The sequence below is a fragment of the Glaesserella parasuis genome, assembly GCF_017352235.1.
GTDB lineage: Bacteria > Pseudomonadota > Gammaproteobacteria > Enterobacterales > Pasteurellaceae > Glaesserella > Glaesserella parasuis.
In genome coordinates, this window is sequence record NZ_CP071487.1 from 57,672 (window position 1) to 113,493 (window position 55,822).

The 55,822-nt window shown below is 40.3% G+C and carries 67 protein-coding genes and 4 pseudogenes (2 of these 71 only partly in view); 23 read left to right on the forward strand and 48 right to left on the reverse strand.

Annotated features, from left to right (window positions below; genetic code table 11):
* The 31 genes from J1G47_RS00270 to J1G47_RS00420 form a co-directional block, all read right to left on the reverse strand.
* On the reverse strand, positions 1-419 hold the 5' portion of the coding sequence (locus J1G47_RS00270; RefSeq protein WP_207326669.1) for a DUF1834 family protein. It extends 229 nt beyond the left edge of the window; 419 of the gene's 648 nt are visible here — the first part of the coding sequence; it begins with the start codon at positions 417-419; its stop codon lies off the left edge, out of view.
* Positions 416-892 (reverse strand): gp436 family protein, encoded by a 477-nt coding sequence (locus J1G47_RS00275; protein WP_016057773.1) that lies wholly within the window; start codon positions 890-892, stop codon positions 416-418. The genes J1G47_RS00270 and J1G47_RS00275 overlap by 4 nt, the downstream gene beginning before the upstream one ends.
* A gap of 2 nt (positions 893-894) precedes the next feature.
* Positions 895-1,248: a transcriptional regulator gene (locus tag J1G47_RS00280; protein ID WP_207326670.1), complete on the reverse strand. Its 354-nt coding sequence runs from the start codon at positions 1,246-1,248 to the stop codon at positions 895-897.
* A gap of 55 nt (positions 1,249-1,303) precedes the next feature.
* Positions 1,304-2,227, reverse strand: coding sequence for a Mu-like prophage major head subunit gpT family protein (locus tag J1G47_RS00285; RefSeq protein ID WP_016057771.1), 924 nt, complete (start codon positions 2,225-2,227; stop codon positions 1,304-1,306).
* Positions 2,227-3,303, reverse strand: coding sequence for a phage protease (locus J1G47_RS00290; protein ID WP_207326671.1), 1,077 nt, complete (start codon positions 3,301-3,303; stop codon positions 2,227-2,229). Before J1G47_RS00290 ends, J1G47_RS00285 begins: the two co-directional genes overlap by 1 nt.
* 239 nt (positions 3,304-3,542) lie before the next feature.
* Positions 3,543-4,007 (reverse strand): phage virion morphogenesis protein, encoded by a 465-nt coding sequence (locus J1G47_RS00295; protein WP_207326672.1) that lies wholly within the window; start codon positions 4,005-4,007, stop codon positions 3,543-3,545.
* A 110-nt stretch (positions 4,008-4,117) separates the two neighbouring features.
* Entirely contained in the window at positions 4,118-5,434 is a 1,317-nt protein-coding gene (locus J1G47_RS00300) for a phage minor head protein (protein ID WP_207326673.1), read from the reverse strand.
* A complete protein-coding gene (locus J1G47_RS00305; RefSeq protein WP_207326674.1) occupies positions 5,424-7,040 on the reverse strand; it encodes a DUF935 domain-containing protein in 1,617 nt (538 codons plus the stop codon). The genes J1G47_RS00300 and J1G47_RS00305 overlap by 11 nt, the downstream gene beginning before the upstream one ends.
* An 86-nt stretch (positions 7,041-7,126) precedes the next feature.
* Positions 7,127-8,743, reverse strand: a complete 1,617-nt coding sequence (gene terL, locus J1G47_RS00310; protein WP_207326840.1) for a phage terminase large subunit — start codon at positions 8,741-8,743, stop codon at positions 7,127-7,129.
* A gap of 100 nt (positions 8,744-8,843) precedes the next feature.
* Positions 8,844-9,353 carry a DUF1804 family protein gene (locus J1G47_RS00315; RefSeq protein ID WP_021115430.1) on the reverse strand — a complete coding sequence of 170 codons (510 nt, stop codon included), beginning with the start codon at positions 9,351-9,353 and terminating at the stop codon, positions 8,844-8,846.
* Positions 9,354-9,608 carry a hypothetical protein gene (locus J1G47_RS00320; RefSeq protein WP_160420074.1) on the reverse strand — a complete coding sequence of 85 codons (255 nt, stop codon included), beginning with the start codon at positions 9,606-9,608 and terminating at the stop codon, positions 9,354-9,356. It abuts the gene before it with no gap.
* Positions 9,605-9,865 (reverse strand): hypothetical protein, encoded by a 261-nt coding sequence (locus J1G47_RS00325; RefSeq protein WP_005711935.1) that lies wholly within the window; start codon positions 9,863-9,865, stop codon positions 9,605-9,607. The genes J1G47_RS00320 and J1G47_RS00325 overlap by 4 nt, the downstream gene beginning before the upstream one ends.
* Positions 9,858-10,016, reverse strand: coding sequence for a hypothetical protein (locus J1G47_RS00330; RefSeq protein WP_016528482.1), 159 nt, complete (start codon positions 10,014-10,016; stop codon positions 9,858-9,860). Before J1G47_RS00330 ends, J1G47_RS00325 begins: the two co-directional genes overlap by 8 nt.
* A gap of 11 nt (positions 10,017-10,027) precedes the next feature.
* The gene (locus tag J1G47_RS12070; RefSeq protein ID WP_042905515.1) at positions 10,028-10,381 is read right to left on the reverse strand and encodes a DUF2681 domain-containing protein; all 354 of its coding nucleotides are present in this window, start codon (positions 10,379-10,381) and stop codon (positions 10,028-10,030) included.
* Complete coding sequence (locus tag J1G47_RS00340) at positions 10,378-10,608, reverse strand: DUF2644 domain-containing protein (RefSeq protein WP_005711941.1); 231 nt, start codon at positions 10,606-10,608, stop codon at positions 10,378-10,380. The genes J1G47_RS12070 and J1G47_RS00340 overlap by 4 nt, the downstream gene beginning before the upstream one ends.
* 55 nt (positions 10,609-10,663) lie before the next feature.
* On the reverse strand, positions 10,664-11,206 hold the full coding sequence (locus tag J1G47_RS00345) for an N-acetylmuramoyl-L-alanine amidase (RefSeq protein WP_075620985.1): 543 nt from the start codon (positions 11,204-11,206) through the stop codon (positions 10,664-10,666).
* 78 nt (positions 11,207-11,284) lie between these two features.
* Positions 11,285-11,710, reverse strand: a complete 426-nt coding sequence (locus tag J1G47_RS00350) for a Mor transcription activator family protein (RefSeq protein ID WP_005711943.1) — start codon at positions 11,708-11,710, stop codon at positions 11,285-11,287.
* A 185-nt stretch (positions 11,711-11,895) separates the two neighbouring features.
* Positions 11,896-12,240: a hypothetical protein gene (locus J1G47_RS00355; protein ID WP_026916638.1), complete on the reverse strand. Its 345-nt coding sequence runs from the start codon at positions 12,238-12,240 to the stop codon at positions 11,896-11,898.
* 93 nt (positions 12,241-12,333) lie between these two features.
* The gene (locus J1G47_RS00360; protein WP_035520353.1) at positions 12,334-12,756 is read right to left on the reverse strand and encodes a gp16 family protein; all 423 of its coding nucleotides are present in this window, start codon (positions 12,754-12,756) and stop codon (positions 12,334-12,336) included.
* Positions 12,737-13,300: a hypothetical protein gene (locus J1G47_RS00365; protein WP_207326675.1), complete on the reverse strand. Its 564-nt coding sequence runs from the start codon at positions 13,298-13,300 to the stop codon at positions 12,737-12,739. Before J1G47_RS00365 ends, J1G47_RS00360 begins: the two co-directional genes overlap by 20 nt.
* 167 nt (positions 13,301-13,467) lie before the next feature.
* Complete coding sequence (locus tag J1G47_RS00370) at positions 13,468-13,845, reverse strand: hypothetical protein (protein WP_005711951.1); 378 nt, start codon at positions 13,843-13,845, stop codon at positions 13,468-13,470.
* Positions 13,842-14,138, reverse strand: coding sequence for a hypothetical protein (locus tag J1G47_RS00375; RefSeq protein WP_207326676.1), 297 nt, complete (start codon positions 14,136-14,138; stop codon positions 13,842-13,844). The genes J1G47_RS00370 and J1G47_RS00375 overlap by 4 nt, the downstream gene beginning before the upstream one ends.
* 14 nt (positions 14,139-14,152) lie before the next feature.
* Entirely contained in the window at positions 14,153-15,109 is a 957-nt protein-coding gene (locus tag J1G47_RS00380) for a hypothetical protein (protein WP_207326677.1), read from the reverse strand.
* A 1-nt stretch (position 15,110) separates the two neighbouring features.
* Positions 15,111-15,296 carry a hypothetical protein gene (locus J1G47_RS00385; protein WP_207326678.1) on the reverse strand — a complete coding sequence of 62 codons (186 nt, stop codon included), beginning with the start codon at positions 15,294-15,296 and terminating at the stop codon, positions 15,111-15,113.
* 103 nt (positions 15,297-15,399) lie between these two features.
* Positions 15,400-15,921: a host-nuclease inhibitor Gam family protein gene (locus tag J1G47_RS00390; protein WP_160434766.1), complete on the reverse strand. Its 522-nt coding sequence runs from the start codon at positions 15,919-15,921 to the stop codon at positions 15,400-15,402.
* A gap of 11 nt (positions 15,922-15,932) precedes the next feature.
* Positions 15,933-16,226 carry a hypothetical protein gene (locus tag J1G47_RS00395; protein WP_160429187.1) on the reverse strand — a complete coding sequence of 98 codons (294 nt, stop codon included), beginning with the start codon at positions 16,224-16,226 and terminating at the stop codon, positions 15,933-15,935.
* 1 nt (position 16,227) lies between these two features.
* Positions 16,228-16,419 (reverse strand): hypothetical protein, encoded by a 192-nt coding sequence (locus J1G47_RS00400; RefSeq protein ID WP_005711959.1) that lies wholly within the window; start codon positions 16,417-16,419, stop codon positions 16,228-16,230.
* A gap of 7 nt (positions 16,420-16,426) precedes the next feature.
* A complete protein-coding gene (locus J1G47_RS00405) occupies positions 16,427-17,308 on the reverse strand; it encodes an AAA family ATPase (protein WP_016057750.1) in 882 nt (293 codons plus the stop codon).
* Between the two features lie 83 nt (positions 17,309-17,391).
* A complete protein-coding gene (locus J1G47_RS00410; protein WP_075605987.1) occupies positions 17,392-17,814 on the reverse strand; it encodes a hypothetical protein in 423 nt (140 codons plus the stop codon).
* Between the two features lie 9 nt (positions 17,815-17,823).
* Entirely contained in the window at positions 17,824-19,794 is a 1,971-nt protein-coding gene (locus tag J1G47_RS00415; RefSeq protein ID WP_081378464.1) for a Mu transposase C-terminal domain-containing protein, read from the reverse strand.
* A 10-nt stretch (positions 19,795-19,804) separates the two neighbouring features.
* The gene (locus J1G47_RS00420) at positions 19,805-20,071 is read right to left on the reverse strand and encodes a helix-turn-helix domain-containing protein (RefSeq protein WP_035525371.1); all 267 of its coding nucleotides are present in this window, start codon (positions 20,069-20,071) and stop codon (positions 19,805-19,807) included.
* A gap of 120 nt (positions 20,072-20,191) precedes the next feature.
* Between J1G47_RS00420 and J1G47_RS00425 the strand changes: the two genes are divergently transcribed.
* Complete coding sequence (locus J1G47_RS00425; protein WP_035525374.1) at positions 20,192-20,992, forward strand: ORF6C domain-containing protein; 801 nt, start codon at positions 20,192-20,194, stop codon at positions 20,990-20,992.
* 173 nt (positions 20,993-21,165) lie between these two features.
* Positions 21,166-21,282 (forward strand): annotated as a pseudogene (locus J1G47_RS11670) (transcriptional regulator); the annotation flags it as partial.
* 349 nt (positions 21,283-21,631) lie between these two features.
* Here J1G47_RS11670 and J1G47_RS00430 read toward each other — a convergent pair.
* The 3 genes from J1G47_RS00430 to J1G47_RS00440 form a co-directional block, all read right to left on the reverse strand.
* Complete coding sequence (locus J1G47_RS00430; RefSeq protein ID WP_207326679.1) at positions 21,632-23,146, reverse strand: sugar ABC transporter ATP-binding protein; 1,515 nt, start codon at positions 23,144-23,146, stop codon at positions 21,632-21,634.
* A 111-nt stretch (positions 23,147-23,257) separates the two neighbouring features.
* On the reverse strand, positions 23,258-24,190 hold the full coding sequence (locus J1G47_RS00435; protein ID WP_010786402.1) for a substrate-binding domain-containing protein: 933 nt from the start codon (positions 24,188-24,190) through the stop codon (positions 23,258-23,260).
* 317 nt (positions 24,191-24,507) lie between these two features.
* Positions 24,508-26,019, reverse strand: a complete 1,512-nt coding sequence (locus J1G47_RS00440) for a CoA-acylating methylmalonate-semialdehyde dehydrogenase (protein ID WP_112063146.1) — start codon at positions 26,017-26,019, stop codon at positions 24,508-24,510.
* Between the two features lie 219 nt (positions 26,020-26,238).
* Here J1G47_RS00440 and iolB point away from each other — a divergent pair, with 219 nt between their 5' ends.
* Positions 26,239-27,054, forward strand: a complete 816-nt coding sequence (gene iolB / locus J1G47_RS00445; protein ID WP_010786400.1) for a 5-deoxy-glucuronate isomerase — start codon at positions 26,239-26,241, stop codon at positions 27,052-27,054.
* A 404-nt stretch (positions 27,055-27,458) separates the two neighbouring features.
* Positions 27,459-27,563 (forward strand): annotated as a pseudogene (locus tag J1G47_RS12165) (L-fuculose-phosphate aldolase); the annotation flags it as partial.
* A 120-nt stretch (positions 27,564-27,683) separates the two neighbouring features.
* On the opposite strand, the gene J1G47_RS00450 reads toward J1G47_RS12165, so the two are convergent.
* The 5 genes from J1G47_RS00450 to fkpA form a co-directional block, all read right to left on the reverse strand.
* Complete coding sequence (locus J1G47_RS00450; RefSeq protein WP_005710954.1) at positions 27,684-27,947, reverse strand: DsrH/TusB family sulfur relay protein; 264 nt, start codon at positions 27,945-27,947, stop codon at positions 27,684-27,686.
* Positions 27,948-27,956: 9 nt separating this feature from the next.
* Positions 27,957-28,328, reverse strand: a complete 372-nt coding sequence (gene tusC, locus J1G47_RS00455) for a sulfurtransferase complex subunit TusC (RefSeq protein WP_021110171.1) — start codon at positions 28,326-28,328, stop codon at positions 27,957-27,959.
* Between the two features lies 1 nt (position 28,329).
* A complete protein-coding gene (gene tusD / locus J1G47_RS00460; protein ID WP_075620802.1) occupies positions 28,330-28,683 on the reverse strand; it encodes a sulfurtransferase complex subunit TusD in 354 nt (117 codons plus the stop codon).
* Positions 28,683-29,339, reverse strand: a complete 657-nt coding sequence (locus tag J1G47_RS00465) for a helix-turn-helix transcriptional regulator (RefSeq protein WP_075620801.1) — start codon at positions 29,337-29,339, stop codon at positions 28,683-28,685. The genes tusD and J1G47_RS00465 overlap by 1 nt, the downstream gene beginning before the upstream one ends.
* Before the next feature lie 67 nt (positions 29,340-29,406).
* Complete coding sequence (gene fkpA / locus J1G47_RS00470) at positions 29,407-30,126, reverse strand: FKBP-type peptidyl-prolyl cis-trans isomerase (RefSeq protein ID WP_010786395.1); 720 nt, start codon at positions 30,124-30,126, stop codon at positions 29,407-29,409.
* Positions 30,127-30,218: 92 nt separating this feature from the next.
* On the opposite strand from fkpA, the gene J1G47_RS00475 reads away from it, so the two are divergent.
* The 15 genes and pseudogenes from J1G47_RS00475 to J1G47_RS00545 all read left to right on the forward strand — a co-directional run.
* The gene (locus J1G47_RS00475; RefSeq protein WP_015939828.1) at positions 30,219-30,443 is read left to right on the forward strand and encodes a SlyX family protein; all 225 of its coding nucleotides are present in this window, start codon (positions 30,219-30,221) and stop codon (positions 30,441-30,443) included.
* Between the two features lie 36 nt (positions 30,444-30,479).
* Complete coding sequence (locus J1G47_RS00480) at positions 30,480-31,145, forward strand: thioredoxin domain-containing protein (protein ID WP_005710967.1); 666 nt, start codon at positions 30,480-30,482, stop codon at positions 31,143-31,145.
* The gene (mtnN, locus tag J1G47_RS00485) at positions 31,142-31,834 is read left to right on the forward strand and encodes a 5'-methylthioadenosine/S-adenosylhomocysteine nucleosidase (protein ID WP_207326680.1); all 693 of its coding nucleotides are present in this window, start codon (positions 31,142-31,144) and stop codon (positions 31,832-31,834) included. The genes J1G47_RS00480 and mtnN overlap by 4 nt, the downstream gene beginning before the upstream one ends.
* A 165-nt stretch (positions 31,835-31,999) precedes the next feature.
* Positions 32,000-33,331 (forward strand): 30S ribosomal protein S12 methylthiotransferase RimO, encoded by a 1,332-nt coding sequence (rimO, locus tag J1G47_RS00490; RefSeq protein ID WP_035493886.1) that lies wholly within the window; start codon positions 32,000-32,002, stop codon positions 33,329-33,331.
* A gap of 422 nt (positions 33,332-33,753) precedes the next feature.
* Positions 33,754-34,659, forward strand: a complete 906-nt coding sequence (glyQ, locus tag J1G47_RS00495; RefSeq protein ID WP_005710973.1) for a glycine--tRNA ligase subunit alpha — start codon at positions 33,754-33,756, stop codon at positions 34,657-34,659.
* 53 nt (positions 34,660-34,712) lie between these two features.
* The gene (locus J1G47_RS00500; RefSeq protein ID WP_010786391.1) at positions 34,713-34,979 is read left to right on the forward strand and encodes a hypothetical protein; all 267 of its coding nucleotides are present in this window, start codon (positions 34,713-34,715) and stop codon (positions 34,977-34,979) included.
* 81 nt (positions 34,980-35,060) lie between these two features.
* Positions 35,061-35,693 carry a PIN domain-containing protein gene (locus J1G47_RS00505; RefSeq protein WP_075605467.1) on the forward strand — a complete coding sequence of 211 codons (633 nt, stop codon included), beginning with the start codon at positions 35,061-35,063 and terminating at the stop codon, positions 35,691-35,693.
* Positions 35,694-35,852: 159 nt separating this feature from the next.
* A complete protein-coding gene (locus tag J1G47_RS00510) occupies positions 35,853-36,224 on the forward strand; it encodes an endonuclease domain-containing protein (RefSeq protein ID WP_010786389.1) in 372 nt (123 codons plus the stop codon).
* A gap of 244 nt (positions 36,225-36,468) precedes the next feature.
* Complete coding sequence (locus J1G47_RS00515; RefSeq protein WP_005710981.1) at positions 36,469-36,942, forward strand: hypothetical protein; 474 nt, start codon at positions 36,469-36,471, stop codon at positions 36,940-36,942.
* Between the two features lie 31 nt (positions 36,943-36,973).
* Entirely contained in the window at positions 36,974-39,091 is a 2,118-nt protein-coding gene (gene glyS, locus J1G47_RS00520) for a glycine--tRNA ligase subunit beta (RefSeq protein WP_207326681.1), read from the forward strand.
* A 71-nt stretch (positions 39,092-39,162) separates the two neighbouring features.
* The gene (locus J1G47_RS00525; protein ID WP_005710996.1) at positions 39,163-39,453 is read left to right on the forward strand and encodes a DUF5377 domain-containing protein; all 291 of its coding nucleotides are present in this window, start codon (positions 39,163-39,165) and stop codon (positions 39,451-39,453) included.
* A gap of 6 nt (positions 39,454-39,459) precedes the next feature.
* Complete coding sequence (xerC, locus tag J1G47_RS00530) at positions 39,460-40,362, forward strand: tyrosine recombinase XerC (protein WP_207326682.1); 903 nt, start codon at positions 39,460-39,462, stop codon at positions 40,360-40,362.
* 57 nt (positions 40,363-40,419) lie between these two features.
* On the forward strand, positions 40,420-41,367 hold the full coding sequence (gene rpoH, locus J1G47_RS00535; protein WP_005711000.1) for an RNA polymerase sigma factor RpoH: 948 nt from the start codon (positions 40,420-40,422) through the stop codon (positions 41,365-41,367).
* 241 nt (positions 41,368-41,608) lie between these two features.
* Positions 41,609-41,767 (forward strand): annotated as a pseudogene (locus J1G47_RS00540) (IS256 family transposase); the annotation flags it as partial.
* A pseudogene (locus J1G47_RS00545) lies at positions 41,758-42,041 on the forward strand (transposase); the annotation flags it as partial. The pseudogenes J1G47_RS00540 and J1G47_RS00545, both read left to right, overlap by 10 nt.
* Positions 42,042-42,104: 63 nt before the next feature.
* On the opposite strand, the gene J1G47_RS00550 reads toward J1G47_RS00545, so the two are convergent.
* The 5 genes from J1G47_RS00550 to dprA all read right to left on the reverse strand — a co-directional run bounded on the left by J1G47_RS00550 (position 42,105) and on the right by dprA (position 50,957).
* Positions 42,105-46,556 (reverse strand): YadA-like family protein, encoded by a 4,452-nt coding sequence (locus tag J1G47_RS00550; protein WP_207326683.1) that lies wholly within the window; start codon positions 46,554-46,556, stop codon positions 42,105-42,107.
* 610 nt (positions 46,557-47,166) lie between these two features.
* Positions 47,167-47,955 (reverse strand): heme ABC transporter ATP-binding protein, encoded by a 789-nt coding sequence (locus tag J1G47_RS00555; RefSeq protein ID WP_035495893.1) that lies wholly within the window; start codon positions 47,953-47,955, stop codon positions 47,167-47,169.
* A complete protein-coding gene (locus tag J1G47_RS00560; protein ID WP_021115109.1) occupies positions 47,955-48,941 on the reverse strand; it encodes a FecCD family ABC transporter permease in 987 nt (328 codons plus the stop codon). Before J1G47_RS00560 ends, J1G47_RS00555 begins: the two co-directional genes overlap by 1 nt.
* On the reverse strand, positions 48,941-49,777 hold the full coding sequence (locus tag J1G47_RS00565) for a heme/hemin ABC transporter substrate-binding protein (RefSeq protein WP_080697472.1): 837 nt from the start codon (positions 49,775-49,777) through the stop codon (positions 48,941-48,943). The genes J1G47_RS00560 and J1G47_RS00565 overlap by 1 nt, the downstream gene beginning before the upstream one ends.
* Positions 49,778-49,829: 52 nt before the next feature.
* Positions 49,830-50,957 carry a DNA-processing protein DprA gene (dprA, locus tag J1G47_RS00570; protein WP_207326684.1) on the reverse strand — a complete coding sequence of 376 codons (1,128 nt, stop codon included), beginning with the start codon at positions 50,955-50,957 and terminating at the stop codon, positions 49,830-49,832.
* Positions 50,958-51,292: 335 nt separating this feature from the next.
* Here dprA and def point away from each other — a divergent pair, with 335 nt between their 5' ends.
* The 4 genes from def (at position 51,293) to J1G47_RS00590 (ending at position 53,243) form a co-directional block, all read left to right on the forward strand.
* Positions 51,293-51,805 carry a peptide deformylase gene (gene def, locus J1G47_RS00575; RefSeq protein WP_005712670.1) on the forward strand — a complete coding sequence of 171 codons (513 nt, stop codon included), beginning with the start codon at positions 51,293-51,295 and terminating at the stop codon, positions 51,803-51,805.
* An 11-nt stretch (positions 51,806-51,816) separates the two neighbouring features.
* Positions 51,817-52,743, forward strand: coding sequence for an ADP-glyceromanno-heptose 6-epimerase (gene rfaD, locus J1G47_RS00580; RefSeq protein ID WP_035525215.1), 927 nt, complete (start codon positions 51,817-51,819; stop codon positions 52,741-52,743).
* Positions 52,744-52,834: 91 nt separating this feature from the next.
* Positions 52,835-52,978: a hypothetical protein gene (locus tag J1G47_RS00585; protein ID WP_010787341.1), complete on the forward strand. Its 144-nt coding sequence runs from the start codon at positions 52,835-52,837 to the stop codon at positions 52,976-52,978.
* Positions 52,938-53,243, forward strand: coding sequence for a hypothetical protein (locus J1G47_RS00590; RefSeq protein WP_021110192.1), 306 nt, complete (start codon positions 52,938-52,940; stop codon positions 53,241-53,243). Before J1G47_RS00585 ends, J1G47_RS00590 begins: the two co-directional genes overlap by 41 nt.
* Positions 53,244-54,045: 802 nt before the next feature.
* Here J1G47_RS00590 and J1G47_RS00595 read toward each other — a convergent pair.
* The 4 genes from J1G47_RS00595 to J1G47_RS00610 form a co-directional block, all read right to left on the reverse strand.
* A complete protein-coding gene (locus tag J1G47_RS00595; RefSeq protein ID WP_010787342.1) occupies positions 54,046-54,204 on the reverse strand; it encodes a hypothetical protein in 159 nt (52 codons plus the stop codon).
* Between the two features lie 220 nt (positions 54,205-54,424).
* Positions 54,425-54,820: a helix-turn-helix domain-containing protein gene (locus tag J1G47_RS00600; protein WP_016527749.1), complete on the reverse strand. Its 396-nt coding sequence runs from the start codon at positions 54,818-54,820 to the stop codon at positions 54,425-54,427.
* Between the two features lie 27 nt (positions 54,821-54,847).
* The gene (locus J1G47_RS00605) at positions 54,848-55,117 is read right to left on the reverse strand and encodes a type II toxin-antitoxin system RelE family toxin (protein ID WP_005713045.1); all 270 of its coding nucleotides are present in this window, start codon (positions 55,115-55,117) and stop codon (positions 54,848-54,850) included.
* 656 nt (positions 55,118-55,773) lie between these two features.
* Positions 55,774-55,822, reverse strand: partial view of a DUF927 domain-containing protein gene (locus J1G47_RS00610; protein ID WP_207326685.1) — the end only. The gene runs 2,138 nt beyond the window's last position; the window shows 49 of its 2,187 coding nt (coding positions 2,139-2,187); the start codon falls outside the window, past its right edge; it ends in the stop codon at positions 55,774-55,776.

Sequence of the window (55,822 nt, forward strand, 5' to 3'; positions counted from 1 at the left end):
ATTTTCTCTTTTTTCACTTCCGCATTATTCCAAATGGTACGGATTCGCTTAGGTTGGATAGGTGACACCAATCCCCCTAAAGTTTGATTAATCAGCAAATACTTCACCGCACCAAGCAACAGATTTACGCCGACTTCTTGAGATGTTACGCCACCCACACGCCCCGCAACGGCGGAACGCATAGAGCGAGCCATTACCAACACAACAAAGGTATCCGTTGCTTGATAACGCTTACCCCTAGCATTGACTGAACGAGCATCAAAATCAGAGCCAGCGTAAGAAACCAAACAAGCAGGCAAACGGCGTACATCAAGCTGACTATCGTCAATTTCGCCAGAGTAACTCCCGACGGAATAAACCATCTTGCCAAGCCCAAGTCGCAACCGCTCAATCAATGCTTGCTCAATTTTAGTAATCATCGTTGGTCTCTCCCCCAAATACGATTACCGCCATTAAAAAACTGCACGCTGTTGTCGCCATTTGCCATATCCTCAACGGAGGATTCCTCAAGCCCAAGTGACACAATCCCTTTTGAGATATTCTCAAGCTCTTTTAAGCAAAATTTATAGCGATTTTCGACTTCTTCGGTCATTGTTACCGATGATTTACTGGTCAGATGATAACGAGCCAAATCACAACAAATGCGTGTCAGATTTTGTGGTACAGCCCTCAAAGGCAAGCGATAACGCCCACTCAAATAACCGTCAATTTGACTAGATGAATCTTTTAGAGCAACAACCAATAAGGCTTCATCAACAACGCCAAGCCCATCACGATCAGTTAGCTCTATTGATTCCCGTTCACCAATACGGACAACAAAATCTTCAACATCGGCATAGAGTGATGTTTTATCATCAAGTGCAGAAACCACACTTTTAATGTCGGCATACATCGCTACTTCTCACAAATTGGCACAAGCTCAAGATAAGGATCTTGCGAAAGTGCAATAATCTGCTCACCCGTTAAGGCATCAAACGGAATTTCCACTGCTTTATCTTTGGTAAAGCGATAACCGCAACGCCCATAGCTTGCTTGTGGGTGAATCGCCTTTAAGGTGATTTCAAAGGCAATCGGCTGAATTACCGCACCATCTGCTTTTGCATCTGCCACTTTTTCATCTGTTGCATTAGCTGAATCCGCAGAATCTGACTGTAACGAGTTCCCCGTTGTATCTTTGGTTTCATCTGCACCACCTTTTTCTAACTTAGCGGTTAGTTTTTCTTTTTTTGATTGTGCTTTTTTAGCCATATTTACCTCAGATTTAAGATTTATAAAGGGTGGGAAGTTCCCCACCCCACAATAACTACTCAACAATTTGAGCGCTCACAGCCACTTTTAACACGCCTTTTAACGGGTTGCTGGTGCCGTTAATCACATCGGCTTCAAACAGCTGACGGGCTTTGTACTCAAGTGACGGCGGAACAAGGATCACACTTGGACGGATATTCAAGAGCTTGTCACCATCGCCTTTTAACATACGCATCTTCGCCAACACATCCATCACCACATCAGCGGTTAAGTCAGACGATTCCACACGGTGAATCAGTTGCCAGAAACCAAAGCCAGCATTACCACGAGCACGCACACCCCACAAATACACATCTTCCATAAAGACTTTGTCGGATTTAGACGGATCAAACTTCGCTTCAATTTCAGGCTTAGTGCGTTCTTGCCAAATCAACGGCTTAATCGCATTAGTATCATCTAAAATATAAAATGCAGGTTTGCCTGATGCTGAGCCAGTGGTGACATTACTTTGCTGTTTCGCCACGCCAGTACCGTCCACATTCGGATAAACAGGGTGGTCAGTGTCAAAAAAGTTCTGCCCGTCATAACAAAGGGTAGATTTACCTTTTTTAAGCAACCCAAACACCAAATCATCAGGTAACTCCGCCGCACTTTGTCCTGCTTGTTGTACCACTGGCGTAAATAATCCCACTTGGTCATCTTCGATTTCAGTGCGTTTAATACCAACCGTCGATTCAAATAATTTGTTCTCAATGGTCATCCCTTGAGCTTGCATCTTCTGGATTTGACGCTCACCCACCCATTCACGCATTTTCGGGAATGCACCTAACCAACCATAAGTATTAGTCGCAGTTGATGATGCAATACGCATTGCAAGCATTTCCCACTGCGGTTTAATTAGACTTAAACCTGCTTTAAACTCTGTTTTAAATGCCGTATCTAACGCATTTAACAATTCTGACTTTTTAAATTTATCCATTACGCACCTGCCTTTTTATATTTTTCAACGTACTCTTCAGGGGTTAAACCTAACGCTTTTGCCCCAGCCATTTCCGCAGCCGACAACGCTACTTGTTGCGTCTGCTCGTTCGGGTCTTTGCCACCCGACTGCGTCCCCGCAAGAGCAGGGTTAGGCGACACCGTTGCCAAATAATCTGATAATGCCACCAGATTGTCTTTACCTAATTTTTCTGCCCACGCTTTCTGAGCCGGCAACAAACGCCCATCAGATAATGCAGTTTGAATTAACGCATCACGTTCTTTATCGTTAATTTGCTGTTTTAACTGGTTAAGTTCGGTTTGCACCGCTTGCAAATCGCTTAACGCCACAAATTCTGCAGGATCAGGATTGTTTACCTTCGCCGTTAAAGCCACCACCTGCTCCTGTTCTTTGGCAAGCTCTGCATATACATCGCTTAATGCCACTTGGCTGTCGCCTTTCGCTGCCGACAATGCCGTCAGCTTAGTTGTAATTTCGTCGTCCGTTGCTTGAGCTGACAAGCCAAACAACTTAATCAAAAGTTCTTTCATTTTGGAGTTATCCTCGTTAGGTTCTAAAAAGTGAGAAAACTGAGCAGACATTGCGACCGCTTCCGCCAAATTGTGTAATGCAGGGCGGTTGGTTAAAGCCGCATTTAACACCTTAATCACCGTACCCGACGCATCTGCCAAGAACAGCGGTGAAATATAGCGATAAACCCCATCTTTAATTTCAGTAGCCGCCTTAGATGTCCAACGCACATCAGCAAACAAGCCTTCGCCTGAAATATATTCCGCTCTCACAATCCAGCCTGCCGCAGGATTGCCTTTACCATTTTCTGCAATAAAGAGAGTTTGATGCTCATAATCAATCATCAGCTCAATGCCTAACTGATTGATCTCATCTGCTAATTGATAGCCGTTAGAATCTCCTACATAAAACGCCCCCTCACGTCCATCTTGCGGATGAAACCAACCAAACGGAAAAAGCTGAATACGCCCATTGACCTCTTTGGCAAGCTCAAAACTGCAAGCTATCGGATTAAGTTTGAATTTACGTTCCACAACGCACCTCATACAAAAAATTGAGGCTAGAGAATAAGAGATAAGAGAAAAGGAAAAACGAGGAACAACTTCCACACTAAAGGGAATTTGCAAATTTTTGAAAAAAAGTGACCGCTTGTATAGCGAAAGAGACACAACCCATTTTAAAACGTTTTAAAACCGTTTTAAATTGTTTTAAAAAATTTCGGACGATAAATCATACCAACAAAAACAAAATCGCCACTATGGGCGATTTAGGGGGATTTTAGACATTATTTTAAAATCGACTGCCAATAGTCCTGAACATCTTGCAAAATATCTTCCTCGTCCTGTGGTGTCAGCATTAAAAACGGACGGGCAGGAATTTCGACTTTATCAGTCATCACCCAGCGATCACCAATTTTAAAGACAAGGTATTTACCTTTTTTAGGGGTAATTACGCCGCCGAACTGATGAATAGCGGCATAGGCTTCATTTGTTCCCACAATCGCTTTATCATTATCAGAGACCTGTTGGATACTCCCTTTTAAATTACCCGAATCGTTTAAAGGTATGCCACTACGGTGGTGTATTCCCGCCCAAGATGGACGACCACCAGCTTCAAAATTGTCAAGCACCGCTTTTCGCATTGTGCCTGCAATATCACGCATTAATGGCTCACGGTGACGAGTAACCTCTGCCATCTCGTTTAAAATGGCAAGAATTTTATCGGCATTGTTGATTTTTAACTCAAGCATTGTTATAGTCCTTATATTAAAAGCCGTTAGAAAAGCGATGAATCTCGACGATCGCAAGCGATAGGTTGAAAAAGTACCTTGGACTGTGTGCAGGTGATTTCGAGCCCTGCCTAACGGCTTATTCGAATAACTTCATATTTTTTCATTTCTTTTTCTATCTGCTTCAAGCTAGATAGCCTAAATGACTCTGCAAACAATTCTCCACTAGAAATAAGATTTTTTACTACGACCATATACCAACGACTATCAATCTCTTTATAAAAATAAAGTTTATTCATTTTTTTATTTTGAATAGATTTTAAAACCCGATCAGCACCAAAAATCACATCAGGCATTTTAGTATATTCATCTAAGCCAAAATTTTGCCCTTCACGGCTATTAAATTGTTTGATTAATGTATCATCGGAAAGCCAAACAGTTCTCGCTGTAACACCCAATAAAATGGCGTTGCTTTCTTTAATGACACCGCTTGCAAATTTATATTCAAGTCGCAAATGATCTCGAATGGCATACATCAATTCATTACTGGCTTTTCCATCTAATCCTTGCAGCTTTTTAACTTCACTTGTTGCCTTTTCTAATCGTTCAAAAGCGTGTTTAAACTCAAACCCACTCATTTCAGCTTTAGCAAATTGATGAGCCAACTTTTCAGGATAAAGATCAAGGTTAGGCTTATAAGCTCGTCGCCCTAAGTTATAATCAAAACCACTATCTGCCGTCAGCACCGTTCCATCAGCCATTTTTAAGCCTATGGTCTTTTGCTTTACGCCTTTCTTCGGCTCAATTTCGACTTCATCTAATAGCTTAGAACCATCTGAAACCACTAGCTCTTTTCGCTCTAAATCACGCTCTTTTAGTGCATTAACAGTACAACGACAATTAAAGCCATTTGGTGGGTAAAATGTCGTCCAAAATGGATCGTCATAACGAAAAATTAATCCGTGCATAGATGCGTGACGTGGGCGAGTACGATTATCTAAGATAGCACTATATTGCCAATAAGGGCGATTATCGACATTATCCATTAGTTGTTGATACGTTTGAGCAGAAAAGGCAGCTTGCATATTCGTGCGATAAATCGTTTCAAGGCGACGGGGCGAACCAAAATATTCCCCCGTTTTCGGATCTGCAATAACATACTCTTTACGCTGTTTGTCGTAACCTGTAATCCAGCCCTTACGCTCAAACATTGCCATCACATCTTTCACCCAAGCATTATAAGGTTGCTTATTTCGCTTGGCTTCTGCCATTGATTCATAAATATTTGCAGTCATCTCAAGACTAGATAAATTTGCAATGCGTGAAGCTCTCGCTCTTGCAGAGTCACGCAAAGCAGGTTCATCTAAATGTTTCGAAAATGCCTTTTTACTTTCTAAAAATTCAATCGCTTTGTCAGGCGTTAAATCAAGGGCAAACTTAGCTGGCACGGCTCACCCCAAGCAATTCAGAGAGAAACATCGCCTTATTCAAATAATCAAAATGCTGTTTAGAATGTAATTTAGGGTAGAGTTCCGCCAGTTTCTCACTTGCTTCTTCAAAACTCCCACAACGATGTAACATTGCGACCACTTGTTTAATCATCGGATCAAGTTGAGCATTAAAATCCACATTCTCCAACGCTTCATCAAGCGAACTATCCAAAAAATCCTGCTCATCAAAGCCTGATTGTGTCGAAAATGCGTGAACTTTCCCCCCACACCCACAAGGACAATGAGGGGATTTCACAACCCTATCCGACAATCCGACCGCTTGTGTCGGCTGTGCTACACGCCCCAACACCGCTTCACCTTCTTGAACTTCGGGAATGCCTAACTTATCCCTTGCCCAATTTGCAGGGATTTGTAGCCCAATATCCACCAATTTCGGTAAACTCTCGGCAAACAACGCCAAATCTGCAGGTTCTTTGGTGTCAAATTCAAACGTCGGAATACGAGTAGGATCGACATTCGGGAAATTAATCAACAAATACGGCAAAATAATTTGCTGAGTAAATGTCTGCCCTAATTGCTTCACATCTGAAACTAACAAATCTCGTCGCACTTCATTGTGTACATTACCAAGGGCATTCGTTGAGCTTTTACCGTCTGCACCACTGGTCAGCGTTTGCCCCAAAATCAAACGAGCGATAGATTTTTCACACCAATCCACCATTTGTAAAAACGGATTATTGCCCGATGCTCCCCCAGCATTTGCCGCATTATGCAACTCAATACTCATTGATTCAGGCATAATTCCTGCCGCATTATGCCCGATCTCCGCTAATGCACGCTTGAGTGTTTGTTTCTCGTCTTTGGTTGCCCCTGCACCATATTTACCAATACGGATAGGCATTCCATACAACTCCAAAAACTCCGCAAAGTCGTGGATAGAGTAGTGCTTAAACATATACAGCCACGCAAGCGTACGGAACAAGTTATTGCGTGCTGCCTGTGTCGAGCGAGATTTGTGTGTATGAACCATCCACCCATAAGGGCGTAATGGTTCGCCAGTTTGATTTTGTGGGGTTTTAAGCAGTAAATTGTCTAACTTATCCCATTTAAACCACGACTGCGGACGGTGTATAAATGCATTCGGATACCACACCTTGCCATTAAATGCCCATTCAATTTCAAGGGCAGAAAAACCGTGACCAACAGCATCCATACAGTCAATAATCAAATCTTCGAGGTTGCCGATTTGATAAAACAACTCATCGACTTCATCACGCAGTTTTTCTTCCGCAGGTGTCGCATTGCGTGGGGCTTGTATCATCCAATCCACTCCCAATGCCGCACGCTTACGAGTCTGAATATTCGCAAAAATCGCTGAGTCACGCTCTTCAATATCCATAAATAACTCGTGCTGGGCGGTAATATCCCCATTTTCCGCATCATCAAAAATCTGCTTCATCTTCGCAGGGGTAATGAAATTGCTTGGGTGGTCTGATAACACCCGTCCCGTCGCTGTGATTTCGGCTAAATCGGTTTGTAAATTTGGGTTTTTAACGCCATTTAAATCGGGTTTTATATACTGTTTTTTCTTTTTCTTGCTCATAAATTATCCTACGATATAGGGACACACTGCGTGTGTCCGCCTGTCTTAATCTTTCACGGACACACGCAGTGTGTCCCTACCCGTCATTAATGTCGCCACTTACTCCGATATTCCCAATCTTCATCTTCTATCGACTCCCACTCAATCGGAGCTGAAGCCGTTACCGCATTACGCCACAACATCTCTAAAGCATCAGGGCCATCATCGTGATCCGCTTTCGGAAAATGTCTAAGCTGGCTCTCAAGGGTAGAGTGCGAGCGGTGGATTAAAATCAAACCGTTAGCGATATGCGGTTGCAAGCTCTCAATCCGCAACATTTTGTCGGTGTTAGGCTTAACCGCCATAGCTGGCACAGGCTTGCCACGTTGTGCCGAGCGTTTAACCAACTCCGTTGCCAAAAATTCCTGAAACTGCACCGTTTCTACAAACCATTTATGGCACTGGTATTGCGTATGTAGCCTAATCACATCTTCGATAATCAAATCAGGCAAACGCTTTTTAATTTGGGCTTCGACCACGTATAACTTACCGCTTGCACGGTGATACCCCCCAACCAAAATCGCCGACGGGTCACGGCTTGCCCCTGCTTTCCCCATAGACGGGTCTAACGCCCCAAAATAAATCAAGTCATCAGGCAACTCCGTCCAGTATTGCAAGCTGTTGGCAAAAATCGCATCATCACCGCTTACAGGGTCGTTTTGATATTCCGAATCAAAAGTAGCGTGTCCGTCCCTTGCCCGAATTTTCATTAACGCAAGAATAGGGCGAGCTTCCCACGACACCACCGCCCCTTTATCCATTTCCGCTTGATTTGCAAAATAAAACGCATCTGCGACCGCTTCCCCTTCGGTTAGGTAAAAGTTTTCCCATTTATCCCAAAGCACCATATTGTCAGGCATTTTTAAAACGGCTTTAAAATGGGCGGTGTTCCACGCTTTACTAGCAAGGGTGCGATTAAGTACGCTGTCGTAATGCAAAATTGTACCGATATAAATTACATCTAACTTGCCGTCCGCAGAGCCTAACGGCAGTACGGTTTTCTTAAGCCAATTATGCAATTTGTCACGCTGTTCAGGGTTGCGAACCTGTTCGTCATTCTCAATATCGTCCAAAATCACCAAATCAGGACGATAAGCCCCGTGGCGTAAACCACGCAATTTTTTGCCTGAGCCTGCCACTTGGACCTTCTGATTCGCCCGAGTAATGATTGTCCCCGACTGCCAAACACGCCCCACTCCTGAAATTTCAGGGAAATCAATGCGTAAACGTTGATTAAACTCAAGCTCTGATTTAATCGCTTCTAGCATAGGATAGGCTTGGTCGATAGAGTCCATCACTAATAGGGCGTAGCGTTTTTTCTGCGTAACCAAACACCAAAGCGTAGAGAGCTGAGTAACTATCGTGGATTTTGCTTCACCACGGGGAGCAGCAATCGCCTCAAGACAAGATTTTTCACTTGCAAACACTTTCGGCAGTCGCTCAAAAAGATAACGGTGCAGTTGAGATTTAGACGGGGAGCGAACATAGTGCGGAAAATAATGATTAATGAAAAATGCCAAGCCATTTACAGGGTCGGACACCTGTTTACGCCGTTCCGCCACCGCCTGCGGAGAATCGTCCCACCCATCAAAAGCGGCTTCGATTTTCGCTCGCATACTTTCCGCATACGCAGAAAGCTGTTGCAAAAACTCTTTACTTCTCATCATTTACCCCCAAAAAGTAGAGCGGCAAACAAAAACCATCCCCAGCCATTTTGCCCGTGGTAAGCAATAACACAGGCACAAATTAAACATAATGCAGACATTATTTCCCTTTCCTAAATGCTTTATCGACCACTTCGCCAAAATCACCCAGCACATCTAGAAAATCGCCGAATAAGTTTGGGTGTTTTTCTTTAATAAACTCGCCCAAAAGCTCTACCGTTTTCATTGCAACCGCAAGCTCTGACACATCAGGTAAAATTCGCTTACTCGCAGCGGTCATTTTGGTAAAACTGTCTGCCAACACAGAAAGCAAAGCGACTTTCTCTTTTGATGATAATTCAGGATTGTCTTTTAACTCTTCCATCGTGGCACGGTATTGCAAAATAAACCCCGTCAGCAAACTTTGAGAGAGTTCATCCATCTCACCGCCAGCCATAACCTGAGCATCTCGAACCTTATCCCAGTCATCGCCTGCCTTTTCCGCTTCGGTCTTCCAACGGCGAGCCGTATTAAAGGACACGCCCGCTTTTTGTGCCGATTGTTCAAGGGTAAAACGCTCAAAAACATAATAACGGCGAACATAAGTCTTCACTTTCGGATCGTGAGCCATTTAGCCCCCTAGTTTTAAACGGATCAGCTCAAAACCAATAGCTGCCAAGCCACCACCCACACCGCCAGCAATCACTGCATCACGGCGATTTTTTCGAGCCATATCATCAACTAATTTTTTTGTGGCGTGGACTTCTTTCTGCAAGGCTTCAATTCGCTCATTTTGCGAATCAATCTTTTCATTTGCTGACGTAACCGCCTCTAAAATCAGGTCTAATTTTTCCGAATCTGTCTGTTTTTGCTTTCTGCGACTCATTGCTTGTCCGCCTTTTTATCTAATTTTTGATTAACTTCTTTTAGTCCTTCCAAAATATCATCTAGCTTCTCTTTTAAGCCCTTATTGACTTCTTGAGCCAGCTCCTTTGATTGATATTTCTGCTCAATTTCTTGCTTCAACTCTTTAACGCTTTGCTCATTGCGGTTAATGCGGTCAAAAATCACCTTGGCACTAAAAGCAACAAGGGGAGCAACCACAAAAGAGACCAACATCTGAAACAGCTTCTCATCAATCATAACGCCCCCGTTTTGCTCGACCGACAGGGGATTGATTGCCTTGTTTGACTGCCATTTTTAACAAATCACGACGAGTTGCCACAGCTGGCTTCTGTTTTCTAAAAACACGCTCACGCCACCAGCTACGGAGCTTTTTGAATAGTCTTACCATGACAAACCTCCTCATAGGTCAGATTGTGTGCCAGCACTTGACGCTTCGTCTCCGTCGTATCCTGACGACTTGGGTAAATCAGCCCGAACGCCGTGCAACCTGTCGTCGTCACGGAAGTAACCGTGGGCGTGCAACTGCTGGTCAACAACGGAAGCATTGCTACGCTTAACATCATCGTGATTTTTCTGCTTAATTTGTGCATTTTTGATCTCCGTTTTTTGAGCCTGAATTTTGCTCGCTTGTTGTTGATTTTCTGCTTGTAACTTCCGATTACGCTCTTCAGCCTTTTCAACTTTTAACCAAAGCCAAAACAAGGCACAGGACGCAAGAAATAAAACAAGAGTAACTATTTTTACAGTCATCATTCGCTTTCTCCTTGGCGTTTACCGCCTATTGCATTAGCAAACCCTTTTGTTGCCACGCCACCACCGCAAAATAAAGCAAAAACCGTAAACAACTCCGCAACATTGGCACGGTCTAAATACACCGAATAAGCCAAAATCCCAGCCATTAGCAACGCCCCGAAAAACTGAATAAACGCCGTCGTTGATAAGCGTCCGTTATCGTTGGTAATTAATTCTTTAAATTTCATTTTTGTTCCTCTATATCATTCCCCCTCTTTGACAAAGAGGGGGTTAGGGGGAGATTTATCTAAATAAATGCCCCACATTCACAATTTCTTCACTATCCAACCATTCCCACACATCAAAGCAAGGGCAATCTTTCACCCACTCATTCGGGGCAATAGTGCCATCACCATTACGATCAGGACTTAAATCCCGATGCCCATAAATCTTCGCATTCGGGTATTTCGCTTCAAGCTCACGCAGTAAACGGTGTAATGCGTGCCATTGTGCTTCAGTAAATTCAGCGTGATTTTTACCATTAGCCGTAATACCGCCCACCACACAAATCCCGATAGAGTGGAGATTGTGCCCCTTGACGTGCGCCCCCATTTCACCAACCTGACGACCCGTTTCAACAGTTCCGTCCACATCAATCACAAAGTGATAACCAAGGTGTTCAATGTGAGCATTAAAGGTTTTCACCGCCCCTGCCAATCGCTTAAAGCCACGTTGCTTATGCCAGCCATCAATCACCTCTGCCGATGATTTGCCTGCTTGCTTTAAACTTTTGCCGTTGTGAGTGGCAGAACAATGAATTACGATTTTTCTAATAGGAAAGGTCATAAAAAAAGCCTCTTTAAGTGATACTTAAAGAGACTTTAAAGAATTAGGAGCGTGGAGAGTATGGGAAGACTTTCCACACTAAAACAAGACTGACTGAGATACGGATTTATAACGTTGATAATATCGCACAACCTCCCACGCAGTGCGATCACAAATTTGATATTTCTGACAAAGTCGCATTATCGCCATTCTCCCACTTAACTTGTCCGTTTCGGTTAAATGGCAAAAATCTGCATAAAGCTGTTGGTTTCGTAAAATCCGCAATGCCGTTTCACAGCGAGGAATATAAACTTCACCCACTTGCATATAACTTTGCAGTTTGACCGCATCTTCTTGCCCCAACACCTCACGCAATTTATCAAAATACTTAGCAGACTTTGAGAACTGAAACGAAAAGCCACCAAAGGCTTTAACAAATTTCTCCGTTGCAGGCAATCCAATCACCGCCACAATCTCTCTGACACTATCAGGCAAATACTCTTCTACATTTTCAAACTCACACATAACCCCTCCATTTCAGACTGATTAATGGAGTATTGTCAGGCACGTTTTTCAAAAGTGTGAACATTTTTGCAAAAAAATTTATAAAAAAGACCGCTTGTAAAAACAAAAAGAGCCACAGAGTGGCTCAATTATGCGTAACCCCGTACGCTTGCGTGCGGGGTATAAATGCTCTTGAAAGGTTATTACTATTTCTTTTTAGCACTGATCGCTTTGGCAATAGAAAAAGCGGTTTCCCAAGCTTGTTGGTTATCTGTAACCTGTATTTTTCTACATGCAATAGCTTCGTTGTTATAATCTGTAACATCTACTTGAGATGAATTTACCAACAAAATAACTCTACGCAATGCACAAGCTGCTAAAGGATTTTCATCATGCCCAAACGTTCCAGACTCCATGCTATAAGCTACATTTCTTAATTTTTGATATTCGCCTGTTGCGATTGCTTCTGCAATTTCTTTTTGAGCTTTTTCTGTCGCCCCAAATGCAGATACTGAAGCAACAAGAAGTAAAGTAGGAATTAATTTTTTCATGGTTTTACTCCCTTGAGATTGATGAAATATTGTAAAAAGACTACCACAAAAAAGCCCCGAATGATCGGGGCTATGCAAAAAATTTTGTAAATATCAGGTTCTTCGCCCATTCCGATGGGCATTCACTGCTAACATCTGCACAATTTTAAAAATCTGCTCTGTCGTACACCATTGCAAACGCTCAATACCAAACGACCGCTTACAAATAGCGTGAACATAATGCCAAGACTTACCACTACTAGCGATAAAGGCTTCAATCTTTCTAATATAACCTTGACGCACCTCATCTGCGTTGCTGGCTGTCGGGCGTTTACCATATTTTTTCGATTTAACCTTAAACCCTTTAGCACGCATACCTTGCAACACTATCATCAACTCAGGGTCAGTCATCATCGAACAGCTAGGTTTATCTACCAACTCCATTAAAAAGAGCTTATAGGCTTCATCGCTCATCTTCAGCTCAGTTTTGCCGATATGGATTTTCTGTATCATCTGCTTACGAGTTTGTGCGTACATTCTCTTTCTCCTGTTGCCACTGTTTCCAATCCGCAAAGCCGTGTAACTTTACGCATTCCTCTTCACCCCTTAAACGAACTAAGCGATCAATGTATTGAATATTCGCTGTTCGATTATCACTTTTTGCCCTTTCCTGTGCTTCTTCACCCGAAAGCACCTTATTATTTTCTTCCGTTCTAACCACCGCAAACTGTGGCTCCACGCTCTCATACACTCTTTTTAAGTAATTATGACTGCTCAACGGCTCGAATTTCCCATTCTCACGACGATTGCGTCGCACCTGCTCAACCGTATCTGCCAACGCTTTTGCCAAAACATTAGAGCAAGGGTAAAGCTCCAACAAACTTTGCAAAATCCGCAACGCTCGACTATTGCTTAAACTGCTTTTCGGGGGTTTAAACAGCCCCAAATATGCCACCGCAGGACGACCACAACCAGCGGTCATTTCGGTGATCGTTTTAAGTAACTCTCGCCCAGCATCATCTTCAACTAACGCCTCCAGCGTTAAATCTGAGTGACAAATCGGGCAACGACACAATTTCATTTTGCACCTCCCTAAGAAAACAGAGATAAACGCTGACGCTTATCTCTATTCTCTCAACCACCGCCCCAAGTGCATTTACAATTTTATTTAGGCTCTGCCGATAAAGATTGAGTGGGGCGGTGTGAGTGGTTTTTTAGTGGTTACATAGTGTCCTCCTTGTTTTTGAATTAGCTCAATCTAATTGAAACACCATTTCCTATAACAACACGTTTTTTGTCTTGCTCTGCATATTTCTGCAATAAGGAATAAGTCTTTGGCATTCGAGCCTTTGTAATTTCTTGATTATAAGTTGCTTCCAACTCTGCCCAATTTTTGATAATTTCCGCCCAAACAGGACATATAGACGTTAACTTACTCAAATGATTTCGCATTGCTGGAGCGACAGTCAGTAATTGCATACAACGCCTTAAATCCGCAGGATCTTGTGGATAACATACTCGTTTTGGTACCACATCAAAGCCAACTACAAACGCCATTGTTTTACTACTTAACCCTGTCTCACCATCAGCTAACCATTCAATTATTTGTTGTTGCATTTTGTTCATTTTATTTCCCCTGCGATATAGGACGGCACCATCACTTCTTTAATCTTATACAACATAACGCTGTCAGCACCTTGTTCTTTAAAAGCGATATACAGCTCGTCACCTTCGCCAAATTCGCCCCAATTATTGTCCCGAAGCTCACGGATAATAATTGCAGAAATCCCTTCCGCCATAGCCGACAAATCTTCTTTTTCAATGTCGGCTGTAAATTGCTTGCAATCCTCACGTTTCAGATCGTCATAATCAATGTCGTCTTTGTCGTACCAGTAGTCATAAAAATAAGTATTTCCCATATTTCCTCCATCACTTACACAAAACTCTCTAACTTCGTTTCCCCTGTAAACTCTAGCACCGTAGCACTTGCAATTTTGAGTAAGGCATTAAGCTGACCTTCAAGGTATTCCGTTAAAATAGCGTGCTTATGTGCTTCTCTTGTGCCATTTAACTGACGAGCAACATCGGCATATTCAACAAAACGCATCGAGCGGATTTTTAAATGTTCGTCCAACTTAAAATTTACAATAAACGCTTCTTCGCTTTCATAACGCATCGCCATAGATTGCACACGAAAACCATTTTGTAACGCCCCTAACGCTTTTGCTTTACCGTCTAGCGTATCTAAATGGCGACAAGTCAAAAACTCTTCATTGTCGTTTGCCAACTTACGCAAAGTCGCTTCGTGCTGGAAATGCAGATATTTAAAAAGCGGTTCGCCTTTTTCCAAAAATTTTGTCAATTTAGTGTTTAACCCCAGCTTTTCTTCCGACACAGCAATGCTTTTAAAACCTGCAAGTTCAAACAATTTAATCAAGTTGTTCAACGCCAAACGGCTGTGTTTAGAGCGATTATTCGTAAAAAGTAGCTCTTTTTCAGGGCAGTAAAACACATTGACTAACTCGCTCGAAAATGGCACATCTTGCAGTAAGTGAGCTTCAGCAACTTGTCGCCACTCTTTATCAGTATTCGGTACAATCTTCGGCATTCTTTCATCTCGAAGTGATTCTGATTTTTTCAGCTCATAAATTTTCGCTGAAAGTAGCTCTTTAGTAACTTTTTTAAAGGTTGTCCGCAAAGTAAAGAACAACCCATTATCCAGCTCTAACACTTTCGTATTTGTCATCGGATTTTTGACTAACTCAACGGTGGTATAACTACCTACTGGCTCAAAAGTTGCCTCTTCTAACACTTCTTTCACATTGTCCACAGGGAACTTAATGCTGTGAATGTTGCATTGTGTCATCTGAATAAAATCACTGTTTTTCATTTTAGTTTTCCTCTTGGTTAGTTGATAATTTAAGCTTCACTCGCTGAATTTGCCCAGCCACGTCCATCAAAACCACGCCAGCCAGTGCAAAATCGTCCATTTCGACTAATTCCGTCGCCCCCTGTATCTTCTCAATCAAGTCATACAAGCGGTCTTTTATTTGCCATTTTTCGCTATCGGTCATCATTTACCCCTTATGGTTAAAACACATTATTAACGCCCCTTTCACCGTTCCCCCTCTTTGACAAAGAGGGGGTTAGGGGGAGATTTAAAGAGCGTTTAAATGGGCTTTAAGCAACTTGCTCAAACGGCTTAATCACAAAATCTTCCACTCCTTGCTTAATCGTCACGCCAGCAATCCCTTTTGCCACTTCAGGCTCAAGCAGTAGGGCTTCTTTGTTGATTTCGTTTTTGGTGCGAATAAAGCGGTCAAAGCCCATACGTTGCATAAAATCAAGCACCGCATCCGCCCCACGAATTGCCACAGAAGGCGGACGTTGTCGCCATTGCACTTCGCCTGTCACAAAGTTAGCGGTTTTACTCTTGCCGTTTTCCGTCAATTCATCACGGTGTGCTTCGCAGTATTCCTGCACCGCTTGCTGTAACGGCTCAATCTCTGCCTGTAAACGTTTCAACTCAGGGGCATAACGCTCACTGGTTTCGGCGATAATATCGTTCATCTCCGTGGTTAAACGGGTATGCTCACGACTTAAATCCCCGATCTCTTTAATTGCACTTTGCACTTGCTCTTCCGTGGTAAAACGCAGTTTTGCCGGTTGTTTTACTCGGGTTTTTGTTGGTTGTTTTGCCATTTTCTTAACTCCTAAACTTTCGCTTCCCACCACACTCTAATCCCTTCAATCATCGTGTAGTAACCTTTCCATCTACCTAAATCTTCGCTATGCCCTTGGGCATACCAGTGTGCTTTTCTTGACTCAATTAACGCTCTTGCCACCCCCTCATTACCTGCAATATCCACCTTGATTCGTGGTTTAATCTTCGTAAAATCAATCATCAACACCGTAAAACCTAACGCATTGATATGCCCAATCGCCTTTTGTGTTTGGCGTAAATACTTCACCGCCATCTGATTTGCTCTATTAATTGTGCGTGCCATCTCACACCACCTTTTCTTTTCCCAGCTTCACAACGATCACCCGTTGCCCTTTATTTCTTCGGTGATAGCTCGGCGTTGACCATTTCCGCACCGTTTTTGCTGTCACCCCTAACTTGATTGCTAACTCTTCGGCTGTACCGTCAGCCACATTCTCTTCGCCACGATACGCCGCATAGATCTGACGGTATCTCATTTGCCACCTAACCAATCAACATCTTGGTATACTCTTTAATCAACCGTTCATCAATTTGACATTCATTGATATGACTTAACCGCACCACACCACGAATCAACTTGTTCAAACGTCTCGCATTACCTTGACTATGTTTAAAAAATAACTCGTTATATTCCCCTGTGTTCAATGCTCTTTCTGTCAATAAATGCAAATCCTTTTCAGGTAACGCATTACCGAGAGAACTCGTTCGCCAAATGCGGTTATACACCTGAGCCAAATCGTTATGTCTGCCTTTTAAGTTAATTAACAAACGCTCAGTCCCAACCAATGCAACACCCACTTTAGTTGCATCGTGGATACGGCGAATAAACTCCAACGAGCGAGTAGGTAAATTCTCCGCCTCATCAATGATAATGACCCGTTCACTACCCTTTAACCTTGCCACAATCCCATCAAACAACTGATCAAGCGTACCTCGGTTGTTTAAATTCAGTTTTTCACTGATTTTCTGCAACAGCACTTTTGCGGTGTAGCTCATATTGGTCTCAATTAAAATTACCCCTGTATTCTCTTTCGCATACTGCAACACCGCTTGCGTTTTACCCAAACCTGATGCGCCATACACTGCACACATATCGCCTTCAATGTGAGCCTCTTGAATAGTTGCCATAATTTGACGAGCAGTAAAAGTTGGCACAAACTCTGCACTCACCTTATACTCAAGCACCTTGTCTTTTTGGCGAGCCAAAAACTGCTCCACCTTAATATTCAACTCTTCAACATTGCCATCATACTCACCCCTCAAATACAAACTCACCGTAGCAATCGACACGCCTAATTTATTTGCAACCTCTTTTTGCCCAATTTTGGTGCGTTCCATATAATCTTTTAATAGTTGGTTTTTCATCGCTTATTTCCTATAATCAAAGTCTCTTTTTTCATCAATAGGCTTCGTTATGCTAAAAACTCCACCTGACCTTAATAAACTCACTAAATCAGAGCTACATTCACTCCTCGTTTTGCTAACTGGGATACAAGGTATTCAGTCTGAGCTTGTTCATTCTCTGTTTCGCCAATTAGCAACCCTATCGCCAGAGATTGCAGAGCAAGCCCTAAGTGATTTTTCAAATGTTGTTGATATACAACTGGATCTACTTGAGGCGGAAGGTGTGGATTCGCAAACGCTTGAAACACTTTCTCAAGTAGCGGACGATCTGTATTTGCCTTTAATGGAGCAAGTTTGCGAACTTCAAGAAAAAGCTCAAAAGCCACTCCATTAAACTCAACCAAACAGGTCACCTTATTATTTAAAGGTGCTTTTAACTCTGCACGTCTTGCCTCACGCACCTTTTTACGCTCAGCATTTACCTGTTCTTCACGTTGAAATTGTTTTAATAATTCACTTTTTTTCATCATTTCCCCTTAGCCTACGGCTTCAATTAATGCTTGTTTTTTCTCCCACTCCTCCCTCTCTACCACACTGGTAAAAATAGGACGAACAGACACTTTTTCTCGTTTTGGTTGATAACTTGTGGTTATTAACTCGCTTTGCTGGTGTTCAATCGTAATAACAGGATTACGCTCTGCCATAATTTCTGCCACTTGTTGCTCTTTCCGTTTAAGTCTGCCTTTGGCTCGCTCCTCACGTTTCTGCTCAACAAAGGACTGCGGAAACGCATCTCGTTTATTCCCTTCAAACTCGGCATTGCAGATAAACCGTCCGTCTTTGGTTCGCACCTGCACCCACATCGGATCGTGAATATCCACCCCGATAACAACTTCTTCCCCTTGGTAATCCAACAAATTCAAGCTGAAATACTTATGATTGTTCCACTCAATCAAGCCTCTATTCGTTGTGCGGATAAATTCAGGACGTTGAATATCCCTTAATTCAACATCGCTCAACCACACCACTTTTTCAATGTCGGTCACTCGTTGGTATTTCACCGCTGGCGTACAGCGAATTTCACTGTGAACGTGTTCATTGTTGTACCAATCAATCACTTCTTGAATAACTGCCTTCAACTCTTCCCAGCTTGGCAACTCTCTGCGAGCTTTCTTCTGCAAAGCGGTCAGTTCCTTGCCATTTTTTGCATTCGCATACGCCAACTGTCTAGCCAACATCTTACGAGTGGCTTCAGGATCGGCATTTTTGCCGTAGTAAGTTTCAAATCGCTCTGCAATTCGTAAACCTACCGTCTTATTTAACCGCTCAATAATCCCACGCCCCTGCGGATTACCTGCAATCCCTGTTGCGTGGTGGATAGAGAAACGTGGTAAAATCCCTGTGACTTCTGCATCAAGTATTTTATTTTTCTCACCGCCACCGTTATCAGAGTAATAAATCGCTGGCACACCGTGTGTCGCAATACCGTGTCGTAACGCATCTAGCACCGCAAAAGCGTTTTCACTCAACGACAGCGACCAGCCCACGATTTTTCGACTTGCCCCATCAACAATCATTGTCAGCTCAGGGGTAAACGGTCTGCCGTGTACAGGGTGGGCAACTTTTAATTTCAGTGAGTGACCATCACCAATCCAAATATCATTTGCCACAAATGGCGACCAATCACGCATCACATAAGGCAATAACTGCTTATATTTCGAGCCACTTAAGCGACCTTTCTCTAAGATATGGATCGGCAACTTCGCCATTGCTCGCCTTACTTTGCTGATATTAGGCATTGCCTCTAACATCATCGGATTGTCGGCATACCGTTCAACCCACTCCGCCTCAAAGTAACGATAACTTTCTTGCACGCTTAACGCATTCTTCTGACGGTAAATCCCCAACAACCAAGAAAGCCACCAAATTTCTTCTGCCTTAACTTCCTGCCTTACGAGTGGGGCAAAAAGTTTTAACCGTTGCTCAACGCTTGTCACCTTGCAGTAATCCACCACCCAGCCATTTAAAGTACGAACGCTGACTGTCCGTTTTTTCGATTTTTTAGCGTTAGCCGTTTCAACCAACACCGCAAGATGCGGAGGCAATCTGCCACTTTTTGCAAGTTCGCAAACATAAGTGACCGCTTTAATTCGGCTCATTGATTGTTCTAAATCCAACACATACTGGATCAGCCCTATGCGAGCATCAGCAATCTCACGCTGTTTGGTTGTCAAGTTCGCCAAATCCACCTCGGCTTTCACCGCAGGTAATTTTTTCGGCTTACTTTCCACCACCGCCACCGCAAAACGTGAGCGGATTTCGGTTTGGACGGCTTCGGGCATTGAGATGAGTTCATACTCTAAGCCACCACCACGCCCTTGACGTTTTCGTGATTTCCAATTTTCTCGTTTAGCTTTTTCAAAAATCCTTCTACTACTGCTTGGTAAACACTTAAGATTTAATTCAGCCAATTCATTTGCGTTATAAAATTCTTGCAATGCCTTCATGCCAGCCTCGCTAAATCATTTGAGAAAATTGATTTTTTAAGCGAGCAATCTGATTATTCCTAAACACTTGTTTTTGTTCTTTTTTTGCATAATGTGGAAACACTTTTTCTAATGGTTCATCAATAGCAATAGCAATAGCTTTTGCAATTCTTTGGCTGCTCTTACCTTGTTTAATTGCACTTGAAACAGCTTGAGAACTTACGCCCAGAGCTTCAGCAATCATCGAGGCATTTAAGTTTTTTCTTTTTAATGCTTGATAAATTTCTTTTTGGTTCATAAAATCCCCTATCAACCAATTATTTAAACTGGTTAAATCAACTAATTAAGAAAACAAGTTTATTATATGCCAATAATTTTTGGCAAGTCAAATAATTTTGTATTTATTTGAGGATTTTTTATGCAACTAGCAATTACCCGTGAGGATATGGGCATTAGATTGGTCGAAGAACGCACTAGATTAGGATATAGCCAAGCCAATTTTGCACATCAAACAGAAGTAAACAGAGAAACATTAAGACTTAATGAATTAGGAAGAAGCGGTATATCTGCTGAGTTTCTTGGGCGTGCAGCACAGTTAGGTGTAGATGTTCAATATGTTATTACTGGTATTCATTCAAAAAACATTGAAGAATTTAACTCACCATCAAATAACATTAAAGGAAATGGCAATAATGTTATTTATGGAGATAATGGCATTATCAATAGCGGAACGATCAATAATATCAAAACGGAAAAATATACAACAAAAACAAAAGCTATCGTTGAGCCAAATGAAATTCATATTAGTGAAGAAATCGCTAGAACTCTGCAAGATTTAGTAAAAGAGATTGTTGAATTAGAAGAGAAAGTAAAAAAATCTCCTAAATCATATCAAGCTGTTTGGTCCTCTCTTAATAAGCACTGCGGGGTTGCTACCTACAGACTAATCCCTGTAGAGAAAACCGACAAAGCTATCACATATTTAAGAAAGTGGATTGGTAGACTTTCATCATCAAAATCAGCTCCGAAGAAAGTCGGCAATACTTGGCGTAACAAGAAATACGCTTATATAAAAATCAATACAAAAGGGATTGAAGATTGGTTAAGCGAACATCTGCAAAGCAAATATGCCGTCGGTAGCATTACCGAGCTAAGCGATGATCAACTTCAAAAAGTATATCAATCTGTCTCTACCAAAAAACGCTCTATACAGAAATAAACTTTGACGTTTTAGCGTCATAGTTATTTTTCTAACTTAAATATGTGGAATAGTATTTTTCTATTATATATCAATTAGTTAGAGAAACTATGACGCTTTAAATGAATTTGTTAGAAACGTCAAAGTTTTCCATATATAACTATGACGTTAAAAATGAGTAAGGGCGAAGTAACATTTCGCTGATTAGCGACAACAAAGAAGGGCATTTACCAATTAGTATTTCGAGCAACAACGCCCAGAACCTGCAAATCATCGGGCAAGTGGTTCATATCGGACACAGCCTAATTTAAAAATTTAAAATGGTTTTTAAAATTTCTTAAACCCATTTTAAAAACCGATCAAACCTGCCCAAACCTATGCAAAAAATATTGCAAAAACTGCCCATTTTCAACCATTTTTGCCCATTTTACTTTTTGCATAACTCCCCCCAACAAAAAATGCGGTAAGCCCCATCACACAAAGCTCCACCGCATTTTTTCAGCCCAAATTTTTTTCTTTCTTTCTATGCAAAAATAGTTAGTACCCCACAAAATAAAATAATTAAAATTAACACCATTCCATATGTATTAATTATTTTCTTTAATGTTGCTTGTGACATAGTACATACCTCGCTATTTATAAATAATATGGTTTGAGTCTTTACTGTTTTACTAATCCAGATGCAAATGCTAGGACTCGTTCCTGAGAGAGTTCTTGATATGGAATAATGCCAACCTTATGACCTTCGTGCATAACCATTACGCGATCGCTCATCGATAATAGCTCTAACATATCCGAAGTAATCATAATGATGGTTTTACCTTGTTTTGAGAGTTCTACCATTAACTTATAAAGTTCTGCCTTAGCTCCAACATCAATGCCTTTGGTTGGTTCATCTAGAATGAGGATTTCAGGTTCGAGAAGTAACCAACGAGCGAGTAATACTTTCTGTTGATTTCCCCCAGATAAGTTATTGGTGATGACTTCTACATCAGGTGCTTTAATTTTTAATTTATCTTTTTGCTCATTGGCGGTTTTATGGGATTTATCAACAGAAATGAGAAAATGCTCTAAATAAGGTGACATTTGAGGCATAATCATATTGTCGATAATATTTAGGTTCAGGAATAAACCTGTTAGTTTTCGGTCTTCAGTCACAAAGCCGATTTTATGTTCCATTGCATCAAGCGGGTTGTTTATCTCAACTTTTTTCCCGTGAATATAAATTTCACCACTATCCGCAGGTTTATAACCAAACAAACTTTCTACAATTTCAGAACGTCCAGCCCCAACTAAACCCGCAATACCAAAGATTTCTCCTTTACGGACAGAGAAACTAACATCTTCATATTTACCTGCTCGAGTAAAATTCTTAATTTCAAGGGCGATTTCATCAGGTAATTCAAAACGTTCTCTTTGGAACATTTCTGACATATCCCGTCCAACCATCATTGAAATTAATTCTTCTTTGGTTACATCAGTAGTGGCTTTTGTACCCACATATTGTCCATCTCGAATAACGGTAATTTCATCAGATACTTTGAAAACTTCATCAAGTTTATGAGAGATAAAGATAATGGCGATACCACGTTTTTTAACCGCATCAATGATTTTATATAGTTGTTCTACTTCCATTTCGGTTAAAGCGGTTGTTGGTTCGTCCATAATGATGATTTTGGCATCATTAGAAACCGCAGTGGCAATAGCAACTAATTGAGCTTTTGCAACTGAAACTTCGGACATTTTGACGGTAACGTCCATTGGAATACCAAGCTCAGAGAGAAATTCTGCTGCTTTACGATCCATCTCTTTTTGGTTTAATAAGAATTTTCCTTGAGTAATTTCTCTTCCCAAATAGAAGTTATCAGCAATAGTTAAATTTGCAGCGGGAGAGATTTCTTGGGGAACCATTGTGAGTCCACTACGAATAGCATCAATAGGGCGAGATGGTTTGAACGGTTTATCATCTAAAATTAATTCACTACCGTCATCAGGAATATAGATACCATACAGGATTTTCATCAAGGTAGATTTACCTGCTCCATTTTCCCCCATTAATGCGTGAATTGTGCCACGTTTTACTTTTAAGTTGATACCGTCCAACGCTTTTACCCCGGGGAACGTTTTAGATACATTTAGCATCTCTAAAATGTAAGGGGAGCTAGTTGTATTCATTTTTGACTCCTTGGTTTTTAAGGATGATTTATCGTTTTGTCCTCATAGATTGAGAATAAAAGAGATAACTTATTAAAGGGTGAATTCACCCTTTAATAAGTTTATGGTTAATTATTTATATTTTGCTCTGTATTTCTCTTTCATATCTGGAGTCACTAATTCAAAAGGAACCCAGTTGTATTTTTCAACAGCTTCTCCTTTTGCGATTTTATAAGCGATTTCTGCTCCAGCGTATCCTTGTCCTTGAGCTGATTGGAATACTGTTGCGTCTAAGCCACTGCCTAAGTATTCAAGAGCATCTGGTGTTGCATCAACACCTACAATAATGATGTCTTCATCTTTAATACCTAACTTGCGGCTTGCAAGTACTGCACCAATTGCCATCTCATCATTGTTACTTGCAATAACATTGATTTTTTTGTTAGCGGCAAGTACGTTTTCTGTAATGGTGAGACCTCTGTCTCTTTCCCATTTACCTTCTTGTTCAGAAACTACTTTAACGTTACCTGTTCTAGCAAAGATTTCTTTCACACCCTCTGACCGTTTAGCTGTTGCATCTAAACCAAGAATACCCATTAAGATTAAAGATTCTGCAGATTTACCATTTAAAGCATTTACAATGTAATCACCTTGAATACGTCCAGCTTCAATTTCATCAGAACCAACATAGCTAGTAACATATTGCATATCTTCATCGTTTGGTTTACGGTTAACAACAATTAACGGGATATTCGCTTTCTTCGCTAATCTCCCAATTCTCTTCACAATTTGTGGATCTGTTGGAACAACTAATAATGCATCAACTTTTTGATCGATAAAGTTTTCAACATCATTTAATTGACGTGCAGGGTCACCATTTGCATCAGTGAGTTTAATTTCAACGTCATTATGTTTTGCATCAAAATCTCTTACAGACTCTTGTAAATAGGTTTGCCATTTATCTGCAAATGCAGCCATTGGTGCACCAATAACAATATTTTTGGCAGATGCTGTTTGAGAAAGTAATAAACCACTGCATAAAACAGCTAATAATGCTTTTTTCATAAGCCACTCCTTAAAGGTTGAGCGAATAACGAAATCTCTGAAATACCACTATATTGCACAATGTCATAAGAAATTTATTGTGAATATAAATTTCAAAATCCAACAATTTGAAATAAATTGTCTAAGTGTATGTATAACATTTAGTATTTATGTAGGCAACGACTAGATTTTAATTTTGTGAATTAGATCGTGTTTTTTTATGTAAATTTTTTGTTATAGACTTTTGATGATGCTAAAAATTTAGAGAATATGTTTTTGGGAAAAAATAACCTAACGTTGAAGTTAGGCTATTTTTTTATAGTGTTAGAATTGAGAGATTATAGTGTTGGCATACTAAAGGCAGCTTGTGATCTCACACTATTATCTGGCCAACGTGTTGTAATGGTTTTCATGCGAGTATAGAAACGAACGCCATCGCTACCATACACATTTAATGGACCAAAGATAGAAGCTTTCCAACCACCGAAACAGTGGAATGCCATCGGTACTGGAATTGGAATATTTACGCCAACCATACCTGCTTGTACATCTTGGGTAAATTGACGAGCTGCATCTCCATCACTTGTAAAGATAGCACTACCGTTACCATAAATGTGCCCATTAATAATAGACATACCGTGAGCATAATCTTTCGCACGTACAACGCAAAGAACTGGACCAAAGATTTCTTCTTTATAAATAGTCATATCGGTTGAAACGTTGTCGAATAAGGTTCCTCCCACAAAGTAGCCATTTTCATGGCCTGCAACTTTATACGGACGACCATCAACGCAAAGTTTCGCTCCTTGTTCTACGCCTTGATCAATATAGCTGATGATTTTTGCTCTATGTTCTTTTGAAATAACAGGCCCCATATCATTTTCTTGTTGACCTTCTGGTAAAATTCCTGGTCCAATTTTTAATGCTTGTACTTTTGGTACCAAGGCTTCAACAAGTTTATCTGCTGCTTCATCTCCCACAACAACAGCAACAGAAAGTGCCATACAACGTTCACCTGCCGCACCAAATGCTGCACCAAGTAAGGTATTTGCTGTAATTTGAATATCGGCGTCAGGCATAATTAATGCATGGTTTTTGGCTCCACCAAGAGCTTGTACACGTTTACCATGAGCTGAACCTTTCTCATAAATGTATTGAGCAATAGGAGTTGAACCTACAAAACTGACTGCTTGAATACGAGGGTCGGTTAATAAAATATCAACAGCCTCTTTATCACCTTGAATAACGTTGAATACACCATCAGGTAAACCAGCTTCTTTTAATAGTTCAGCTAAACGAATAGATACAGATGGATCTTTTTCAGATGGTTTTAATACAAAAGTGTTACCACAAGCTAAAGCAATAGGGAACATCCACATCGGCACCATTGCTGGGAAGTTAAATGGTGTAATACCAGCTACAACACCTAATGGCTGCTGCATTGAGTGAATATCAATACCTCGTCCAGCATTTGCTGAGAATTCCCCTTTTTGTAAGTGAGGGATACCTGTCGCAAACTCAACAACTTCTAAACCACGAGTTAATTCCCCTATTGCATCAGAGTAAATTTTGCCATGTTCCGTTGTAATTAGACGAGCTAATTCATCAAAGTTTGCTTCAAGTAACTCTTTGAATTTAAATAAAATTCTTGCTCGTCTTAATGGGGACTGTTGCGACCAGTTAGGAAATGCTTTATCTGCAGCTTCAATAGCTTGATTGACTTCTGCTACTGTGCTGAGTTTAACTTTTTTAATTTCTTCTCCTGTAGCTGGATTGAATACAGAAGAAAAACGAGAGCTGGCACTCTCTACTTTTGTACCATTAATGAAATTCTGAACAAATTGGCTCATGTGTGTGCTCCTATGAAATATAAAGTAGAAGGAATTCTAGACAATAACGGTGCAAAGCTACCTCTAAAAAAAGAAAATTTCAAGCTAAAAATCATTAAAATGAAAAATATATTTCATTTTTGTGATCCGTATAGAAAAATGAGCATTTTCTAATACAAAAAAGTGTAGATATTTTTTATAGTACAGGCTTAGGTCAATAATATTTAATGTGAGGTATTTATGAGCTATTTACTGTCAAAAAGTCAAAAACACGGACAAATCCAGCACATTACACCAGAAAACGCAAATTGGGAGTATGTAGGTTTTGATGCTTACCTTTTGAGTAAAGGAGAAGAAATTACATTAGAGAGTGGGACAAGTGAACTCTGTCTAGTGTTTGTTGCAGGGAAAGGCAATGTAATCACCCCAACAGAAGTTTTTGAAAATATTGGGAATAGGTCTACACCTTTTGAAAAGATTCCTCCTTATGCTTTATATGTTCCTCATCATTACCAACTAAAAGTTGTTGCTACGGAAGATTTAGAACTGGCTGTTTGTCGAGCGCCTAGTAATGGTGATTTACCATTACGCTTAATTAAGCCACAAGAGATAGGCGTAGAAAAACGAGGGGTCGGTAATAACCAAAGATTGGTACATAATATTTTGCCTGAAACTGAGCCTGCTGATAGTTTATTAGTTGTGGAAGTCTTTACTGATGAAGGCAATACGAGTTCTTATCCAAGCCACAAACACGACCAAAAAGATTCTCCAAATGAAACTTATCTTGAGGAAACTTATTATCACCGTTTTGAGCCTGCACAAGGTTTTGCAATGCAACGAGTTTATACTGATGATAGAAGCTTAGATGAATGTATGGCGGTTTATGATAAAGATGTTGTGAAAGTACCAAGAGGCTATCATCCAGTAGCGACTATTGCTGGCTATAATAATTACTATTTAAATGTGATGGCTGGTCCTGTACGTAAATGGCAATTTACGTGGGAAAGCGAGCATGCTTGGGTAAACAGTATGGCTTATAGTGAGAAATTCAAATAGATACTCTACTGAAACATATAATATCTTTCCGTTTAACCTGCCCGATTTTCCTACATTTTTCAAAAAATCGGGTAGGTTCTTTTTGTGAAAAAAATAATCAATAAATGATTTTTTTGTGACACCTTTCACAAAATTAACATCTCAATGTAAATCCACTTTGAAAACTGTCAACTTTGTACAAATATGCTTTCCGTTACCTAGGTAAACCATTTTTATTATTGTAATGGAGGCAGAGATGACCGCAGTCAATAACAATACGCCGTTACTCTCAATGAAGAACATCAGCAAATCTTTTGTGGGAGTTCAAGCCTTAAAGAATGTTTAGCTTGAACTACATAAGGGAGAAGCTCACGCTTTAATGGGTGAAAACGGTGCTTGTAGTGGTACACTAATCCTATACTGGAGTATCTATCTTAAATAAAGATATTCCAGCTATTCATTATATGATTGGCGTTACGGGAACAAATCACGTTCCGTGTGTGCCTTATGCTACTTTCGGTACTTGGCAACGACACCAGATGTCCCAATCCTTTCTGATGAAGAAATTAAAGTTGTTTTAGGCAAATTCTCAACTTATAGATTGAGAGTAGAAGAGAAGCATTGATAGTACTAGAGTAACAACTATATTATTAAATATATGCTTGCGGATAGTACTTCTCCGTCAATTGCACCAACATTGCCAGCGAGATTGTTGGCAATGTGGTGGTTAATCCTCTTGCCTCTATATCATTTTGTAACACAAAAACTGTCTTGTTGGTAAAAAGTTGTGGGTATTTTACCGCTTGTAATACGCCATCTTGCCATAACACGATGGCATCATCAGGGGTAACTTGTTCAAGAATAGCGTTTAGTGTTGATAAGTCATATTGTGCTTTGGAAAATGTATAGAGCATAGTATGTCCTTAGAATGTGAGTACTTTTTCGGCTTGATGCAGGGTATCAAATAATGCTGTTCGGCTAACAAAACGGAGTTCGGGTAGTATCCATTCTGCGTGATGTAGCCCACGCTCATCTACTGATTGTTGGCAGACAAAACATTCGGTTAAATCATAGAGATCGATTAGCTTGAATGTGGATATGTGATCTTTTTGTAAAATCATTTCAGGCTGTTGATTAGCAACTAGATTGAATACGCCATCATTGAGAAAGCAAATGGCAATTTCATCTTCATTGCAAAAAGCACTGGCAGCCAATAGAGCATCAAGACCTTCTCGGCTTGTTGATGTGCCAAATGGGGGCTGAGTAAAGAGAATAGCAAGTTTATAACGTTTCATTTTAAATAGTCAGTAATCGATCTGCAGTAAATACCGCTTGGCTAAATTCACCAAGACCTGCAAGGGTAAAACCTTCAGCAAGATTTTGCTCTACAATGCCCCGTCGTTGAGCGGCTGCAATACAGAGATGTAACGGCAAGCGGTGAGATTGGGCTAAGCTTTTCCAAGCCTCAACCAAATTCAGTTCATCGCTGGCTGGATCAATAAGTTGATTTGCATTGCTAACCCCATCTTGAAAAAAGAAGATTTGTTCAATTCTATGCCCCTGAGCTAAAAGTGCTTGAGCAACTTGATAGGCTAGATACGCCCCTTGTGAGCCATACACCCCGTGTTTTACTGCCAACACATATCGCATTATTCACCGTCCTGTTTGAGCTGGCGAATGTAGAGATAAACCGTGTGGCGAGAGATCTCTAAGCGGTCAGCAACTTGGTTGATTGCATCTTTAATATCAAAAATACCTTTTTCAAATAATGCAGTGACAATATGGCGATTTTTATTGCTGTTAGAAATGTTACGGTCGTTTTTTACTTCGATAATGGTGTTTTCAATGGTTTGAGCCACTAAGTCTTCAACAGAACTTGCAAAATTCACTGAACCTTCGGTTTCCTGTGGGGCAATAAAACTATTTAAAAATTGCGATACAGGGATATCAAGATTGATATTAATGCAAATTAAGCCGATAACGTGTTGTTTACCGTTGCGAATGGCAATGGTGACAGATTTCATTAATACTCCACCCTTGGCGCGAGTGAAATAAGGTTTGGATACGCTGTCGGTTTGCATATGATGAAGTGACCACAAAGCCCGATCTGTAATCGGCGAGCCAATTTTGCGGTCGGTGTTATGCCCATTGACGATATAAATCGCAGAGTGTTCTAAGAACTCAAGGGAATGCAGTACGATTTCGCAATGCTCACCAATGAGAGCTGCTATACCATCAACAACGGGAAAGTAGGAAGCCAAAATGGCGTGATCTTCATCAGAAAGCGGATTGAATTTTGCTGTCATACTTTTTCGCTACATAAAATTAAAAATAAGGGCACAAATTGTGCCCCTATAATGCGTTTAAGTAAACTTATTTTGCTGGTTTAAAATCTAATAATTCGATCTCAAATTTTAATGTGGAGTTCGCCGGGATTTTCCCTGCTTGACGGTCGCCGTATGCCAGTTGTGGTGGAGCAACAATTTCCATTTTGCCACCTTTTTTCAACATAGGGATTGCTTCAACCCAAGCTGGAATTAATTGATTTAATTGAAACTCAATCGGCTCACCACGGTCGTAAGAGCTGTCAAACACAGTACCATCTGGTAATGTACCTTTATAATGTACTTTTACTGTATCAGTTGCTTTTGGTGCTTCGCCTGAGCCAGCTTTCTCAATTTTATAGAGTAGCCCAGATTGAGTTTTCTTCACGCCGGATTTTTTTGCATATTCAGCACGGAATTTATCGCCAGCCTCAATGGTTGCTTTACTTTTTTCTGCTAGGATTTTAGTTTCTTGTTCAACTAAATAAGCATCTAACGCTTTTAATTGTTTTTGTAAATCTTCATCGGTTAACTTACCGCTTTTTTTCAATGTGTCTTGCACACCAGCTAAAACACGTTCTTGGTTATAAGAAAAAATCTCTTTTTGAGAGCTAATAACTCTCTCAATATCCTTTCCTACTAATACACCAAAAGCGTAAGATGAATCATCAATAAACTTAGCATCAGCTTTGGTTTCGGCAAAAGTTGCTTGTGCTGTAAAAAGTGTTGCAGTCATCATTGCTAATGCAGACAGTTTGTTTTTAAACATAAAGTTTCCTTGTAAAAGTCATTAAATAGAGTGTTAAAACAAAGGTAGATAGGGTAAAGTGTATTTCTTTTTAATACAACCTTTATTTTGAAATGTCAGAAAATTTCAATAAGATAACTACCTCTTTGGCGGAGTTAGAAACTAAAATTGCTTTCCAAGATCATACGATCGAGGAACTTAATCAAGCTTTAATTACCCAACAGTTTATGCTAGAAAAACTGCAGCACCAAATACGCCATTTGGCTGAAAAATTGCACAGTGTTCAGCCAAGTAATGTTGCAAGTCGTGCAGAAGAAACACCGCCACCGCACTATTAGAGTGATATTTAGTGATTTTGTTCAATGGATAACATAATGAAATTTAGAAATTGGATCTATTTTATTAGCTTATGGCTATTTATATCTTCGCTTTTTGCAGAAGAACCTACAAAAACACCGCTATTCCAAGATGGAAAAGGCTACTATTCTTATAAAAAACCACTAGATATTTTGTTACCAAAAGATAATCGGGTTTTAATCACTTATTTTTATCAGTATGGTTGTGAAGTCTGTTTAAACGGTGATGATTATTTAAAACAATATGCTTCTCGACATTCAGACAAAGTGGTTTTAGAACGTGTTGCCGCTTTTAGTGAGAATAAATATGGAATTACGGTAAGTTTAAATGCACTTTTTTCAGAACTGGGAAAACCTGAATTAAGCGAGAAGTATTTATTTGATAGCTCTTATCAAAATGATCGACTTATTACCAATGGTGAAGCAATAACCAAATGGTTGAATAAACATCAGATTTCGTTAGACACCGTTGAGCAGGTAAGAAAACAGGAAAATTACCCGAAAAGAATTTCACAAAATTATGAATTAATAAAACGCTATTCACCGCCAGTTATTCCTATGGCTGTCTTGAATGGTAAATATATTTTAACTAAAAGTACTCTTTATAATGATGATTATACCTACGCCGTACTCGACTTTTTAGTCGATAAATTACAAAAAGAACAACAAGGAGTCACAAAATGAAAATTGGTATCATAGGTGCAATGGCACAAGAAGTCGAAATTTTATTAGGCTATATGGCAGAGCCGAAATTAACGGAAATTGCTGGTTGTAAAATTTACGAAGGCAAAATTAATAATACTGACATTGCACTATTGCAATCGGGTATTGGCAAAACAGCCGCTGCAATGGGAACGGCATTATTATTACAACTAACTAAACCTGAAATGGTGATTAATACGGGATCTGCTGGGGGATTAGATGCCAATTTGAACGTAGGCGATATTGTGATTTCAACGGAAGTTCGTCATCATGACGTTGATGTCACCGCCTTTGGTTATGAAAAAGGGCAACTGCCAGCTAATCCAGCTGCGTTTATGGCAAACGAACAACTTGCACAAATTGCAATCAAAGAAACCGAAAAAGCCGGATTTAATGCGGTATCGGGTTTAATTTGTAGTGGCGATCTTTTTGTGAATGGCAATGATATGATTGCTCGTATTCGCAATGATTTCCCGTCCGTAAAAGCCGTGGAAATGGAAGCCGCTTCTATCGCCCAAGTGTGTCACGCATTCCAAGTGCCTTTCGTTGTTGTGCGTACAATTTCTGATGTGGCAGACAAAGAATCTCATCTCTCTTTTGATGAATTCTTACCGCTTGCTGCAGAAAAATCGTCTGAAATTGTATTGGCAATGTTGAATAATTTTGCCTAATCAAAACAGCAAGAGGTAATTTATCTCGTAATATTTGCAAATTTTAACCATAAAAAAACCGCTTGTTGTCGAAATTTATCTTCAAATTTTGTACAATTCTGTTCCTTTAGCCTATGCTTTGCATAGGCTTGTTTATTTGATTATCTATATTGTTGAGATTGTTTTATGAGTTCAGCACCAAATATCGGCTTTGTGAGCCTTGGTTGCCCTAAAAATTTAGTCGATTCGGAACGTATTTTAACCGAGCTTCGTTCAGATGGTTATAACATCATTTCCAGCTACGAAGGGGCGGATTTAGTGATTGTCAATACTTGTGGGTTTATTGACAGTGCTGTGCAAGAGTCTTTGGAAAGTATTGGCGAAGCATTAGAAGCTAACGGCAAAGTGATTGTGACAGGCTGCTTAGGGGCAAAAGAGAACCAAATTCGTGAAGTTCACCCTAAAGTCTTGGAAATTACAGGACCACATAGCTATGAAGCGGTGATGAAACACGTTCATAAATATGTGCCTAAACCAGAATACAACCCTTATGTCAGCCTTGTGCCAAAACAAGGCATTAAGCTAACCCCGAAACATTATGCTTACCTGAAAATTTCGGAAGGTTGTGATCACCGTTGTACATTCTGTATTATTCCATCAATGCGTGGTGATTTAGACAGTCGTCCAATCGTACAAGTGCTAGATGAAGCGAAACGTTTAGTGGATTCTGGTGTCAAAGAGCTGTTGATTGTATCGCAGGACACTTCCGCATACGCTTTAGATAAGAAAAAAGAAGAAGGCACCAAAACGGTTTTCTGGAACGGTATGCCAATCAAAAACAACTTGATCACCCTCTGTGAACAACTAGGTTCAATGGGTGTTTGGGTACGTTTGCATTATGTTTATCCGTATCCACACGTTGATGACCTTATTCCGTTGATGGCTCAAGGGAAACTTCTGCCTTATTTGGATATTCCATTGCAACATGCAAGTCCAAAAATCCTTAAAGCGATGAAGCGTCCAGGATCTATTGACCGCACATTAGAACGCATTAAAAAGTGGCGTGAGATTTGCCCAGATTTAACCCTGCGTTCAACATTTATCGTTGGTTTCCCTGGAGAAACGGAAGAAGATTTCCAAATGTTATTGGATTTCTTAAAAGAAGCACAATTAGATCGTGTCGGTTGTTTTAAATTCAGCCCTGTTGATGGTGCTGTTGCAACTGAAATGGAAGATCAAGTTCCAGAAGAGGTGAAAGAAGAACGCTTCCACCGCTTTATGCAATTACAACAACAAATTTCGGCAGATCGTTTACAACAGAAAATTGGCAGAACCCTGTCAGTGATTGTCGATGAAATTGATAAAGAAGGAATAATTGGTCGCTCAATGGCAGATGCTCCAGAGATTGATGGCGTTGTTTATGTAGATAATCTTTCAGGTGCAGAAGTCAAAGTAGGGCAAATTATTTCAGTAACTATTACCCAAGCAGATGAATATGATCTGTGGGGAACTTGTTAAGTTTTATTAAGGAATTTGTATAAATTCACAATCAGCGTAGCTTTTCAATAGCTAACTTTTTGAAAGAGTGGTGAGATCTGTTTAGAATTTTTCCACTCTCACCCTCTATTTATTTAGCACCTGCAACCCTCAGATAAGGTACTCAAATATTAATGTACCACTATAGAGCTCCTTCTGACTCTTCAAATAATCAGCATAAATATATTGTGGAGATGTTCAAACAACGCTACGATGCAGATGCTTCTTCTAGTTTGATTTGAATGCTCCTTACTATGGGGTTATTTTCTTAATAGTTCGTATGTGAATCATGGATAAAGTGTAACAGTAAAGATTTTTCTTCTAATTTCAAAAAATTCCCAAATTTTCATCGCTTACACGTTATAATAGCCAACATTTTTGAATGAATTTTTAGGAAAAAGACAATGACAGCGAAATTTAACGTTAAAACTTTCCAAGGTATGATTTTAGCCTTGCAAGATTACTGGGCAAACCAAGGTTGCACCGTGGTTCAACCATTCGATATGGAAGTCGGTGCGGGGACATCTCACCCGATGACTTGTTTGCGTGCTTTAGGCCCTGAGCCGATGGCGTTTGCTTACGTTCAGCCTTCACGTCGTCCAACTGACGGTCGCTATGGCGAAAACCCGAACCGTTTACAACACTACTATCAATTCCAAGTGGTAATCAAACCATCACCGGATAACATTCAAGAACTCTATTTAGACAGCTTGAAAATGTTAGGCTTCGACCCAACGCAAAATGACATTCGCTTTGTGGAAGACAACTGGGAAAACCCAACGTTAGGCGCGTGGGGCTTAGGTTGGGAAGTGTGGCTAAACGGTATGGAAGTGACCCAATTTACCTACTTCCAACAAGTGGGTGGTTTAGAATGTAAACCGGTAACAGGCGAAATCACTTACGGTTTAGAGCGTTTAGCGATGTACATTCAAGGCGTGGACAGCGTGTACGATCTTGTTTGGTCGGACGGCCCACTTGGCAAAACCACTTACGGCGATGTGTTCCACCAAAACGAAGTGGAACAATCAACCTACAACTTTGAATATGCGAATACGGATTTCTTATTCTATTGTTTCGATCAATATGAAAAAGAAGCGCAAGAATTATTGGCACTAGAAAAACCATTACCATTACCAGCTTACGAACGTATCTTAAAAGCGGCACACAGCTTCAACTTACTTGACGCTCGCAAAGCAATCTCTGTAACCGAACGCCAACGCTACATTTTACGCATTCGCACCTTAACCAAAGGCGTGGCGGAAGCATACTACGCAAGCCGTGAAGCGTTGGGGTTCCCGGGTTGTAAGTAAAATCTCCCCCTACCCCCTCTTTGTCAAAGAGGGGGAATTTGAATGAGGTAATAATGACTAAACCAATTTTATATTTCGCCCACTGGTGCCCTGATACCGCCCCGTTTGTCGCTGAATTACAACGTCTTGGTATTGACTACGAAGCGGTGGATATTACCCAAAGCGGTGCAAATTTCAAACCATTTCTCAGATTGCGTGACCGCCACCCAGCTTTTGATAATGCCAAAGCAAATGGCTATATCGGTATTCCTGCTTTGGTGTTGGAAGATGAGAGAGTGGTATTAGAGTTGGGGGAGTTGGAGAGATTTTGCAATCAGTGATTGCATAATTGAATTTAATGCATCTTACTCAACTTTTTTTGTTCTTAACGTCCCAATAAAGCTAGAGAAATAAGGAAATTTATGAAATACGCTTTTATTGATTATGAAAATGTGAATTCATTAGACGGTTTAAATTTACAGGAATATGACCGCACTTTTTTATTTATCGGCTCGATAAATAACCAGTTGCGTTTGACTGAAAAATTTAATGATGAAATAAACATTACCTTAATTACGGTAAAAGATATTTCAAAAAATAACGTAGATTTTCATCTTGCTTATTATTTAGGCAAATTAGATATAAGCACCGATAAAAATATTGAGTTTCATATTTTATCAAATGACAAAGGTTTTGATGGTATTTGCCAATTTATTCAACACCAACGAGAACCGAGAATTTGTTTTAGAAAAGCGATTAACCAAACTGAAGAAAAAATCGCTTTGCCGTTATTGCCTAATCAAGCAACAAAAGTCAATAATGCAGAACAAGAGAAGATTAGTCAGGTAGTTCAAGAGTTTAAGGCGTTTATATCAAAAGTACAAAAACGTAGTTTGCCAGTTAAATTAGCTACCTTAAAAAATAGTATCTATAATCAAACAAGTCTTAAAGGTGTTGATAAAAAGGAAGCTGATAAATTATTGCCTAAAATTATTGATCAGTTGGTTCAGAAAAAGTTGATTAAGGTAAATGAAAATAAAGTAAGTTATCCTTAATTTTTTAACAACTAACAAGCGGTCTAATTTTATAGATATTTTGCAAATTTTTTTAATTCGAGACGCAATGCGTCTCAAATTCGGAACTCACTGCGTACCGAATTGAATTAGAGTTGAAAGAGCGAAGCAGAGATTTGTTGAAGCTAAAAGTGAATAATAATGCAACCTTATTCGAGAGATTTAAAACCACTTTCGCAAAAGTTACGTTCTACACAAACGGAAGCGGAGCGTAAGTTATGGCAAAGAATAAACCGAGATCAGCTGTTAGGATTTCGCTTTAATCGACAAAAGCCCCTTTTAAGCTATATTGTGGATTTTTATTGCTTAAAGGCAAAATTGGTGATTGAGCTTGATGGAAGTCAGCATTATGAGCCGGATTATCAAGAAAAAGATCGTTTGCGAGATGCGGAGCTAAATTCGCTTGGCTTTACGGTGATGAGGTTTGATAATCATAGTGTAATGACAAATATTGATGGTGTAGTGGAAGCGATTTATCAGTATTTGAGTGAGATAAAAGTGGAAGAAAAATAGCGTAATTTCTTCGGAAATAGCTTCTGCCAAATCTCCCCTAACCCCTCTTTGCTAAAGAGGGGGATCAGATCGAAGAAAGTTATAGGTTCATCTGAAAAATTAAAATTTATTTTGGATGGGCTTTGACATTGAATTTTCATCTGAACCAATTCCCCTCTTTAGCAAAGAGGGGTTAGGGGAGATTTGGCAGAAGAGAAAATGAAGTGAGAGATTTATACTTCAATATAATTTAGGAGCATATAAAATGAATTATTGGCTAGTTGGTGCTACTAGGGGTGGTGAAGAAGAAATCTTAGATTCCTTTATTGAAAAAGGTTATTGGTACTGTTGGGATTCTAAAGATTATAAACCAAATCCCGAGGGTTTTTCTGGAGGTAACTCTATAATACGCCAACAAAACTCATTTAGAAAGATCAAAAAAGGAGATCGAATTGCTGTTAAGCGTTTACAAGGGCAAGGTTCAAAAATGATGGATATTCTTGCAATAGGGATTGCAAGAACAGATGCTGATGAAAATGAATGGAGGGTATATATTGATTGGATTGCGATCTCTCCTAATTTATTAGAAAAAGATGAGTTTAAGAAACTTGATAAATTACCAAATATTGTATTTCCATCTACAAGAGAAATTGAAATTGGGGAGTGTAGAGCTTCTATTCATGGTCCGTATAAGTTAGAAGAAAATAAAGAGTGGATTCCAAAAGTATTCTTTATTTAAAGAATTTTTAGCATAAGAGATTAATAACAAAATGACAACACAAAACTTCCTCGCCGAGATCGGCACAGAAGAGTTGCCACCAAAGGCACTCAAAAAATTAGCGACCGCATTTGCGGAGAATGTTGAAGCGGAATTAAACCAAGCGGGTTTGAGCTTTGACAAAGTGGAATGGTTTGCGGCACCACGCCGTTTAGCGGTGAAAGTATTGGGGCTTGCGACTAGTCAGCCAAGCAAAGAAGTGGAAAAACGTGGGCCGGCGGTGTCGGCGGCGTTTGATGCGGAAGGTAAGCCGACCAAAGCAGCGGAAGGCTGGGCGAAAGGCTGTGGTATTACCGTTGAGCAGGCGGAGCGTATTGCTACCGACAAAGGCGAATGGCTGGTTCACCGTGCGGTGATTGAAGGTCAACCGACCAAAAACTTGTTAGTCGGTATGATTAGCAATGCTTTGGCGAAATTGCCTATCCCGAAAACAATGCGTTGGGGCGATAAAACCGAGCAGTTCGTGCGTCCTGTTCACACCGTGAACTTATTGTTAGGCGATGAGCTGATTGAAGGCGAAATTTTAGGTATTGCAAGCGGTACGACTATTCGTGGTCACCGTTTCTTAGGCGAGCGTGAGTTCCAAATCAGCCACGCCGATCAATACCCTGCGTTGTTGAAAGAAAAAGGCTCAGTGGTTGCGGACTTCAACGAGCGTAAAGCGTTAATTCTTGCAAAAGCCCAAGAAAAAGCGACCGCTTTAGGTGGCGTGGCGGATATTGAAGAAGACTTGTTAGACGAAGTGACGTCTTTGGTGGAATATCCAAACGTGTTGGCGGCAAAATTTGAAGAGCGTTTCCTTGCTGTGCCTGCGGAAGCCTTAGTTTACACAATGAAAGGCGACCAAAAATACTTCCCGATTTATGATAAAGAGGGCAAATTGCTACCGCACTTTATCTTTGTGTCTAACATCAATCCTGAAGATCCAAGCAAAATCATCGAAGGGAACGAAAAAGTGGTGCGTCCACGTTTGACCGATGCGGAATTCTTCTTCAAAACCGATTTAAAACAGCGTTTGGAAGATCAGTTACCACGTTTAGAAACAGTGTTGTTCCAACAACAACTTGGCACCTTGCGTGACAAAACCGCTCGCATTGAACAACTTGCAGGCGAAATTGCAAAACAAATTGGTGCCGATGAAACCAAGGCGAAACGTGCCGGCTTGTTGTCAAAATGTGATTTAATGACCAATATGGTGTTTGAATTTACCGATACGCAAGGCGTAATGGGTATGCACTATGCTCGTCACGATGGCGAAGATGAAGAAGTGGCGGTAGCGTTGAACGAGCAATATATGCCACGCTTTGCAGGCGATGAGTTGCCGAAATCGTTGGTGGCAAGTTCTGTTGCGTTAGCGGATAAATTCGATACGCTCACAGGTATTTTTGGTATCGGTCAAGCGCCAAAAGGCAGTGCCGACCCATTCGCTTTACGCCGTGCGGCACTCGGTGCGTTACGTATTATTGTAGAAAATAATCTATTCCTTGGATTACGTTCGCTTATTAGGATATCAGAAAATCTTTTCGGGAATAAATTAACTAATAAAAATGTAGAACAAGAAGTTGAGAATTTTATTTTAGATCGTCTCCCATCTTGGTATCAGGAAAAAGGGATTCGAACCGATATAATTTCTGCAGTACGAGCTCGTCATTTAAGTAAACCGAATAGGGATTTACCATACGATACCTATTTATCAGATTTTAATTCTCGAGTTCTTGCGGTTTCTCACTTTTTGACTCTAGATTCAGCTGAAGATTTGATTGCACTGTATGAACGCGCAAGTAATATATTAACGAAAGCAGTTCATAGTGGAGAAATAAACCTGGAAGAACTAGGTGTGGTAGATCCTGCTCTTTTAGTTGAGCCTGCAGAAAAAGCGTTGGCGGAAGCGGTAATTGCACTCGAAAAAGAAGTCCAACCGTTGATCGCTCAAGGTGACTACACGGCAGTTCTCGACAAATTGGCAAGTTTACGCCAGCCTGTCGATAGCTTCTTCAACAACGTCCTGGTGAATGTGGAAGATCAAAAACTGCGTCAAAACCGTTTAGCGATTTTAAATACGCTCCAAAACTTATTCTTACAAGTAGCGGATTTTTCGTTGTTACAATAAAACAAGACAATTAGACCGCTTGTACAAGCAGTCTTTTTTCAACAAAAATTTGCAAACACAAAGAGGTAAAAATGTCAGTCAAAAGCGAAGTGTTATTCAGTAATCAGTGGGACGTACGTATCAGCGATCCAGGGTTAGAAGGGGCAATGAGCCACTATTTTGAAACGGTTTATTTAAATCTCACCGCTCACATTGATGCGAACAAAGTCAGCTACGAATTTACCCGTAAAGTCGAAAATGAAGTGCAAACCCATTGCATTTTTCACAGTGTTGATGAACTGTTTAAATTCTTGGCGGAATATCTTGGGCCAGTTGCACTGGGCAATATTGGTGTAAAAATTGGTAAGTTAGGTTTGGCTTAATTGTCTATGAGCAACTTCCTTTACCATCAAACCCAACTGTATTGGGACTTTTTACGCATTGAAAAGCAAGTAAGCCCCCATACGCTCAGCAATTATCAACGCCAACTACGAGTGGTTTGCGAAATGTTACAGCAAGCAGAAGTTACTCGTTGGCAAGAGCTTGATGCATCGACGGTACGTTGGATTTTGTCACAAAGCCATAAACAAGGGTTAAGTGCAAAAAGTATTGGTTTACGGTTGGTAGCACTACGTCAGTTTTTGGCGTTTTTGGTGAAGCAAGGGGAATTAAAAGTAAACCCCACCTTAGGAATAAAATCACCTAAAGCCAATAAGCATCTTCCTAAAAATATTGATGCGGAACAGCTCGGGCAGTTGCTAAATATAGACAGTAACGAACCGCTTGATCTACGAGATGTGGCAATGATGGAATTGATGTACAGCTCTGGGCTACGTTTGTCTGAATTACAAGGGTTAGATTTAGGCGATATGGATTTACCTAACCGTGAAGTGAGATTGCTCGGTAAAGGAAACAAAGAACGTATTGTGCCGATTGGTTCTAAAGCATTAGATGCAATTGAACAGTGGCTTGCAGTACGTGGGCAGTTTCACCCAAAAGACAACGCCGTTTTTCTTAATCAGCGTGGTGGGCGACTTTCCCACCGCTCTATTCAGTTGGCGATGAAAAAATGGGGGCAAAAGCAAGCATCGGATACCCACCTTCACCCCCATAAATTACGCCACTCTTTCGCAACGCATATGTTAGAAGCAAGTCAAGATTTACGAGCGGTGCAAGAACTGCTTGGGCACAGTAGTCTTTCGACAACACAAATTTATACGCATCTTGATTTCCAGTATTTGGCGAGAATTTACGATTTGGCTCATCCAAGAGCTAAAAGGAACAAGTATTAATTTAGATATACATTCAATACTCTATGATTGTATACATATGGAGATTAAGGGGTGAAAATGAAAAAGTTTGATGAACTCGAAGTGGATGATACAGAATTTATTGACTCTAAAGATGCAGAGCTAGTTGATATTGACAATAATGCCTCAAATATTTGTATCACAAATAATATGTTAGTGCCTCAGGGAGCGACGCTGGATAGTTATATTAGAATGGCAAATCAATATCCAGTTTTAACAGCTGAGCAAGAGAAGGAGTTAGCGGAGCGCTTTTATTATGATGAAGATCTTGATGCTGCTAAGCAGTTAATCATGTCTCATTTGCGTTTTGTTGTGTATATCGCTAGAGGTTACTTAGGTTATGGATTACCGTTAGCGGATTTAATTCAAGAAGGGAACATTGGCTTAATGAAAGCGGTAAAACGTTTTAACCCAGAGATCGGTGTTCGTCTTGCTTCTTTTGCGGTACATTGGGTAAAAGCAGAAATACATGAATATGTTTTAAAAAACTGGCGTATTGTAAAAGTTGCTACAACAAAATCTCAACGCAAACTATTCTTTAATTTGCGTAAAAATAAGCAACGTTTGGCATGGTTTAATGAAGAGGAAATTAGAAAAGTCGCAGAAGAATTGGGAGTCTCTACAGATGATGTCAAAGAAATGGAGTCTAGAATGGTAGGACAGGATATAGGCTTTGATACCTCTGTAGGGGATGATGACGATGATAATTATGTTCCATCCATGTATCTTGAAGATGAATCTTCAAATTTTGTAGATGAATTAGAATATGAAGAGTATAGCGGAAGGGCAACTGCTCAATTAGCTTATGCATTAGCACAACTAGATGAACGTAGTCAAAATATTATTAAAACTCGTTGGCTTGATGAAAATAAGGCTACTTTACACGAGTTAGCGGCTCAATATAATATTTCTGCTGAAAGGGTAAGACAGTTAGAAAATCAAGCTTTAAAAAAAATTAAGGATGTAATTACTTACGATATAACATAGTAGACAAAAGGCATATAGAAAAAATACCTAGTGCTTTGAATAAAACTTGGATACTCAATAATAGGGGATTTACTACGCTATGCCGAAAAGCTACTTCCGTAAGGAGATGTGAGGAGGTTAATGCATGCTTCAGCAATTCTTTTATACATTGAGTGAGATGAAGCTAAATGGGTGAGCCTCTCCCACAATTTGTGTAAATACCTGTTTCTGAGATAATACATTCAGACACAAGTATTTTATTATGAACGAAAAACAACTTCACGCCTTGGAAGCGGAATTTGCCAAAAACCTAAAAACACCAGAAGACCTCAATCAATTTTCACGGATGCTCAAGAAAATTACCGTCGAGGCCGCGTTAAATGATGAACTGACCGACCATCTTGGTTATCTAAAACGAAAATTCAGCTTTGCATTGTGCATTTAGTGCGTAACAGCTTGAAATTCGTTTCGTGGAAAGATTACAAAGCCGTCACTGCAGATTTAAAGCAGGTTTATCAGGCCCCGACGGAAGCACAGGCTCGCGAAAATCTGACCGCACTTTCGCAAAAATGGCAGGCAAAATACCCGCTTGTAAAGATGCATCAAAAAAATGGACAATGCCGATTCAGAACTGGAAACTGGCGATGAATCGATTTATGATTGATTTTGGTGATCGCCTAGACGATCACCGTTAAGTTGAAATGGGTGTTTACACAGAATTTGGGATAGGGTCAATTTGTTATAAGCTCCTATCATATCTACCACTGATAACCTACCCCCACAGAGCCGCCCATTTCACCACTAGTATTTGCATTACCTTGTAATTTAAGGATCAGCTTGCCGTTATCTGATGCTCTTGAGTAACCTACAGCCAATGCAGATTGACCTTTGAAAGTCCCCGCTGATGCTGCAACCATTGATTTACCAGGGAGATAAACCTGTGGTAAACCTGCTGCGGCGTTAGAACCTGCAATACCCGCACGCAGAGCTTTATTATTACGGTTGATCTTATTGTGAATATCGCCCATCTGCACCTTGTGCTGAGATATTAAGCTATACAACTGGCTACCATTAATCGCATCGGTACTTTGCTCAGAGATTAAACCAGGTGCAACGTTTTGAATACGACGAGTTTCCATTTTGCCATTACTGTCTACATTACCCACGCTCACCACGCCTTTCACTTCAGTAGCTTTGCCACCTGCGTAAGCGTTATACATACCACCTGTTACTTGGCTTTCTAAAGCACCTGCCCCCGCAGTGGTTGCACCTGCTGCTACATAGCCTGAGTTTGTTCCCAAGAATACCGAGTTGCTGGTTGTGTTTTTCACGTTGTTACCGACAACAAACACATCAGATTGACCTGCATTCACTTGGTTATTATTACCTAATGCATAAGAGCGATCTGCTTTAATTGTATTAGGGTCACCAATAGCACCTGAGTTATTACCACTCACCACATTGCCGGTACCAATCGAAATAGATTGTTTACCTGACGCCACAGCACCGTGACCAATAGCCACGCCTTGCTCTCCAGCTGTAGCCCCGTTACCTAAAGCAACAGAACTCTCCCCTTTCGCGTGAGCCTTGTAACCAACTGCAGTAGAGTATGAACCTGTTGCACGAGAGTCCACTGTATTCGACTTATGGTTAATTTGCTCCTCTGCATTATGACCATCATTGGTGTGGAAGAACCTGATACGATTGGTTAAAACATAAACTTGGCGACCATTCACTGCATCAGTACTATTTGGTGAAATATCACCATCAGCAATACCACTCAGTTTCACACGGGGATCAACTTTCTCTTTATATTTCTGGAGATTGCCATTCTCATCAAGAATAGGTTGTTTAGTCACTGGGTCCCATTTAACAAACTCTTCCTCGACTTTCCCTCCTGCACCAGTAAGGTTGATTGTATTCTTATCACCAGTCATTGTCGCAGTGCCTAAAGTCACAGAATTTAAGTTCGTTAAATCCTTGTTCATTTTCACAACAAGTTTGTTATCTGCCTCTTGCGCTTCCACATAAAGGTTATTAGCCGCTGAGGCCTTACCATTCCATTTGCCTTCACCCTCAACGGTTAACTTCGTACCCAATGGACGATGTACAGTGGTATCGGCGTTGTTACCCGTCAAGTCTAAGCCCGCTTGTGCAATGGCTTGTAAATCTTTCACTGTCGCTACATTATTTAACGCATCACCCGTTTGAGCCAATAAGCCGCCTTTACCGTCTTTGTTATCACCAGCAATAGCTTTTTGTGCATCTGCAGGGGTAAGTGCCGTTTTATTTGATTCAGCATCATCTTTCAAACCTAAACCACTTCCCACATTGCTCATCGCAATTGGTGTATTGCTTGCATCAGATGGCATTGCTTGAACAGTAACATTATTTGAAGCAACCTCAGTTAATGTTGCAGGTCTACCATCTGCATTTTTATATGTATTTGTTGCAGGATCGAAAACTTTCCCTTTTAAGTCACTCTCTTTATAGAATTTACCATCTTTTCCTCGAACAAGCGTAACTGGTACTTGTTTACCATTTACAGTTTCAGTTTTTACTTCGCCTGTTACAGAATCTTTCTCAAAGTACTCAAACGGTTTTCGATCGTTGATTTCTTTTAAGCGATCATCGACATAACCCGTATTCGCTGCAGCCGTTCTGTCTTTCGCCGTGCCGTCTGGATTACGTTCAACATCTTTTAAGCCAGTGATAGAGCCCGTGCCTTTAGCATCCGTACCCTCACCATTTTTAGCAAAGCTAATTTCTGGTGCTGTGCCATCTGCCCCCGAAGTAATGCTTACTGCATCTTTGCCATTTTCGCCTTTAAGTGCCAAGGTGTTAGTTGTTTTACCATCTTGACCTTCTTTGCTAGTTAAGGCAATTGCATCTGCACCGTCATTTCCTTTAACCGTTACACCATCTCTGCCATAAGTCGCAGCTGATTTATCCGTTTGATTTTCGTCTTTCGGACCAACAGTCATACCATCTGCATTGACAGTATTTTTAGAGTCTTTATCCGTTGCCGTTACGCCATCTGCTTTAACGGTTGTTGTTAAGTTATTACCTTCTGCATCTTTGGCTTTAACCGTTGTGCCATCAAGTTTATAATCCGCAGATTTCAATGGTTGATTATTTGTATCTTTCTGAACAATGCTTGTACCGTCAGCACCTGCTGTTGCAGTAGTTACTTTCGTATCTGCACCTGCACCTTCAGTTTTTGTGGTCGTAGTCGCATCTGGAGTAATTTTCACACCATTAGCCCCTGCTGGACCCGTAGGTCCTTGTGGTCCTGCTGGACCCGTAGGTCCTTGTGGTCCCACTGGACCCGTATCACCTTTGTCACCCTTAGGTCCTGCTGGACCCGCTTGTCCTGGATCACCTTTATCCCCCTTAGGACCAGTTGCACCCGCAGGTCCTTGAGGGCCCACTGGTCCTGCTTCACCACGGTCACCTTTTGGACCTGCAGGACCAGGTGCACCTTGTGGTCCAGTTGGACCCGCTGGACCCGCAGGACCAGTTTCACCTTTCTCTCCCCTAGCACCTGGAGCTCCATTATCTCCTTTTGGACCAGCAGGCCCCACTGGACCTGTATCTCCTTTTAGACCCTGTTCACCCCTAGCCCCTGCTGGACCTTGAGCACCGGTTGGACCCGCAGGTCCTGCTACCCCTGGAAGCCCTTGTTCACCTCTAGGACCCGGTTCACCCTTAGCCCCTGCTGGACCCGCAGGGCCTCGTGGTCCCGCTGGACCCACTGGACCCGCAGGGCCAGGTTCACCTTTCTCTCCCCTAGCACCTGGAGATCCATTATCTCCTTTTGGACCTTGTGGTCCTGTTGCTCCAGCAGGACCAGCTTCGCCTCTAGGACCTACTGGACCCGCAGCTCCTCGTGGTCCTGCTGGACCTGCTGGACCAGTTTCACCTTGTGGTCCTGCTGGACCTACTGGACCTGCAGGTCCTGGAATACCCGGTTCCCCTCTATCACCTTTCTCACCATTTTTACCGTCTTTCCCCTTAGCAATAGTATCACTGGTGCCATCCGTATAAGTAATTTTCAAACCACCATCTGCTAGGCTTTCAGTCTTTGTAATTAACTTACCAATCGTAGAAATCTTAATATTTCCGCTCGTGTGTTCTAATTTAATATTATCTCCTGCAGTAAACTGGATTGTATTTCCATTCGTAATTGTAGTTTCATTGTTATCTATTTTAATCTTAAAGGATGACATTTTATCGGCAATCTGAGACAGTTGATTTTTAATCGTATCGCCTAGTGATATTGTGATGGTTGAACCTTCCGCTTTGGTCGTGATTTCATTATTAGTGACCTTAACTTCAAGTTTGCCACTCCAAATGCCTACCTTGCCACTGCTGCTGTCATCGCCTCCTGTTTGCATGGTGAGTGATTTAAGCTGAGCCACGTTTACTGCGTCAGTATCTTCTTTACCTGCCGCCACATTGACGATTTGGCGTTTGATTTTGTCATTACCCACAGAAACCGCACCAATAGCATTATTACTAACCTTTTCTGTTGATTTAAAGCCATTAGCTTCCGATTTCTCCCCAGTAACAACTGAATAATCTTGTTTTAACCCCTCTACACCGCCAGCTGTACTTGCATTAGAACCATAACCCAATGCCACACCACCGGCAACGGTAACAATCGAATTGTGACCAAGTGCGATTGCTCTAGTAGCACCACTATTTACCTCGGCACTATCACCAATCGCAACCGATCTTTGACCTAACGCTTTTGCATAATAACCAGAAGCCACAGAACGATAGCGTGCTTGTGCGTTTGGCCCAACGGCTACGCCATCATGTCCGACTACTTGAGCGCTATAACCTATCGCAACAGCAACAGTATCTCTACCTTCTGCATACTTACCGATAACAACAGAACTATTCCCAGCATAACTCCTATGACCAATACCAATAACACCGTTGTCATAGGAAGGCGCTACATTAGTAGAACCATCCTGAATAAATACAGCTAAACCTACTGGACTAAAAAATATACCTAGTAATACTAGACTTAAAAGACTTAATTTAAATTTATCTTGCTGTTTATCTAAAAAATAATCTGAGATGCATACTTGAGCTCTTTTATCCGTGTAAGCGGATGTTTTGGTATGAGACTTTACTAACTCAGATACAACTACCCAAGCCTGTTGAGCATGACTCCAAATAACTCTAAATATTTTATTCATAATAACCTTCTCTACTGTTTTTCCTAATAAAACATCGTAAACCTTTATTTACATTTTCAGGATGTACAAATGCCCCCGCACGCTATTGTAAAAAAAAAAAAAAACAAGAGTTACACAAAACTAAGAATAAAATAACAAGAATTTTTCAACTTTTATCAATAAAAGCTAGAAATAATAGGCGGAAATCTAATGAAAGCGGTGATTTAGATAGGATATTTTGCATAGTAGACAATGTTGGTAAAAAGTGGGCTAAAGCCTTATAGTACAAGGCTTTAAGCTCACTTTTGAAGAATATACTCATTTAAATATAGAAAAAACAACAAATAGGTTGGAAGGGTTATTTAAAGAACTGAAGCAGAAATTATCGGTTCATAATGGATTAACGAAAAAGCATAAGATTATGTTTATAAAGGATTTTTTGAATAAAAAGAGTTGGTAATAATTAGGGGAAATAATTAAAACCAACACTTTTGTCTACTATGCCTAAAAAACAGGCTAATCATCATTAACCTGCGAATTGATGAACACAGCATAGCAATTTTACATGTTAATTGATAATAATTATCGTTTTATTTGAGTGCTATATTTTGTCAAGGTATAATCTTTCATTTTAAAGAGAAAGTTGTATTTGCGGAGCTTGGGTAGCAAAATGAGGAAAAACAGCAACTTCCGCTTTATACCATTTTTGAATAATCTCTTTTCGGATAACCTCTGTTGCACTGCCACAGGCTTGAATGTGCTGTTCTGCCAGTAAAATCAGTTGATCTCCATATAACGCGGCTAAATTGAGATCGTGCAAAATACAACAGACCGTTAGCCCTTTCTTTTGGCATAGATTTTTGAGTAAACGTAGGCAGTGTTGCTGATGGTAAAGATCAAAGGCTGAGGTTGGCTCATCTAAAAATAGCAATTTACCTCGCATATCTTCACTCCAAAGTTGTAACAACGCTCGAGCTAGTTGTGTGCGTTGTTGTTCACCGCCAGAGAGCTGTCGATAAGCCTTATCTCGCAAAGCCGCACATTCTGTCACCGTAATCACCTGTTCTAAATGCTGATCGACTTCCGTTTGGCTTCGATGATAGCCTCCCATTCTAATCACCTCTTCCACAGAAAAAGGAAAATTGAGTAGGCTATGTTGTCGCATTACGGCACGATGTTGAGCCAATTCAGCTAAAGAGAATTGATCTATACCTTTATTATACAAACGCACTTCTCCGCTTTTTGCCGAGAGGTAGCCTGATAATAGGCGTAGCAGTGTGGATTTGCCCGCACCATTAGGACCAATCAGCACTGTCACCTTACCTTGTGGTAACGCTAAAGAGATATTGTCTAACAAAAGACACTGATTAATCGTTAATGTGAGCTTATCAGCGATCAGCAAGCGGTCTGATTGCAACATTAATTTACCTCCCTATAACGAACGACTAACCACAGAAAATAAGGTGCGCCAAGAAAACTGGTAATCATACCGACAGGCAATTCCGCTGGAGCAAATGCAGTTCGAGCAAAGGTATCAGCAATAAGTAGCAAGATTGCTCCACAAAGAGCCGAAGCAGGTAGAACCCAACGATGATCAGCACCTAATTTAAAGCGAACAAGGTGAGGAATGACTAAACCGATAAACCCAATCGCACCACTCACTGCTACGGCAGAGCCTACTAATAATGCCCCAAGTAACATCAACAGTCGTTTTAGTTGTAGTACATTAATGCCAAGATAATGAGCTTCTTCATCACCAAGTTGTAACACATTGAGCTTCTGAGCGAGAGTAAACAAATATAAACAGGCGGGTAAAATCAGCGTACTTGCAATAAATAACGGCTGCCATTGTGCTTGTCCTAAACTTCCCATTGTCCAAAGTGTAAATTGACGAAGTTGCTGATCGTTACTGATATATGTCAGCATTCCGACAATAGCAAAACAAAGTGCGTTCACTGCAATACCTGCCAATAACAATTTTTGCATAGAGGCTTGAGTACGATGACTTAAGGCATAGATAAACCCAGTTACAGCAAGACTACCCATAAAAGCAAAAAGCATTGTGCTATAAATGCCCCACTCTGTTGGTAAAATATTTGGCAACAGAATAGAGAGGGCGACAGCAAGGCTTGCCCCGCTATTTACACCAATTAATGCAGGATCTGCCATCGGATTATGAAATAACCCCTGAAATACCGTGCCAGAAACCGCAAGGGCTAAACCAACGATAATGGCGAGTAAAATACGAGGTAAACGAATATTTAACCATATTTGCCACACATTACTGTTTAGGTCTGCTGCAATTAAGTCTTGCCACATCAAAGAAAATGCCCCGACATTTGTTGCAATAAGAGCCACAAGCAGTAATACGATAAGTAGTGAGATCAGCCAAAGGGAACGGGACATTATTTCACCACTTGTTCAGCCGCAGTACGCATTTTTTGTAGCTCTTGCCCCATTGTTAATCCGAAAGCAAGAAACGCAATATCATCAACAACAACTAATCGCTTATGTTTTCCTGCGTTGGTATGTGCAAGTCCAGGTAATGTCCAAATTTCATCGGGAGATTTAAAATTCTCCAAACTCAAATGGCTAAGCACGATTAAATCAGGATTTGCTGAAATAATTCCTTCTTGAGAAATCGGAGCAAATCTTACTGCATCTTTCATTGCATTTTTTGCTCCAATTAATCGAATAGCTGTATCTGCGACTGTACCTTTTCCAGCCGCCATTTGATGTATGCCAGCTCGATTGAGAATAAATAAAATATTGACATCAAGTGGAGATTTATTGACCGCATTTATTTCTTGGGTAAATTTATCTGCTAAAGTAGCCGCTTGTTGTGGCTTACCGACAATGTCACCAATGCGTTTGATTTTTTCTACGACACTTTCAGGGCTATATTTAAGCGGTACGAGTTCCACCTGAATACCAGCAGATTTCAGTTGTTCTAATACAATAGATGGCTGCGAAACCTCACTCGCAATCACTTTAGTTGGTTTTAATGCCAAAATACCTTCCGTGTTTAACTGTCGCATATAACCAATATCGGGCAATGCTTTCACCTGTGGGGGATTAAGACTTGTACTATCACGCCCAATTAAATTTTGTTCTGCATTTAAGGCATAAATAATTTCGGTGACATCGCCCCCAATACTGATTACTCGTTCATTTTTAGCTTGTACAGTTGTCGAAATTGCAAAACAAGCGGTGAGAAAGCAGAAAAATCGAATGAATGGCATATAAACCTCCTAAATGATAAAGGTTCTCATTTTATATTATTGAGAATTATTATCAAGTGATTATATAGCCTCCACTCACCTGCTTCACTACGCCCAACAACTCCAAACTCAACAGCTCAATCAATGCGGTTTCTACCGCCATATCCGTCGCTTTGGCAAGATCATCAATGCTGATCGGCTCAAGGCTAATCTGTTCAAACAGTTGTTGCTGACAAGCGGTCAGTTCAGGTAGTTTTTTTGCCAATTTTGGGGCAGATTTCACCGCTTGTTTAGGTTTCGTATCAAATAGACTTGGTTGAATATGCACTGACTGCCGTTGCCACGCAATCGCTTCTAAAATATCTTCAACATTTTCAACCAGTAATGCTCCTTCTTTAATCAATTTATGGCACCCTTCGCTATACGGGTTTTGTACTGAGTTTGGCAATGCAAAAACTTCTCGTCCTTGCTCTAACGCATAACGAGCAGTGATGAGCGAACCACTATTCACTGTTGCTTCAATAACCAATGTGCCTAGCGATAATCCGCTGATAATACGATTTCGTCTAGGGAAATTCTCAGCAATCGGTGGCTGGCTAGGGAAAAATTCCGACACTAACGCACCGCTTGTTTCAACGATTTGTTCAGCAAGTTTTTTATGGCGAGCAGGGTAAACTTGGTCTAAACCACTGCCTAAAACCGCAATAGTAATCCCGTTTTCATTGGCCGCACGCTGATGACAAAATCCGTCTATGCCTATGGCTAAACCACTAGTGACAGCAAGTTGATGTTTCACTAATTCCGCCGAAAAATGCCCAGCCCAGTGTTCGCCATAGTGGGAATAATCTCGACTGCCAACGATGGCTATCTGCGGTAACGATAAACTTTCAACATTCCCCCGCACAAAAAGCACTGGAGGAGCGGTGCTGATCTGCTTCAGCAAGAAAGGATAATCTTCGTCAAATAAAGTTAAAATCCGTTGCTGATCCTGTTCCGCCCATTGCAACGCCTGATCGATCCATTTATGCTCAGGATTAAACCAACGCTGAATTTGCCGTTCATTCCAGCCCATTTGCTTTAATGCGGTTTTGTCATATTGACAAAATTCGCCAAAGTCCACTTCCGAGAGTAACCGCCCGATACGTTGCGCGCCAAGCTGTGGCACTTGTAACAGGGCTAATAATTTTGTGAGATGTGTCATTTATTATTTACCTTATCGTAGAAATATTAAATTTACTTCGATCTCACTCCCCTCTTTAGAAAAGAGGGGTTGGGGGAGATTTGACAGAAGTAAATAACGAAGAAAATAATTTATTTGGCAATCAATAATAAAAAAACTAAGGGCTTTTTAATCACTCACTTCGTTTATTCGTCTGCCAAATCTCCCCTAGCCCCTCTTTGCTAAAGAGGGGGATAGCTAGAGGCTAGAAAAATATATTAATGGTAAGCTCCCTTCTACATACATTTCCCTAATCCTAATAAAAAGTTTAAAATAGCCAACATATTCTTTTTAATTTTTCGACGGAGATCGCAAAAATGGCTGTTTTAGACGTTTTAATTTACCCAGATGAGAATTTGGCTAAGGTTTGCCAACCCGTAGAAACGGTGGACGCAGAACTAAATACCTTTATTGATAATATGTTTGACACAATGTATGAACACGAGGGGATCGGGCTTGCTGCACCGCAAGTCAATGTGCTTAAACGTGTGATTACTATTGATATTGAAGGGGATAAAACTAATCAAATCGTGTTGATTAACCCTGAGATTTTGGAAAGCAGTGGCGAAACGGGTATTGAAGAAGGGTGTTTGTCTATTCCTGGTTGTCGAGCTTTAGTGCCACGCAAAGAGAAATTGACAGTTAAAGCGTTAAATCGTGAAGGTCAAACGTTTACGCTTGAAGCAGATGGTTTGTTAGCCATTTGTATTCAGCACGAAATCGATCACTTAAATGGTGTGTTGTTTGTGGATCATATTTCCCAACTTAAACGCCAACGTATCAAAGAAAAAATGCTCAAACTGAAAAAACAGATTGAGCGTGCGAAATAAAGGAGAAGACAATGATTATTGTAACAGGAGGTGCTGGCTTTATCGGTAGCAATATTGTTAAGGCGTTAAATGCTATCGGTAGAACCGATATTTTAGTGGTGGATAACCTGAAAAATGGTGAGAAGTTTGTTAATTTAGTCGATTTAGACATTGCAGATTATTGTGATAAAGAAGATTTTATTGCATCTATTATTGCAGGCGATGATTTTGGTGAGATTGATGCGATTTTCCACGAGGGGGCTTGTTCAGCAACGACGGAGTGGGACGGTAAATACTTAATGCAGAACAACTATGAGTATTCTAAAGAGTTGTTGCATTTCTGTTTAGATCGCCAAATTCCTTTCTTTTATGCGTCAAGTGCGGCGACCTACGGCGGTCGTTCGGACAACTTTATTGAAGAGAGAAAATTTGAACAGCCGTTAAATGTTTATGGCTATTCTAAATTTTTGTTTGATGAATATGTGCGTAAAATTTTGCCTGAGGCAGAGTCGCCAGTGTGTGGCTTTAAGTATTTCAATGTGTATGGTCCACGCGAACAGCATAAAGGCTCGATGGCAAGTGTGGCGTTCCATTTGAATACGCAAATTCTTAAAGGCGAAAATCCGAAACTATTTGAAGGTTCGGAAACATTTTTGCGTGATTTTGTGTATGTGGAAGATGTCGCTCAGGTGAATATTTGGGCGTGGCAAAATAGGATTTCGGGTATTTTCAATCTGGGTACAGGCAATGCGGAGTCTTTCCGTGCCGTTGCTGATGCGGTGTTGGCGTTCCATCAAAAAGGGCAAATTGAAACTATTCCATTCCCAGATCATTTAAAATCTCGTTACCAAACCTTTACCCAAGCTGATTTAACCAAACTGCGTGCGGCAGGTTATGATAAGCCGTTTAAAACCGTTGCAGAGGGGACTAAGGCTTATATGGAGTGGTTGAATAGATAAAATGTAAGCGGTAAGATTGAGCTGAAATCTTACCGCTTTGTCTTTTAGATGTAGTGAATTCCATTAAAATCCCAAATGGAGAAGGTATTTTATGAAATATAATCTCATCGCATTTTCTTTGCTTGCATTACCTTTAGTAACTAAAGCAAACCCAACTTGGGTAGATCATCAACGAATAAAATTACAAGATCAGCTTGCCAGCATTAAAACAGCATTTGAGTGTCGTATTTGGTGATGAAGATTTAGATAACCACGCTCAGGATCAAAATCAGTTGCAGCGTAATTATCGATCACTATTAAGTAGACATAAAAAGTATGATAGTAAACAGATACGAAATGATAATGCGTCTTTAGCATTACGTTGGTCTAAAGGTGTTAAAGCATTAGGGATTGATACTGATGTGGATTTAGGGATTCGTTCTGGGACAGACATATTCTTACGTTTCAAAGTAGCTAAAACCTGGCAACACAATGAGGTATTTTCTACTCGATTAGAGTAAATTTATCGATACGGTATAGAAAGCAAGCACTATCTCCGCACTAATTTTGAAAATAAATTCCAGTGGAAACCTCAGGTTTTTATCAATAATCATACCTTTCTACAATATACTCGTGATTTAGATGAGAATGTTGAATCGGGAAATAGCTTATATCGTCAGCACGATTTTGCGGGCTATAAAAAAATTGAGCTATGGTTTATTTGTTGGCGGTAACATGAATAAGAAAAAAGCGGCTCTAACTCACTACGGACCTTTCATCAACTGGCAGCAACCAATTTGGAAAGATTGAGTGTTTATTCAGCCTGAAGTCCATTTTTACAATGATAAAAAACAAAATCGTAAACACCATTTCGGCGCTTTTTACGACTGGAAGCGATTTTCTAACATCTTTTTTAGGCAAACAAAGTAATAATATTACAAATAGTGAAAATAGCATAATCAGACGATTAAATATTATCTAACTATTTACTATCCCGAATATTCTTGTAAATTTAATTAATATCTTATTTATAGTAATAATCTATTCTTGTGGTCTTGCCAGCTTTTTATAGAAAAAAGGTAGACTAATTCTGTTATGCAATCCATTCCACTCAGAAAGCGATTATTAGAAGGCTATTTTTGTCAGGTTGGTTTACGTTGAGATACGTGTAGAAACTTGAGTTGGCGGAGCGTATGGGAGTCCAACTCACCCTCTAATATATTGAAATTTAAAGATTTTATTTTTGTAACTTAAAATCTTGTTACTAATCTTGTTACTATTTTTCATTTCATACCCCTAAATAGATTATTATTTAATCATTTTTTAGCGGCTAAACACTACAGCATTTTGAAGTTTATCACTTGTATAACGATTTAATTTTAGGATAATCCATTTACTTAAAATAACACGCCTTGCAATTTTAAGAGACTGAAGAAAACCAGTATCAGCAAATTCAACATCTACCGCCATCATTCTAGGCATAATTATTCACTTTTAATCAAAAGATGATGATGGCTAGAACCCCGAAAAATTGCCGAAAACCACGAGCCCGTAACCCCGTGGAAAGCCCCACCCCGTCGGGAGTACCTTTTTATTTGGAGCAAATATATAATTATATTTCCTATGTATAATTTTGTATAAAGCCCCTAATTCTTAAAGCCCACAAAAAAGCCCTACATTCAAAAAATGTAAGGCTTATTATTTAGTACATCTGCTTAACATCGCAATCATAGATTTTTGAGAAGCGTTCTAGCGTTTTTTTCTGTGGCTTGCTGTCGCTTCGTTCCATTTGAGAAATAGCCCCTTGAGAAATCCCCACTTTGTCCGCTACTTCTTGCTGTGATAGGTTGCGATAAATCCGCCACGCTCCTAAATGGTTTACGTTATGTTTAATCATTATCATAACAACCTCATGAGGAATTAACGCATCGTCATTATCGCTTTGCTCGTAGGGTAGGCTTTCCCATTCTTCGTCATCCTCCTCCTCTATCCTAAAGCCGTACTCGTCTACATCTACTAACTTTTCATATTCCGCCATAGGTAAAATCACATATAAAGGCTTACCGCTGTTATCTCTGATATATTGTAAATTGCTCATTATTTCTTGCTCCTGTGTTTTATAGCTCTAGTTATAAGTCCGCTCGTCTCGCTTCTTAATCTCTTGGATTTCGATAATAATCGGTTTATTGTTCACTACTTTAAAAATTACCCTATAAAATCCCACTCTCATTCTAAACTTGCCTTTGTTTTGCTCGCCTTTCAGTTCGATAATATCTGCTTGAACATTTGGAAATTGTTGTAACGCTTCGATTTTTTCAATAATTCGGTCAAGGTATCGGCTATCAATAGTTCTTATCTGTTTGCTTGCCCTGCTTGCCCATCTAATCACAGCCATTTTATAACCCCTAAGATTACCCTTTCAATAGAATAATTATAAGATACTCTATAAATATATTCAATCTTTATCTTATAATTATCTTATTTATTAGTAATGATCGAACCTAACCAAGCATCGTGCGTACTGCTCCGAAATTCCGCCAAAATGTGTAGCATAAAAAGGGATATTATCCGCAGAAACCAAAACGCCACCCTACCGCCACTTTTACGCTTTCAAAAAAATTTTTTTTATATTTAGTAAAAAACAGTAGTCCAATTAGTCCAATCCTTTAAAATCAAACACTTAAGTGGCATTTTTTGGACTAATTGAGTAGTCCAATGTAGTCCAAAATTAGTCCAAAACTAACAAAATACTCTTATTGTTCATTTTTTGAGTAGTCCAAAATGCCCCAAAATTAGTCCAAAATGCCCTAAAATTAGTCCAAAACGACCCCAAATTAGTCCAATGAATTTTATGTAATATATTGATAAATAAAGATATTATTTTTTTAATAGGTATTTTGGACTAATTGGACTACTAAAAAACTACGCGCATGAAAAAAATTTTTTTGCAAAGATAAAAAAAGAGAGCTAACCATCTCTGGAAAGCTCTTAAATCACCAATGTAGCATACAGACCACAAAAAGCACTTAATGATATGGTTTGTTATGATTTTTATGCTTCATCACTTTCAACAAGTGGGAAAACGAGATAACATCTTGTA

Excerpts from the sequence above, each read along its gene's own strand:
- J1G47_RS00275 (WP_016057773.1), bottom strand. The coding sequence starts at position 892 with ATGTATGCCGACATTAAAAGTGTGGTTTCTGCACTTGATGATAAAACA.
- J1G47_RS00280 (WP_207326670.1), bottom strand. The coding sequence starts at position 1,248 with ATGGCTAAAAAAGCACAATCAAAAAAAGAAAAACTAACCGCTAAGTTA.
- J1G47_RS00285 (WP_016057771.1), bottom strand. The coding sequence starts at position 2,227 with ATGGATAAATTTAAAAAGTCAGAATTGTTAAATGCGTTAGATACGGCA.
- J1G47_RS00290 (WP_207326671.1), bottom strand. The coding sequence starts at position 3,303 with ATGAGGTGCGTTGTGGAACGTAAATTCAAACTTAATCCGATAGCTTGC.
- J1G47_RS00295 (WP_207326672.1), bottom strand. The coding sequence starts at position 4,007 with ATGCTTGAGTTAAAAATCAACAATGCCGATAAAATTCTTGCCATTTTA.
- J1G47_RS00305 (WP_207326674.1), bottom strand. The coding sequence starts at position 7,040 with ATGAGCAAGAAAAAGAAAAAACAGTATATAAAACCCGATTTAAATGGC.
- terL (WP_207326840.1), bottom strand. The coding sequence starts at position 8,743 with ATGAGAAGTAAAGAGTTTTTGCAACAGCTTTCTGCGTATGCGGAAAGT.
- J1G47_RS00315 (WP_021115430.1), bottom strand. The coding sequence starts at position 9,353 with ATGGCTCACGATCCGAAAGTGAAGACTTATGTTCGCCGTTATTATGTT.
- J1G47_RS00320 (WP_160420074.1), bottom strand. The coding sequence starts at position 9,608 with ATGAGTCGCAGAAAGCAAAAACAGACAGATTCGGAAAAATTAGACCTG.
- J1G47_RS00325 (WP_005711935.1), bottom strand. The coding sequence starts at position 9,865 with ATGATTGATGAGAAGCTGTTTCAGATGTTGGTCTCTTTTGTGGTTGCT.
- J1G47_RS00330 (WP_016528482.1), bottom strand. The coding sequence starts at position 10,016 with ATGGTAAGACTATTCAAAAAGCTCCGTAGCTGGTGGCGTGAGCGTGTT.
- J1G47_RS12070 (WP_042905515.1), bottom strand. The coding sequence starts at position 10,381 with ATGATGACTGTAAAAATAGTTACTCTTGTTTTATTTCTTGCGTCCTGT.
- J1G47_RS00340 (WP_005711941.1), bottom strand. The coding sequence starts at position 10,608 with ATGAAATTTAAAGAATTAATTACCAACGATAACGGACGCTTATCAACG.
- J1G47_RS00345 (WP_075620985.1), bottom strand. The coding sequence starts at position 11,206 with ATGACCTTTCCTATTAGAAAAATCGTAATTCATTGTTCTGCCACTCAC.
- J1G47_RS00350 (WP_005711943.1), bottom strand. The coding sequence starts at position 11,710 with ATGTGTGAGTTTGAAAATGTAGAAGAGTATTTGCCTGATAGTGTCAGA.
- J1G47_RS00355 (WP_026916638.1), bottom strand. The coding sequence starts at position 12,240 with ATGAAAAAATTAATTCCTACTTTACTTCTTGTTGCTTCAGTATCTGCA.
- J1G47_RS00360 (WP_035520353.1), bottom strand. The coding sequence starts at position 12,756 with ATGTACGCACAAACTCGTAAGCAGATGATACAGAAAATCCATATCGGC.
- J1G47_RS00365 (WP_207326675.1), bottom strand. The coding sequence starts at position 13,300 with ATGAAATTGTGTCGTTGCCCGATTTGTCACTCAGATTTAACGCTGGAG.
- J1G47_RS00370 (WP_005711951.1), bottom strand. The coding sequence starts at position 13,845 with ATGAACAAAATGCAACAACAAATAATTGAATGGTTAGCTGATGGTGAG.
- J1G47_RS00375 (WP_207326676.1), bottom strand. The coding sequence starts at position 14,138 with ATGGGAAATACTTATTTTTATGACTACTGGTACGACAAAGACGACATT.
- J1G47_RS00380 (WP_207326677.1), bottom strand. The coding sequence starts at position 15,109 with ATGAAAAACAGTGATTTTATTCAGATGACACAATGCAACATTCACAGC.
- J1G47_RS00385 (WP_207326678.1), bottom strand. The coding sequence starts at position 15,296 with ATGATGACCGATAGCGAAAAATGGCAAATAAAAGACCGCTTGTATGAC.
- J1G47_RS00390 (WP_160434766.1), bottom strand. The coding sequence starts at position 15,921 with ATGGCAAAACAACCAACAAAAACCCGAGTAAAACAACCGGCAAAACTG.
- J1G47_RS00395 (WP_160429187.1), bottom strand. The coding sequence starts at position 16,226 with ATGGCACGCACAATTAATAGAGCAAATCAGATGGCGGTGAAGTATTTA.
- J1G47_RS00400 (WP_005711959.1), bottom strand. The coding sequence starts at position 16,419 with ATGAGATACCGTCAGATCTATGCGGCGTATCGTGGCGAAGAGAATGTG.
- J1G47_RS00405 (WP_016057750.1), bottom strand. The coding sequence starts at position 17,308 with ATGAAAAACCAACTATTAAAAGATTATATGGAACGCACCAAAATTGGG.
- J1G47_RS00410 (WP_075605987.1), bottom strand. The coding sequence starts at position 17,814 with ATGAAAAAAAGTGAATTATTAAAACAATTTCAACGTGAAGAACAGGTA.
- J1G47_RS00415 (WP_081378464.1), bottom strand. The coding sequence starts at position 19,794 with ATGAAGGCATTGCAAGAATTTTATAACGCAAATGAATTGGCTGAATTA.
- J1G47_RS00420 (WP_035525371.1), bottom strand. The coding sequence starts at position 20,071 with ATGAACCAAAAAGAAATTTATCAAGCATTAAAAAGAAAAAACTTAAAT.
- J1G47_RS00425 (WP_035525374.1), top strand. The coding sequence starts at position 20,192 with ATGCAACTAGCAATTACCCGTGAGGATATGGGCATTAGATTGGTCGAA.
- J1G47_RS00430 (WP_207326679.1), bottom strand. The coding sequence starts at position 23,146 with ATGAATACAACTAGCTCCCCTTACATTTTAGAGATGCTAAATGTATCT.
- J1G47_RS00435 (WP_010786402.1), bottom strand. The coding sequence starts at position 24,190 with ATGAAAAAAGCATTATTAGCTGTTTTATGCAGTGGTTTATTACTTTCT.
- J1G47_RS00440 (WP_112063146.1), bottom strand. The coding sequence starts at position 26,019 with ATGAGCCAATTTGTTCAGAATTTCATTAATGGTACAAAAGTAGAGAGT.
- iolB (WP_010786400.1), top strand. The coding sequence starts at position 26,239 with ATGAGCTATTTACTGTCAAAAAGTCAAAAACACGGACAAATCCAGCAC.
- J1G47_RS00450 (WP_005710954.1), bottom strand. The coding sequence starts at position 27,947 with ATGCTCTATACATTTTCCAAAGCACAATATGACTTATCAACACTAAAC.
- tusC (WP_021110171.1), bottom strand. The coding sequence starts at position 28,328 with ATGAAACGTTATAAACTTGCTATTCTCTTTACTCAGCCCCCATTTGGC.
- tusD (WP_075620802.1), bottom strand. The coding sequence starts at position 28,683 with ATGCGATATGTGTTGGCAGTAAAACACGGGGTGTATGGCTCACAAGGG.
- J1G47_RS00465 (WP_075620801.1), bottom strand. The coding sequence starts at position 29,339 with ATGACAGCAAAATTCAATCCGCTTTCTGATGAAGATCACGCCATTTTG.
- fkpA (WP_010786395.1), bottom strand. The coding sequence starts at position 30,126 with ATGTTTAAAAACAAACTGTCTGCATTAGCAATGATGACTGCAACACTT.
- J1G47_RS00475 (WP_015939828.1), top strand. The coding sequence starts at position 30,219 with ATGTCAGAAAATTTCAATAAGATAACTACCTCTTTGGCGGAGTTAGAA.
- J1G47_RS00480 (WP_005710967.1), top strand. The coding sequence starts at position 30,480 with ATGAAATTTAGAAATTGGATCTATTTTATTAGCTTATGGCTATTTATA.
- mtnN (WP_207326680.1), top strand. The coding sequence starts at position 31,142 with ATGAAAATTGGTATCATAGGTGCAATGGCACAAGAAGTCGAAATTTTA.
- rimO (WP_035493886.1), top strand. The coding sequence starts at position 32,000 with ATGAGTTCAGCACCAAATATCGGCTTTGTGAGCCTTGGTTGCCCTAAA.
- glyQ (WP_005710973.1), top strand. The coding sequence starts at position 33,754 with ATGACAGCGAAATTTAACGTTAAAACTTTCCAAGGTATGATTTTAGCC.
- J1G47_RS00500 (WP_010786391.1), top strand. The coding sequence starts at position 34,713 with ATGACTAAACCAATTTTATATTTCGCCCACTGGTGCCCTGATACCGCC.
- J1G47_RS00505 (WP_075605467.1), top strand. The coding sequence starts at position 35,061 with ATGAAATACGCTTTTATTGATTATGAAAATGTGAATTCATTAGACGGT.
- J1G47_RS00510 (WP_010786389.1), top strand. The coding sequence starts at position 35,853 with ATGCAACCTTATTCGAGAGATTTAAAACCACTTTCGCAAAAGTTACGT.
- J1G47_RS00515 (WP_005710981.1), top strand. The coding sequence starts at position 36,469 with ATGAATTATTGGCTAGTTGGTGCTACTAGGGGTGGTGAAGAAGAAATC.
- glyS (WP_207326681.1), top strand. The coding sequence starts at position 36,974 with ATGACAACACAAAACTTCCTCGCCGAGATCGGCACAGAAGAGTTGCCA.
- J1G47_RS00525 (WP_005710996.1), top strand. The coding sequence starts at position 39,163 with ATGTCAGTCAAAAGCGAAGTGTTATTCAGTAATCAGTGGGACGTACGT.
- xerC (WP_207326682.1), top strand. The coding sequence starts at position 39,460 with ATGAGCAACTTCCTTTACCATCAAACCCAACTGTATTGGGACTTTTTA.
- rpoH (WP_005711000.1), top strand. The coding sequence starts at position 40,420 with ATGAAAAAGTTTGATGAACTCGAAGTGGATGATACAGAATTTATTGAC.
- J1G47_RS00550 (WP_207326683.1), bottom strand. The coding sequence starts at position 46,556 with ATGAATAAAATATTTAGAGTTATTTGGAGTCATGCTCAACAGGCTTGG.
- J1G47_RS00555 (WP_035495893.1), bottom strand. The coding sequence starts at position 47,955 with ATGTTGCAATCAGACCGCTTGCTGATCGCTGATAAGCTCACATTAACG.
- J1G47_RS00560 (WP_021115109.1), bottom strand. The coding sequence starts at position 48,941 with ATGTCCCGTTCCCTTTGGCTGATCTCACTACTTATCGTATTACTGCTT.
- J1G47_RS00565 (WP_080697472.1), bottom strand. The coding sequence starts at position 49,777 with ATGCCATTCATTCGATTTTTCTGCTTTCTCACCGCTTGTTTTGCAATT.
- dprA (WP_207326684.1), bottom strand. The coding sequence starts at position 50,957 with ATGACACATCTCACAAAATTATTAGCCCTGTTACAAGTGCCACAGCTT.
- def (WP_005712670.1), top strand. The coding sequence starts at position 51,293 with ATGGCTGTTTTAGACGTTTTAATTTACCCAGATGAGAATTTGGCTAAG.
- rfaD (WP_035525215.1), top strand. The coding sequence starts at position 51,817 with ATGATTATTGTAACAGGAGGTGCTGGCTTTATCGGTAGCAATATTGTT.
- J1G47_RS00585 (WP_010787341.1), top strand. The coding sequence starts at position 52,835 with ATGAAATATAATCTCATCGCATTTTCTTTGCTTGCATTACCTTTAGTA.
- J1G47_RS00595 (WP_010787342.1), bottom strand. The coding sequence starts at position 54,204 with ATGCCTAGAATGATGGCGGTAGATGTTGAATTTGCTGATACTGGTTTT.
- J1G47_RS00600 (WP_016527749.1), bottom strand. The coding sequence starts at position 54,820 with ATGAGCAATTTACAATATATCAGAGATAACAGCGGTAAGCCTTTATAT.
- J1G47_RS00605 (WP_005713045.1), bottom strand. The coding sequence starts at position 55,117 with ATGGCTGTGATTAGATGGGCAAGCAGGGCAAGCAAACAGATAAGAACT.